This is a genomic window from Actibacterium mucosum KCTC 23349 (assembly GCF_000647975.1).
GTDB lineage: Bacteria > Pseudomonadota > Alphaproteobacteria > Rhodobacterales > Rhodobacteraceae > Actibacterium > Actibacterium mucosum.
The window spans coordinates 55,076-97,999 of record NZ_JFKE01000010.1 but is presented as its reverse complement, the minus strand read 5'-3'; the positions used below and the strand labels follow the sequence as shown (position 1 = coordinate 97,999).

Sequence of the window (42,924 nt, the reverse complement as noted above, 5' to 3'; positions counted from 1 at the left end):
CTTGATCGGTCGAGTAAACCGGGTTCACCGACGCGTAGGCCCGAATGGTTTCAAGGTGCGCGTCCGTTCGGTCCGGCAGCAATTGGATTACGGACGAAGTTGGTGCGGTCGAGAAGACTCGAACTTCCACGGGTGTTACCCCACAGCGACCTCAACGCTGCGCGTCTACCAATTCCGCCACGACCGCACGTCGTAAGGTAGGTGCGCGGGTTCTTACCCAGTTCTGCAGCCGATGTGAAGGGGGAAAGGGCAGCAAAAGCATCAGCACATCCTGAAACGCGGGCTCGCCTTGCATTCGTTTTGAAAATGACGATGTTCTGCATGCATTCCGGTGAAATCCGGATCAAGCGTAAGGGGGCTACAGATGGCCGAGATTGAGTGGAAGGTTTGGCCGGGGCTGACCGACTATGACGATTCCCTTGTCGCCATGGAAAACCGCGCAAGACAAATTGCCGAAGGATCCGCGGGCGAGGCCGTTTGGTTGCTGGAACACCCGCCTCTTTACACGGCCGGCACGTCTGCCAAACGCGAAGACCTTGTCGATCCCGATCGCTTTCCCGTCTATGACACCCGTCGCGGCGGCCAATACACCTATCACGGTCCGGGCCAACGCGTGGCTTACGCCATGCTGAATGTCGGGGAACGCGGGCGCGATGTCCGCAAATTCGTCGCGCAGATGGAAGAATGGGTGATTGCTACCTTGTCAGAGTTCAACATCCATGGCGAACGGCGCGACGGTCGTGTTGGGGTCTGGGTGCAGCGCAACGACAAACCCCTGACCGCCACCGGGCAGCCTCCCGAAGACAAGATCGCCGCAATTGGAATTCGCCTGCGCAAATGGGTCAGCTTTCACGGGCTTTCCATCAATGTGGAGCCGGATTTGAGCCATTTCGACGGCATCGTGCCATGCGGCATCACGGAACACGGCGTTACCAGCCTTGTTGACCTTGGGCTGCCGGTAACGATGGAAGACGTTGACGTTGCTCTGCGCCGGACATTCGACGACGTTTTCGAACAGCCAGATCAGAACGCCCGCGCGTAGGCCTTGTAAAACTGCCCTGTCGGTGTGCCGTAGGCTTTGGCGAACGCTTCCTCCCAGTCGACCCCTTGCCCCAGCATCTCGTAGAAACGTGTCAGGGATTTGGTGCCTGATCGGGACACCAGCCGCGACACGCCCAAAGCACCGCCATAGTACACATCCAAGGTAAAGTATTCGCGCGCGGTTGACTGTTCCAACAAGATCAATTCGGGCCGTTGTTTCAGTCGCGCCCGAAACCAAGACACCAAACTGCCCGCCGAACGCCCGGTCGTTACGTTAAGCGCAACAAACTCGGCGGATCCCTCAACCATCCATACAGGACCCTGCCAGTCGACGGCTGATTGAGACCGCTTGAGCTTTCGGGGTTCTCCGGACAATTGGGCCTGCGCTTCGTGGAAAACCTCGTGCACAACCACCTGCCGCACATAATTGCGCGCCAGACCTTTGCCCAGCGTCGCAGGCCCGTCGCGGCAAAGGGCGATCATCCCGCCATAAGAAACGCCGGTAAAGTTCGCCTTTGTGTCGCAGCGTTCGGTCCAGTATTTGACGATATCGCCCCGGTTGCGCTGATGGTGCTTGCGCGTCATTTCGGCCATCTCGCGCGGGGTTTGGCCGATCGAAATGTACACGGTATTGGCCAGCTCGATCCCGTACGTGCGGCGAAAAGCCGACAGCGACAGCGCCGTGGACTTGGTGACCTCGTCTTTCAGAGCTTTATCAATGCTGTCGCTGGCAATGATGACGTAAGGCCGCTTGGTGGAAGGCCAGAACTGACGCATCGACTTGTCGCGCAAACCGATGTGACGGCAAAAGACGATAGCCGAGTCCAGGTCAAAGGCCCGCGACGAGATTGCGCCTTTGGAGGTTTGGTAGGCCGCAACGGCAGACCGCACGGCAGAACTGGCGCGCCCGTCTGCCTTGCCGTTGTAAAGGCCCATCGTCGCCAGCTGATTCTGAACGCATGCAACCGCCTCGCTCCGGGAATCTGCCAGTGCCGGCGTGGCAATGACGCCAGCCATCGCGAAAACCGCCCCCAACGCCGCTCGTATAATCCTGCTCATCTCTCAATCCACTACCGAAACACGATAAACGTGAAATCAATGACACCAATTCACCTTGAGCGTCCACTAAAATCGCTTCGCGGGCCTTCCAAGCGCGACAAATAATCCCGCCCTGTGACCGTTAGCAGCATTGCCCCCGGCGCATCTGCACACTAAGAGGTGATCTGAAACGCGCGGCGGGCCAAGGTCTGACCGCAATCAACCTATTTGTACGGGAGGCACCGTATGGCAGACGCAGCCGTTCATAGCCACGAGGATCAGCGTGGGTTCTTTACCCGCTGGTTCATGTCCACCAACCACAAGGATATCGGCATCCTTTACCTGCTGACATCGGGGCTGGTTGGCTTCATCTCGGTTGCCTTTACCGTCTACATGCGGTTGGAACTGATGGATCCCGGCGTGCAATACATGTGCGCAGAGGGCTTTGCCGCCGAAGAATGCACCCCGAACGGCCACCTGTGGAACGTTCTGGTCACCGCGCACGGCATCCTGATGATGTTCTTCGTGGTTATTCCGGCACTGTTTGGCGGGTTCGGCAACTTCTTCATGCCGCTGCAGATCGGCGCGCCGGACATGGCGTTCCCGCGGCTGAACAACCTGTCTTACTGGCTCTATGTCACCGGTACCACGCTGGCCGTGTGTTCGGTTCTGGCACCGGGCGGTAATGGTCAGCTTGGCTCGGGCGTGGGCTGGGTGCTTTACCCGCCGCTTTCGACGAACGAGGGCGGCTATTCGATGGATCTGGCGATTTTCGCCGTGCACGTGTCGGGCGCCAGCTCGATCCTGGGGGCGATCAACATGATCACCACCTTCCTGAACATGCGCGCACCTGGCATGACGCTGCACAAGGTACCGCTGTTTTCCTGGTCGATCTTTGTCACCTCGTGGCTGATCCTGCTGTCGTTGCCGGTTCTGGCCGGCGCCATCACCATGCTGCTGACCGACCGGAACTTTGGCACAACCTTCTTTGATCCGGCCGGCGGCGGTGACCCGATCCTCTATCAGCACATCCTGTGGTTCTTCGGTCACCCCGAGGTGTACATCATCATCCTGCCCGGCTTTGGCATCATCAGCCACGTCATCGCCACCTTCGCGCGCAAGCCGGTCTTCGGCTACCTGCCGATGGTATACGCGATGGTTGCGATTGGTGTTCTGGGCTTCGTCGTATGGGCGCACCACATGTACACCGTTGGCATGTCGCTGACCCAGCAGAGCTATTTCATGCTGGCCACGATGGTGATCGCGGTGCCCACAGGCGTGAAGGTCTTCAGCTGGATCGCCACCATGTGGGGCGGATCGATCGAATTCAAAACCCCGATGCTGTGGGCCTTTGGCTTCCTGTTCCTGTTCACCGTCGGCGGCGTGACAGGCGTGGTGCTCAGCCAGGCGGGCATCGACCGCGCGATGCACGACACTTACTATGTTGTTGCGCATTTCCACTATGTGATGTCGCTGGGTGCGGTCTTCGCGATCTTCGCCGGGATCTACTACTACTTCGGCAAGATGACCGGACGCCAATACCCTGAATGGGCCGGCAAGCTGCATTTCTGGGCCATGTTCATCGGCGCGAACCTGACCTTCTTCCCTCAGCACTTCCTGGGTCAGCAGGGCATGCCGCGCCGCTATATCGACTACCCGGAGCAGTTCGCCTATTGGAACGAGGTCTCGTCCTATGGCGCGTTCCTGTCCTTTGCCTCGTTCCTGTTCTTCATCGGCGTGATCGTCTACTCGCTGGTGGCTGGCAAGAAAGAGACCCGCGACAACTACTGGAACGAATATGCCGATACGCTGGAATGGACCGTGTCCAGCCCGCCGCCCGAGCATACGTTCGAAATCCTGCCCAAGCAGGAAGAATGGGACAAGGGCCACGCCCACTGATGCCCTTCGAATGGGTCACAGACCACACAAAGGCCCCGGACAACTCCGGGGCCTTTTGTTTTGAGGCCGGCGACCCGCCACTGGCCGAACTGCACATGTGGCCCTACAGATCGCTGCCGCGTCGTGGTTTCGTACTGTTCATGGGGGCGACCTGCGCCATGCTCCTGCTGCCACTGTCGGCGGTGTTGGGCACGGCGATCCTGTGGGTGATGCTGCCTTTCATGGGCCTGACCATCTGGGGGCTTTGGGCATTGCTGGAGCATTCCTATCGCAGCGGCGAAATCCTTGAAGTGTTAAAGCTTTGGGAAGACCGTGTGGAACTGTCGCACCAGGCGGCACAAGGCACAAAAGCATGGGACGCGAACCCGTATTGGGTAAATGTCGTGAAGCAAGACAAAGGCCCGGTGGAGGATTACCTGACCCTGCGAGGCGGACCGCGGGACGTGGAAATTGGTGCGTTTCTCAGCGTCCCCGAAAGACAACAGCTTTTTACCGACCTCACGCGCCTCCTCTCAAATTGAGCCCTACAGGGCACAAGAAAGGTTCGCGTTCAGGCCACGCAGGCCTTCAAGGGGATACCCCTTGAAAAACCCATCCACGTACGGCGCGGCTGAACAAATCACGACAGGGCAACTTGCGCCCACCCGAGCATGGCGCCAATGGCGCCGGGCGAGATGAAACAACGCGCCGTAAGGCGCACAACTGGATTACCCCAGCTGGTCTTTGACCAATGGTCCTACGACACCAAAATCCATTTGGCCGGCGTATCTGGCTTTCAGCACGCCCATCACTTTACCCATATCGCGAATGGACGCGGCACCGGTTTCGGTGATCGCGGCAAGAACAGCTGCCTTGGCTTCGTCTTCGTCCAGTTGTTTCGGCAAAAATGCCTGGATCACCGCAATTTCAGCCCGCTCACGTTCTGCAAGGTCCAGACGCCCGCCTTCGTCATAGGCACGTGCGCTTTCATTGCGCTGTTTGACCATGCGGGTCAGAATAGACATGACATCTGCATCATTGACGCCGCCCTCATCCCCCTCGCCGCGTTTGGCTATGTCTTGATCCTTGATCGCGGCATTAATCAGGCGCAAGGTCGACAGCTTCTCTGCCTCCTTGTTTCTCATCGCTGATTTCAGCGCATCGGTGATCTGGTTACGAAGATCCATGGTGCTCCGTCATCCTATGTGGCGTCTGGGCTTGGAACCTAGAGAATGCGTTCTGTTGGCGCAACCATCTCTTGCCAACACTTGCCTCTTGCACCTTTTGGCCGCGCGCCTTAGTTTCCGCCCGATTTCACTCCAGGAGCCGCCCCATGCCCGCACATGCCCCTTCTGCGCATCCGACCGCCTGCCTGACCCTTGCCGACGGCACCGTGTTCTACGGTCACGGCTTTGGCGCTACGGGAGAAACGGTGGCCGAGCTTTGCTTCAACACCGCGATGACCGGGTATCAGGAGATCATGACCGATCCTTCCTATGCGGGCCAGATCATCACCTTCACGTTTCCGCATGTGGGCAATGTGGGCACAACCGAAGAAGACGACGAAGCCACCAATCCGGCAGCGGCCGGCATGATCGTCAAATGGGACCCGACCGAACCTTCGAACTGGCGCGCGTCATCTGACCTGCGCGAATGGTTGATGTCGCGTGGACGCATTGGCATTGGCGGTCTGGATACGCGGCGATTGACCCGCGCCATCCGACAGCAGGGCGCACCGCATGTGGCTTTGGCGCATAATCCCGAGGGTAACTTCGACATCGAGGCATTGGTGGCCAAGGCGCGTGCCTTTTCGGGCCTCGAAGGGCTGGATCTTGCCAAGGATGTGTCCTGCACGCAGTCCTATCAATGGGACGAGATGCGGTGGGCATGGCCGGATGGCTTTCCCAAGCGCACCACGCCCGGCCACAAGGTTGTGGCACTGGATTTCGGCGCGAAACGCAATATCCTGCGCTGCCTTGCTTCGGCAGGTTGCGATGTGACCGTTCTGCCCGCAAATGCAACCGCCGAAGAGGTTCTGGCACATGCCCCCGAGGGCGTGTTCCTGTCGAACGGCCCCGGCGATCCCGCCGCAACCGGCGAATATGCGGTGCCAATGATCCAAGAGGTTCTGGCCCGCAACATACCGGTCTTTGGCATCTGCCTTGGCCACCAGATGCTGGCACTGGCACTTGGTGCGCGGACGGTCAAGATGAACCACGGCCATCACGGCGCCAATCATCCGGTGAAGGATCTTGAGACCGGCAAGGTCGAAATCACATCGATGAATCACGGTTTTGCCGTCGACAGCCAAAGCCTGCCCGAGGGCGTGGTCGAAACGCATGTGTCGCTGTTTGATGGCTCGAACTGCGGCATTCGCATGGTAGACCGGCCGGTATTCTCGGTGCAGTACCACCCTGAGGCCAGCCCCGGCCCGCAAGACAGCTATTATCTGTTCGAGCGCTTCGTCGACGCCATGAACGCGCGTGTACCTGCGTAAGTTAAAGCTGTTAATCGCGAATTAACCAAAACTGCGCACGTTGTTCCCGACGGAAGGACGAGGGAACGGGTATGGCAGGTGGAACTGCCCTTAAATTGGTTAGTACGCGTGCGTCCCGGAACGTCGCCCCACAAGGCCGTGCAAAACGCCGCCCTTTGGGTGACATTCTGGTAGAAGCCGGCGAATTGGCACCCGAAGACCTTGTCACGGCCCTTGCCCTGCAGCAGCGGCAAGATTTGCGTTTGGGTGATATCCTTGTCGCGCACGGCATGACCCGACCCGGTGCCATTACCCAAGCCTTGGCGGAACAGTACAACGCGCTGCCCGCGGACCTGAAACAATTGCCTCCGGACCCACGTCTGATCGACGAGATGGGGGCCGAGGCCTGCCTTGCCCTGGCCGCCGTCCCCATCCGGAAACTGGGCGGTGCGACGATCGTTGCAACCGCGCGCCCCGACGAGTTTCGCAAGTTGCAGCTTGCCATGCCGCAGAAGTTTGGGACTGCTATCCTTGCCATCGCGGATGAAAAGAGCATTCACGCCGCGATTGTTGCCGCGCGCAATCGCAAAATGACACGCAAGGCAGAAACCCGCGTTGCCGAGTGTGACAGTTGTCGGTTCTGGTACGCCAAGGGGCCCCGTCGTCAGTTGTTTGCCTTCTTTGTTGCGGTGCTGACTGCCGTTGTGATGGCGCCGGTGACCATGATGTTTACCCTTCTGGCATGGGGCATGTTGACCCTGATCCTGTCTACAATGATCAAGGTCGCCGCCGCGATTGTGTCGTGGCGAGCCGCCGCAAACGAAACGCGGGCCGCAGAAGGGGCGACCAAGGCCCTACGATTGCCGGTTGTGTCGGTGATGGTCCCACTTTTCAGGGAAGAGGACATCGCCGCCCGCCTGATCAAGCGACTGGAACGGCTGGATTATCCAAAAGAGTTGCTGGACGTCTGCCTTGTTACCGAAGAAGACGACCTGCAGACCGCCGAAACCTTGGCTCGCACGGCTTTGCCCGGCTGGATGCGGGTGATCACCGTGCCGGTGGGCAGCTTGAAAACCAAACCCCGCGCGATGAATTTCGCCTTGAATTTCTGTCGTGGATCAATTGTCGGGATCTACGATGCCGAAGACGCGCCCGCACCCGACCAGATCCACCGCGTTGTACGCCGATTTCACGCATGTGGGCCAGACGTCGCTTGCCTGCAAGGCGCGCTGGATTTCTACAACACCGGCAAGAATTGGTTCTCGCGGTGTTTTACCATTGAATACGCCGCCTGGTTCCGGGTCATTCTGCCCGGCATTGCAAAGCTGGGCCTTGCTGTCCCGCTTGGCGGCACAACATTGTTCTTTCGCCGCCACGTTCTGGAAGAGGTCGGCGGATGGGACGCCCACAACGTGACCGAAGACGCCGATCTTGGTATTCGGCTTGCACGGCGCGGTTATCGGACCGAGGTGATCAGCACCGTCACCCAGGAAGAGGCCAATTGTCGTCTGTGGCCGTGGGTGAAACAACGCTCGCGCTGGCTGAAGGGCTATGCAATGACGTGGAGCACCCATATGCAAAACCCTGTTCAGCTGTATCGCGAACTGGGGGCACGCAAGTTCTGGGGATTTCAGGTGATGTTCCTTGGCACGTTGTCGCAATTCGTTCTGGTGCCGCTCTTATGGTCATGCTGGCTGCTGGCTTTTGGGTTGCCGCATCCCCTTGGCAGCTCAATGCCCGGCTGGATGTTCCCGGTGATCGGCGCCACATTCCTGGCCACGGAAGTTGTCACGATCCTGATTGGCATGATGGGCAGCACCCTTGCGGGCAAACGTCGCCTGCGTTGGTGGGTGCCGACCTTGCACTTCTATTACCCGCTGGCCGCCATTGCGACGTATAAGGCGCTGATCGAAATGGTGATCAAGCCCTTCTACTGGGACAAGACCCTTCATGGCGTGGCCGACGACGAGGAACCGGTTGAGGCTTAGCCGCCGAAATCCTGCGCATCCAAACGTAGGCGCGCCTCGAACGCAGCAGAGATGTGGGCGCGCAAACGGGTGCTGGCGGCATCACCATCACGCTCGGCGATTGCTTCGATAATGTTGGCATGCTCTTCCAACGCCTGCTCGCCACGCCCTTCCGCCGCCAGCGACGTGGTGCCCATAAGAGCCATCGAACGATGCACAAGATCCAGCTGCTGCACCAGATACCGGTTGTGCGAGGCCAGATGTACCTGCTTGTGGAACCGCCGGTTGGCACGCGCCATCGCTTGTGGGTCGCCCAGCAGGTCGTGATCCTCTTGGACCATGGCACGCAGCACGCGCACCTCTTCCTTGGTGGCGTGGCGGGCGGCAAGGCGCGCTGCCAGACCCTCCAGCTCGCCGCGAACGATGTACAGTTCGGCCAGTTGGTTGTGATCCAGCGAGGCCACGATCAGGCTGCGACCGTCCCGTTCCAGCAATGCCTGCGTTTCGAGCCGCTGCAAAGCCTCGCGGATAGGGGTTCGCGAAAACCCAAACCGCTCGGCCAGTTCGCTTTCAACCAGCCGGTCGCCCGGTTTATAGACCCCAACGTCGATCGCCTCCAGGATCATCGCGTAAGCGTCCTTGCCACCGGTTCTGTTTTCGCGCATGCCGCCCTCCGTTTCGCGTGGTTTACGCTAGGGTGCATGAGGCTTGCGCGCAAGGTGGCATTGATCCGGCGGCCAGGTCGGGCTAGGGCTTGGCCATGCCGCGCGAATTCTTCAGCCACGTCCGCACATGGGTCTTTGATCTGGACAACACGCTTTACCCGCCCCATGCACGCCTGTTCGATCAGATCGAGGTACGCATGACCCGTTACGTGATGGATCAACTGGGCGTGGAACAGGCCGAAGCCGACCGCCTGCGCAGCGACTATTGGGCCGAATACGGCACCACCTTGGCAGGTCTGATGGCCCGCCATGATGTCGACCCCGAGCCCTATCTGAACGAAGTCCATGATATTGACCTGACCCATCTGGAACACGCGCCCGATCTTGCCGGGCACATTGCGCGGCTTCCCGGCCGACGCATCGTTTATACCAACGGGTCCGAGCCATATGCGCGCCGCGTATTGGCCGCGCGCGGCCTGGACGGTGTATTTGACGCGGTCTATGGGATCGAACATGCGGATTATCACCCGAAACCTGACCCCAAAGCGTTCGAGACCGTTTTCGCCAAAGACGGCGTAGACCCCGCATCCGCCGCGATGTTCGAGGATGATCCCCGCAACCTTCGGGCACCCCACGCCATGGGAATGCGAACCGTGCATGTGGCGCCGGCCCCTGTGCCAGGCGATCACATCCACCATCACACCGATGACCTGACCGCATTCGTTGAACGCCTGACGTGACGGTTTGCCCGCTGGACCCTGCGCCTTACAGACCCTATCTGAGAGAACAGAGGGGATGTGATGCACGCTTTTGACGCCGATATTTTGATCTCTGGCGGCGGGGTCGCCGGTCTGACGGCAGCTGCGGCCTTTGGTGCAGCCGGCTTTTCGGTTATCTGCGTGGATCCAACACCACCGGTCACAGATGTCAGGTCAAAAGGCGCAGACCTGCGGACGACCGCATTCTTGCAAAAGTCGATCCCGGTGCTGCAAGCCGCAGGGCTTTGGTCAAGGCTGGAACCGCACGCCGCGGCCCTGAACGTCATGCGGATCGTGGATGCCGGCGGCGCCGAAGCTGAACCACGTGTCACGCGCGATTTCGTAGCCGACGAAATCTCGGATTTGCCATTTGGTTGGAACCTGCCGAACTGGCTGTTGCGCCGCGAAATGGTGGCGCGCCTGGAACAGTTGGACACTGTCACCTTTCTGCCTGGGATCGCCACGCAATCCGTCTTCACAAGGTCGAACAGCGCACGTATCGGGCTGTCGGATGGACGGCGCCTTCGGGTGCGAATGCTGATCGCGGCAGATGGGCGCAACTCGCCCATGCGCGAGGCCGTTGGCATTGGCGTGCACACGATCAGATACGGCCAAAAAGCCCTCAGTTTCGCTGTCACGCACCCCCACCCGCATGAAAATGTATCGACCGAGGTGCACCGAACCGGTGGCCCGTTCACGTTGGTCCCGCTGCCCGATCACCAGGGGCAACCCTGCTCGGCCGTCGTTTGGATGGCAACAGGCCCTGAGATTGCGAGCCTTTCCGCGCTGAGCGACGACGCTTTTGCCGCGGCGGTAAACGCACGGTCTGCTGGCGTTTACGGTCGGCTGACGCCGATCGCCGGGCGTGGTGTTTGGCCCATCATTGCCCAATATGCAGAGCGGTTGAATGGTCAACGCACCGCGCTTGTGGCAGAAGCCGCACATGTGGTCCCCCCCATCGGAGCGCAGGGTCTGAACATGAGCCTTGCAGACATCGGCACGCTTCTGGAACTGGCACAAACTCACCGCCAAGACATTGGCAATGACGCGATGTTGGACGCCTATAATGCGGCCCGGCATGGCGACATTCGAATGCGCGTTCAGGGCATCGACGCCTTGAACCGCGCCTCGATGACCGGCGCACCCATGTTGCGTGACATGCGGGCCTTGGCCTTGACCGGTATGACCGCCCTTCCTGCCATGCGGCATCAACTTATGCGTGCTGGTCTGGGTGCAGGCCGCAGCTAACGCTGCGCCACGCGATTGCGTCCGGCATTCTTGGCGGCATAAAGCGCACCATCCGCCCTGTGAAGCGCGGTTCGAAAGTCCGACAGTTCCGACTTGGCCGCAACGCCGATAGAGACCGTGACCTTCAGGGAATGTACGGCCGCTGTCAGCACCGATCGTTCGGCCGCCAACCGCACGTTTTCCGCACGGACAGCACCCTCGTGTTCGGGCATATTAGGAATGAACACCACGAACTCGTCCCCACCAAACCGGCCCAATACGGCGGGTGCGGGAAACTCTGCCCGCAGCAGGTTCCCTACCTGCTGAATGACCCCATCACCCGCGAGGTGCCCGTGACGATCGTTCACGGATTTGAACCGGTCGATATCAATCATCATGACCACACCCAGCTGGCCGCCATGCAGGTCTACGTGGTCGAAAAATGCCTCGCGCGAGGTCAGGCCGGTCAGTGGATCGGTGCGCAACGCTTCTTGCAATCGCTCCGTCAGTTGCCAGTTCTGATGCATCTTCACGGCAACGTAAGCTGAAATGGGTACAGCCAGGATAACAGCGTTCGTCACGCCAATAGCGGCCGCCCGCGCATAGGCCGGGCCCGGATAAGCAAACCAATCCACGACTAGAACCGTTACGACCGCAATAGCCGTGATGGTTGCGGTGAAAACCACCACCGCACTCTTTGACTTCAGCTGCATTACTACCCCCAGACAGCTAAAAGTCGTTCTACACTAAAGTTGTATCAGCGTTAACAGGCAATTACTTATTGGTTAACCATGATGAAGTGGACCAGGCAGGTTTTCTTCGGAAAGCAACACGTTTGCTTCGACATCGCCCGCGCCAGGCAGGGTCATGATCCGGCGACGCAGAACGCGTTCAAAATCTGACAGGTCCCTTGCAACAACCCGCAGGCGATAGTCATACAGGCCCAGCACATGTTCCACCGTTTGCACTTCGGGGATGGCGGAAACGGCGCGCTCAAAGTCCTGCAAACTGACGCGGCCCTTAGTGGCCAGCTTGACGCCCAAGAACACCGTAACGCCAAACCCCAGTTTCTCGGCATCCAAAACCAGCTCGCGCCCGGAGATGATCCCTGCCTTTTCCAGCCGATCAATGCGCCGCCATGTGGCGGGCTGCGACAGGCCAAACTGCCGGCCGAGCGCGCCAGCACTTTGCGTGGCGTCTTGCGCAAGGGCGCGCAACAACTTGTGGTCGATCTCATCCAGCTCGATCATAGCGGCAGAGCCGTGTTGTTCTTGATCTCGGCCACATGCATCAGTGCCTCCAGATCGGCGATATGCGGTAAAGACAGAATCTGCTCGCGATACACCTGTTGGTAGTGACCCATGTCGCGGGCCAGAACACTCAACCTTACATCCACACGTCCCAGAAAGGTTTGCAACTCGTTGACTTCCGGAATGGTGCGGGCGGCGACAAGGAATTCGTCGAAAGCGCGCGGATTTGTCTTTTCCAAGGTGATACGCAGCGACACCTGTACAGCATAGCCCAGCGCGCGCCAGTTCACGCGCGCCCGCACCCCGCCGATCACCCCTTCGCGGCGCATCTTTTCCAACCGGCGCCACGCGACCGACGCTGAAACGCCCGCGCGTTCAGCAAGATCCGCCATGCTAAGGTCCGGGTCGCTCTGCCAATGCCGCAGCAGGCGGCGATCTGTATCATCGGGTTGCATGATTTTCCCTTTCAGGCCGCCTCATACGCATGAACGAACCAAAATAACAGCAAATTCCGCGAATTTAGAAATCAACAATGGCCCGCACGGCCCTATGTTGCGCCAAATTCGCTGTACGAAAGGACTGAATCATGCGCGTTTATTATGACCGCGATTGCGACATCAACCTGATCAAAGACAAGAAAGTGGCCATCCTGGGTTACGGCAGCCAAGGCCACGCCCACGCGCTGAACCTGCGCGACTCGGGTGCCAAGAACCTCGTTGTGGCCCTGCGCGAAGGCTCGGCCAGCGCCAAGAAAGCCGAAGGCGAAGGCCTGCAGGTGATGGGCATCGCCGAAGCCGCTGCCTGGTGTGACCTGATCATGTTCACCATGCCCGACGAGCTGCAGGCCGAGACCTATAAGAAATACGTGCATGACAACATCAAGCCCGGCGCGGCCATTGCCTTTGCCCACGGCCTGAACGTGCATTTCGGCCTGATCGAGCCCAAAGAGGGCGTCGACGTGATCATGATGGCCCCCAAAGGCCCGGGCCACACCGTGCGCGGCGAGTACCAAAAAGGCGGCGGCGTGCCCTGCCTGGTGGCCGTTGACACCGACGCATCGGGCAAGGCGCTAGAGATCGGCCTGTCCTATTGCTCGGCCATCGGTGGCGGTCGTTCGGGCATCATCGAAACCAACTTCCGCGAGGAATGCGAAACCGACCTGTTCGGCGAGCAGGCCGTTCTGTGCGGTGGCCTGGTTGAGCTGATCCGCGCCGGGTTCGAAACCCTGGTCGAAGCCGGTTACGCGCCCGAGATGGCTTATTTCGAATGCCTGCACGAGGTGAAGCTGATCGTTGACCTGATCTATGAAGGCGGCATCGCGAACATGAACTACTCGATCTCGAACACAGCCGAGTATGGCGAATACGTGTCGGGCCCGCGGGTTCTGCCGTATGAGCGCACCAAGAAAGAGATGAAGGCCATTCTGACCGACATTCAGACCGGCAAGTTCGTGCGTGACTTCATGCAGGAAAACGCCGTGGGTCAGCCGTTCTTTAAAGGCACCCGTCGCATCAATGACGAGCATATGATCGAAGAGACCGGCGCCAAGCTGCGGGCGATGATGCCGTGGATCTCGGCCGGCAAGCTGGTGGATCAGGAAAAGAACTGATCCCGCCGATCAGAAGATTGCCAAGGGCGCCCCGCGGGGCGCCCTTTTGCGTTCACAGGGCGGCCTGATAGGCGTCCAACACGCCGTTCCAGCCGTTGTTATAACCGTCGCGACGGGTTTCGGCGTCGTCTGCCAAAACCTCCCACCCGCTATGGGTCAGTTCCACGCGCGTGCGGTCTGCCGACAGTTCGGTGAACCGGATGTCCAGCCGCGTGGCCTGCGCAACGGGGTTGCCGGGATGCCAGGTCATGGCGAAATGTGATCCTTCGGCGAATTCCAAAACTTCGCCCCAATCGCTGCGCGCGCCGTCATGGGTTGTTTCATAGATTGCACCGCCGACACGCGGTTCGATCGTCAGGTCGCGGGCAGTCTGCCCCTGCCCGGCCGAGACCGAATGCCGGTCCAGCGGCCACCAGCGCGCCGTGTTGCGCACGAAGACGTCGAAGGCCCGCGCAGGGCTGCAGGGCACGTCGATGGTTTTGATCACGGGGTCGGTCATGCCGGGTTGTCCTTTTCAATTTCTTTTGCAAATTCAGTAAGTACGTCGCCCCAGAGCCGATCCAGATAGGCCCGCAATTCGGCCAGCCCCTCAGGCCGCGCGGCGTAGATCCGGCGCGTGCCCTGCACCGTGACATGCACCAAACCGGCATCCGACAGCACCTTCAGATGCTGCGACACCGCCGGACGGCTGACCGGCAACTGGTCTGCAATGGCCCCCACTGCGCAGGGCTTGGCGGCCACTGTTTCGAACACTTTGCGACGCGTGGGGTCGGACAGGGCAAGAAGGACTGATTCGTAAGTCATGCCTTACGGTAAGCCAAAGCTAACTGACTGTCAAATTGGCCCCTTCCCCCCGCCCGCGAAAACCGGCAAGAGAGCATAATGGAGACTCAACCAAGGCTTTCAGACTGGATGTCGATCATCACGCTGGGTGTGATCTGGGGCGGAACATTCATGGTGGTGACCATCGCCCTGCAAGGGTATGGGCCGCTGACCGTCGCCTGCGCGCGCACGACATTCGGGGCCATTGGCTTGCTTGCACTGATGCGCATCCTGCACCGCCCGATGCCGAACCCTGCGCCGGGGCTTTGGCCATTGATCGTCGCCTCGGGCCTTTTGTCGACCGCGGTGCCGTTCGTATTACTCAGTTGGGGGCAGCAGCATGTGCCATCTGCCTTTGCCGGAGTGTCGATGGCATCCGTGCCGATCTTCGTTCTGCCACTTGCACATTTCTTTGCAGGCGAGCGGCTGAACCTGCGCAAATCTGTAGGCGTGGCCTTGGGGTTTTCCGGCGCATTGCTGTTGATTGGGCCGGGCCTGCTTTTGTTGGGTCGGGGCGCAGAACCCTTGGCGCAACTCGCGTGCGTTGGTGCGGCGCTGTGTTACGCGGTTTCGTCCATTGTCACGCGCCGGTGCCCGCCGGTGGACCCGATCACATTGGCCGCGCTGTCGTTAACCATTGGCGCAGCCGCGCTCTGGCCGCTGATGCTGGTATTTGAAGGGGTGCCGGCGTGGTCAGGAACCGTACCGGGTGTGGCCATTATCTTGCTGGGACTGGTGCCAACCGCATTTGCCACCCTGTTGCGCGTTTCCGTTATCCGGGCGGCGGGGCCAGGGTTTATGACCCTGGTTAACTATCAGGTGCCGGCCTGGTCGATGGTGTTCGGCGCCTTGATCCTGTCCGAAGCCCTGCCTGGGCGGTTCTTTGTTGCCTTGGCTCTGATCCTGACAGGGCTGGTAATCAGCCAGTTTTTCAGCCTCCGCAAAATGCTGTTTGGCCGCTAGGCCGACGCCACCGCCTGCACCTCGGCCACAATGCCGTCGACAACCTGGGTCAGCAGGCCCTCGTCCTCGCATTCGGCCATCACACGGATCAATGGTTCGGTCCCGGATTTGCGGATCAGCAGGCGACCTTTGCCTACCAAATCCCCCTCAGCCTGCGCGATGGCGGCTTTGACCGCGGCTTCATCCAGCGGCGCTGCAGTCTGATCAAACCGCACATTTTTCAGCAATTGCGGCACCGGCTCGAACTGCCGCACAAGGGTCGAGGCTTTGTAGCCAGTCTCAACCATGGCCGTGAGAAATTGCAAACCAGCCAACAATCCATCGCCAGTGGTGGAATAGTCGGTCATCACAATATGCCCCGACTGCTCGCCACCCAGATTGAATCCTCCGGCGCGCATCCGCTCGACCACGTAGCGATCCCCAACCGAGGTGCGTTCAAGGCGCAAGTCACGCCCTTCCAGAAAGCGTTCCAACCCCAGATTTGACATCACCGTGGCAACCAACGCACCCCCTTTCAGCTGACCGGTCGCCCCCCAGCGCGCGGCCAACAGCGCCATCAACTGATCCCCGTCAGCGACACGGCCCGTTTCATCCAGCACCATGATCCGGTCGGCATCGCCATCCAGACACAGCGCCACGTCAGCCCCGTGTTCGACAACAGCACGGGCCGCGGCGCGCGTATCGGTCGAGCCACATTCGGCGTTGATGTTATAGCCGTCCGGCGACGTACCAATGGGCACAACGTCTGCCCCCAGCTCCCACAAAACTTCGGGCGCCGTGCGATAGGCTGCGCCGTTCGCGCAATCGATCACAACTTTCAGCCCATCCAGCCGCATGCCAGCGGGAACCGTGGATTTAACCCGTTCGTTATACCGAAAACGGCCGTCATACACGTGCTTGGCCCGGCCGATATTGGCGGGTTGCGCGGGGTCGATATCCCCCATCGCAAGCTCTTCAATGGCTTGCTCGGCCTCGTCAGACAGTTTGAAACCGTCAGGCCCAAAAAACTTGATCCCATTGTCGTGGTGCGGGTTGTGCGAGGCAGATATCATCACCCCCACATCCGCGCGCATGGATGTGGTCAACATCCCAACCGCGGGCGTGGGTACCGGGCTGAGTAGAAACACGTTCATGCCCGTAGACGTAAACCCCGCCGTGAGCGCATTTTCGAACATATAGCCAGACAGGCGCGTATCCTTGCCAATCACCACACGGTGCGCGGACGAGCCATCGCGGCGAAAGTACCTGCCCGCGGCCGCGCCCAGCCGCATCGCCATTTCTGCTGTCATGGGATAGGTGTTGGCCTTGCCGCGAACGCCGTCGGTGCCAAAGATCTTTCTGCTCATCGGGTGCCCCAAAGTTTGCCGGCCATTGTCAGGGCCTGTCTTGTCTCGCTGATATCATGAACGCGCAGCACCTGCACACCCTGTGCCGCCGCCGCCAGCGCAACGGCAACCGAACCGGCAACACGATCCTCAGCGGTTACCACGCCGGTGATCGTACCGATGAACCGCTTTCGCGAGGCCCCGACAAGGATGCTGCACCCAAGGCTGTGGAACAGCGACACACCGCGCAGCAGTGCAAGATTGTGGTCCAATGTCTTACCAAAGCCGATACCGGGATCCACCAGAACGCGCGCGCGCGGGATGCCTGCACGTTCGGCAAGGCACAGCTTTTCCGCAAGAAAATCATAGACATCCAGCAACACGTCATCATAGCGCGGCGCATCCTGCATGACATCCGGGGTGCCTTGGGCATGCATAAGACAGACGGGTGCCGTGGCCTCTGACACAGTTGCGGCCATGTTGGGATCAAAGCTGAAGGCGGAAACATCGTTCACCAGATCAGCGCCTGCAGCCAACGCGGCCCTGGCAACCTGCGACTTGCGGGTGTCGATCGAAACGGGTGCGCGAGTTCCTGCCTGCCGCAACGCTTGGATGACCGGGACAGTGCGCGCAATTTCGTCCTCTTCGAGGACAAGAGCCGCACCGGGGCGCGTGCTTTCACCGCCGATATCCAGAATATCCGCACCTTCGGCCAGCATCCGGTTGGACTGCACAATCGCGGCTTCGGGGTCAAAAAACCGCCCACCATCAGAAAAGCTGTCCGGCGTTACGTTGAGGATACCCATCAACCCGGGGCGGTTTTTCGGCACACCGGCAATCGGGCTGCGAGGTTCTGAAATGCGTTGCAGCAGCGGTTCCGGCACGTCCGCCGCCGGGACGATGTCACGCACGCCGTTGCGCTCTATACGCTCCACGCGATCAAACCATGTCCACCCCCCTGCAATTGGCAACGCGCCTTTAGGTCGAGAGGGATCTGTTTGGGCGATCGGTCGGTAATAGACGTTCGGCATCCGCTCTTACCCTGCAATCACCTCGATCGCGCGGGCGGGCGCAACTTGTTCGACACCATCCAGTGTCGCCGCGGCATCGCTGATCACCAAGAAACGGGTGGCAGCAAATTCCTCTGCAAACCACTTGCTCAGGGCAACCGCGTCATTTGGCCCGGCAGACGGCCCATCCACAGCGTCCAAAACGATTTTGGATGGGGCCCAGACACAGATATTGCCGTTCTTGATGGCCCAATCGATCTCGGTCCGGGTACTGGTCACAACGCAGCGCCGATCACGCCCGGCAAGAACCCACGCGTTTTGTTCAATGGCCAGAAGATCAATACGCCGTTGTGCTGCCGGGACGGCGGATTTCGGTGTTGCGATGTCAGCCGGGCCAACGCACAGAACCACCGGTGCGTCCTGCGCCTCTAACGCGTCCAGCCATGCGGGCAGTTGCGGGTCGGCCATCGCGAGATTGTCCAGGAAAACGACCGAGGGCAGCGGCAGAGCGGCAGCCAAACGTGGTTGAACACTGGCACGGCTGCGCTCAATCTCAACGCCCAGCGCGCCGGGTCCACGGTCCAGCTTTTCGATCCGCACAAAAACACGCAGCGGCTGCGGTTCGGCAAGAAGTCGTTGCGCAACTTTCTCGGCGAGGGTTTCCAGCAGGTTCAAACGTTCGTCCGCAAGCGCCTCGTGGATGGCATCGGTGATCGTGTCATAGGACAGGACCCGATCAACATCGTCATCCAACGGTGCATTCTGTGGTGCCAGTTCTACCACGACGTTGAAACGCAATCTTTGGGTCGCACCACGCTCTGACTGAAAAGCGCCGATTTCCACGCTCACCACATGGTCGCGCAGTGAAATCCGATCACGCGTCGCGGCGCCTTCCGGGTTGGCCACGGCTCGGGCAAGCGGATGTTCGAAGGCCAGCGAAAGCTCAGTGGTCATCGTGGCGACCCCTCATTGATGCAAGGCCGCCAAAATAAGCCCGCAGCGCCGATTTGCAAGCGATCAGTTCGAGCTTACGCGCGTGGGCATACGATAGAAATGGTGGAAGCCGATGGTCGCTGTTCGTGGAAACTGACGCGCCCAACGCGGCGATACAGCGCGCGTGTGATAGTGGGTGGCCCCATCGGTCAACGGCCGTGCGGCGCCGTCCAACATCAGCTTGGCGATTTTGCCGACACGGGCGAATGCCTCAGGCTCATGGATCTTCTCGTCATGGCCGTCGCAAGTATAAGTAAACTGGCACTGGTATTTGCGCCCGGTTCCCTGGTTCACCACACCGCAGACAGTCGACGGGAAAGCCGACGAAGAAACGCGGTTCATTATAACCTCGGCCACGGCGAATTGGCCTTTGACGCTTTCACCACGTGCCTCAAAATACAGCGCTTCGGCCAGACATGCCCATTGGGCGTCCCCTTTGGCCTTGGGATATGCGTCGATCCATGCGCGGTCGTACTGGATTTCTTCACCCAATTCCGACTTCTTGCTAACCTTCGGAAGGCCAAGCAAACGCTCAAGGCGACTGACACGGATATTGGAAATTGCTTTGCGCTCTACATCGAGAATACGCGTAAGGGGCAGCGTTGGCTTTACATCTTCCGCGGCCTCGCTGGCTTTGGAAGGCGCAGGATACCCGCCTGCAAACACAACAACGCAAACAAGGGCGCAAAGCGCCCGTCCCTTAAACTTCAGCATTTTATCCCCACCGGTGGCGCGGTTGTCATGCGAACCGCAACGCTGGCTGTTAAGGCAAAAACTTAAAAACGTCCAGTCGCTGACGCCCAGATGCGGGACATCTGGACCAATCCAAATTGCCGCAACTGCGCCGAAACTGGTGTAACCATTTGTAAAAAAGCGAAAATTACATATCTGCGTTGGGGTCGTTCAATGCGTGATGCGCCGCTGCAAGGCGCGCAATCGGTACGCGAAATGGCGAACATGACACATAATTGAACCCGGCATTTCGGCAAAACGCGATAGATTCGGGGTTCCCCCCATGCTCGCCACAAACCGACAGCACGACATCAGGCCGGGTCTTGCGCCCGCGGTCCGAGCCGATCTCAAGCAGTTCACCCACCCCTTCGACATCCAGCGAGTGAAACGGGTCTTCGGGAAACACTTCCTGCTGCACATAGGGCCCCATGAACCGCCCCGCGTCGTCGCGACTGAGGCCATAGGTCATCTGTGTCAGGTCATTGGTGCCAAAGCTGAGGAACGAGGCATGATGTGCAATCTCGCCCGATCGCAGGGCTGCACGCGGGGTTTCCACCATGACGCCCAACCGATAGTCGAACTCGGCCGCTTCGGCGGTGCGCACAGCGGCTGCCACCGCGTCGATACGGGACTTCACCAATTCCACTTCGCGTTTGGCCGAAACCAACGGGATCATGATCTCGGGCACCACGATAATGCCATTGCGCTGCGCCGTGATCGTTGCTTCGAAAATGGCACGGGCCTGCATGTCATAGATCTCGGGCACGGTGATGCCCAGCCGCACCCCGCGCATCCCCAGCATCGGGTTGAACTCGGTCAACGCATCAATGCGGCGCGTCACATCCGACAAAGGCAGATCCAGCGCCGTGGCCAGCTCTCGCATGCCTTCGCGGTCATGCGGCAGGAATTCGTGCAGGGGCGGGTCAAACAGACGGATGCAAACCGGGCTGCCCTGCATGATGTCGAACAGGCGGGTGAAATCGACTCGCTGCATTGGCAGCAACTGTTCCAAAGCCGCCGCCCGGTCCTGTGCCGTGTTGGCAAAGATCATCTCGCGCATCACCGTCAGACGGTCTTCTTCAAAGAACATATGCTCGGTTCGGCACAGGCCAATGCCGTCGGCGCCGAACATCCGCGCATTCTTGGCGTCCTCGGGCGTGTCAGCATTTGCGCGCACACCAATGTCACATGCGTCCTCGGCCCATTCCAACAGGGCTTGAAACGCGTCGTCCAAAGCCGGTTCCAGCATGTCGACCGTACCGGCCAGCGCTTCGCCGCTGGTGCCATCGACGGTGATCACATCGCCCTCGCGGATCACCCGGCCATCGGCCACGCGAAAGCTTTTGTCGCGCCGGTTCAGCACCAGACCCGAAGCCCCCACAACCGCAGGCAGCCCAAGCCCCCGAGCGATCACGGCTGCGTGGCTGGTCATGCCCCCGCGTTCAGTCAGAACCCCGGCCGCCGCATGCATGCCGCGAATGTCTTCGGGCGTGGTCTCGCGGCGGACCAGAATACAAGCCTCGCCCCGCGCGGCCGAGGCCTGCGCCGCGGCCGAGCTGAACACGACCTTACCCGCCGCCGCACCCGGGCTGGCGGCAATACCCAGAGCCACCCGATCACGGCTGCCCCTTGGATCCACCTGTTTGTGCAAAAGTTCGGTCAACGCACGTGGCTGTACACGTAACAACGCATCGTCACGTTCAATCACGCCATCCTGCGCCAGATCCACCGCGATCCGTACTGCCGCGCGCGCGTTGCGCGCAATCCGAACCGCATCCAGCACCTTGAGACCGCCATTCTCGATGGTGAACTCAATTTGCATCTCTTCGCGCAGCCGCACCCGGGCCTTGTCGCCCAACGCGCAAAGCTGTGCAAACGCTTCGGGCGATCGTTCTTCCAACGAAGGCCCCCGCGGGTCGCGGGTCATGAACAATTCGGCACTGCCCCCCGTCAGCGAGGCCCGTCCCTGCCCCTTGGACAGGTAACGGCCCACAATCTGACGCTGCCCCGTCGCCGAATTGGCAAACTGGATCACGCCCGAGCCGCTTTCGCCCGGGCCCAGCCCCATCGCCATTTCCTGCACCACAAGGCCCAGCCCCGCATCGGCCGGCGCGCCCTTGGCCTGCCGCAGCAGACGCGCTGTTGTGCCCTCCCACGCCTGCGCCATGGCGCGCAGCACCTGCGTTAACTGGGTGACCGGGTCTTGCGGGAAAAGATCATCCGTTTCGTCCTCAAACGCCTTCAGCGCCTGGGCAATCGTGGATGCACTGGCCCGGGTGGTGGAGAATTCGTCGGGGTCCAACCGGGCGACATGCACCGCGAAGGTCTGAATGAACCGCAGATAAAGTGTATCGGCGGCTTCTTGGCCCAACTCATCAGTCAGCGCCGCGTGGCGCGTCTGGTTCATGCCAATATTCAGGATTGCACCAGGCCCGCCCCAATCCGGATCTTCTGAACTGGGCCGCACGGACACCAAAGGCCCGTCGCCGAATTCTGCAAGGATTGCAGGCACATCCGGTGCGTGGCCCATCGCCAGTTTGCGCACGGTGCCAAACGGCAAAGCCACCGTTGCCGGCACCGGCATGTCCAACCGAACCAGTCTTTGCAGGCACTTCGCCCGCCCGCCATGGGCCGAATTCCGAATATCGGCCGTTGGCGTGATGCGCGCGTATGGCTCTGGGGCCGTCATCTTCTGCACCGCAGCATCCTCCCGATACGAACGATACGCCCTATGGCAATTATCGCAAGCCCCGCGAATGTCGCGCCTAGCCCTCGATGCGCGTCAAATCCGCCACGCCCAGGCAAGCTTCACGGATCATGTTCAGCAAATTCAACCTGTTACGCCGCAGCACGTCGCTGTCAGCATTCACCTGAACCGCCTCGAAAAACGCATCCACCGCAGGGCGCAGCGCGGCCATACCCGACATTGCGGCTGCAAAATCCTCGGCCTCAAGCGCTGCATCGATGGCGGGTTTCGAGGTCTCCAGCGCCGCAAACAGCGCCTTTTCCTCGTCCGCTTCGGCGAATTTCGGATCGGCGCCATAGGAATACTCGACCCCGTCCTTTTCCTGCGCCTGGGTCAGGATGTTGTTGGCGCGCTTGAAGCCCTGCACCAGGTTCTCGCCATCTTCGGTCGCCAGAACCTCGGCCAGCGCGCGGGCCCGCGCCACCACCAACGTCAGGTCGTCATTGCCCGGCATGGCCAGACAGGCGTCGATGACGTCATGCTTAAGCCCCTGATCGCGCAGGTAAACTTTCAGACGGTCATGGAAGAAGGACAGCAGGTTCACCGATTTGTCCGGCAGCTCGGCACCAATTGCTTGCAACCCGTTCGACGCATCGCCGTCCAACCGTTCACGCAGCGTGTTAAAGGCAGCACCGAACACGCCACGCGCGGCAATTTCTTCCAACAGATCAAGCACTTCGGCTTCATTCACGTCTTCGACCAGCTTCGCTTTGTGACGCAGCAATTGGGCATCAACAAAGCGATCCAGTTTCAGGCGCAGACCGTTTTCCAACGCAATCCGGATCACCCCCAGCGCCGCCCGGCGCAGCGCGAACGGGTCTTTGGAGCCGGTGGGTTTCTCGTCAATGGCCCAGAACCCGGTCAAAAGGTCCAGCTTGTCGGCCAGCGCCACGGCAACCGAGACCGGCGCCGTGGGCACGTCATCCGACGGGCCAAGCGGCGCGTAGTGGTCCTGTGCGGCGGCGGCGATGGCGTCATCCATACCCGCGGCCTGCGCGTAGTAGCGGCCCATAAGCCCTTGAAGTTCCGGGAATTCATAGACCATTTCCGAGCTGAGGTCGGCCTTGGCAAACCGCGCCGCCTGCGCGGCCAGATCGGCCTCGGCACCCACGGCGGGCGCAATCTCGGCGGCCAATGCAGCGATGCGATCGATCCGCGCGGCCTGGGTGCCCAGCTTGTTGTGGAAGGTCACGTTATCCAGCGCGCGCACCCACTGATCGGTATCCGAGGTGGCGACGCGCAGGTCGTTTTCCCAAAAGAACTTGGCATCCGACAGACGGGCGGCCAGAACCTTTTGGTTGCCCGCCAGGATCGTGGCACCGTTATCGGTGGTCTCGCGGTTGGCCACGGTGACAAACTTTAAAATTTTGCCGGTCTTCGGGTCCGAAACTGAAAAGAATTTCTGGTGTTCCTTCATCGAAGTTTGAAGAACTTCGGGCGGCAGGTTCAGGAAATCATCGCCGATTTCGCCCATCAGAACCACCGGCCATTCGACCAGCCCGGCGACCTCGGTCAGCAGGCCCTTGTCCTCGACCACTTCCAGGCCCTGCGCGAAGGCCATGTTGGTGGCATCGTGCCAGATCGTCTCGGCCCGCTCGGCCTGATCAATGATCACCTTGGCGCGTTTCAGCTTGGCGGCGTAGTCGTCAAAGCCGGTGACCCGGATCTCGCCGGCCGCCATGAACCGGTGGCCCTGCGTGGTGTCGCCCGCGGTGATGCCGTCGATATTCAGCGGCACGATCTCGGCCCCGTCTTCGCGGCTGAGAATGCACAGGATCGTGTGCAGCGGCCGCACCCAACGCAGGCTGCCTGCACCCCAACGCATCGATTTCGGCCAAGGGAAATTGCGGATCGTTTTCTCCAGCACTTCAGCCACGATCTGCGCCGCCGGGCGGCCCGGCTTTTCGATGCTGGCGAAATAGACCTGCCCCTTTTTCTCGTCCCGCACGTCCAGCTGTTCGCGGGTCAGACCGGTGGCGCGCAGGAACCCTTCGATCGCCTTGTCGGGCGCATCGACGCGGGGGCCTTTGCGCTCCTCACGCAGGGTCGGGCTTTCGTCGTTCAGCCCCTCAACCGTCAGCGCCAGACGGCGCGGGGTCGAAAACGCGGCGGCCGAGGCATAGGTCAGGCCACCCTCAACCAAACCGTCGGTGATCAGCTTTTGCAGATCGGCGCGCGCGCGGGCCTGCATACGGGCCGGGATCTCTTCGGAGAAGAGTTCGATCAGAAGGTCAGGCATGGGTCAGTTATCCTCAGGGGGCGGCGGGCACCCGGCGGGCACCGGGTTGCCGTCGTAATGTTCTTTGCCACAGGCGTTGATCTGGTGCCAGACGCGGCCACGGCCATCGTCGAAAATGGCAACTACGCGGTCGATGCCAAACACGATATTGGCCTCGCCCAGATACGCGGTGGCGGTGCCATCCTTAAGCGCAGCGTCGATGGCGGCGGGGTCATAGCAGTCGAACCACCCCGCGGTGGTCAGCGGCGTGGGGTTTTCATACAGCTGAAACGTCTCGGTCAGCATGGCCTGGCTCATATCCGTGGTGAAACAGGCGCGGTATCGCAGGGGCGAGCTGTCGGCGTCGATCGCTTGGAAATTGTCATAAATCACCGGCTCGGCCACACCCGCGATCGAGGTCAGGCGCAGGTTATCACCGGTGTCGGCCACCGGTTCATAATAGCCGTAGACCTGCAGGTAATACATCGCGGCCCCGGCGATCAGGCCAATACTCACAAGCGCCCCCGCAACAAGTTTGCCATTCATTCCGATTCCAGTTCGCGAATTAACCGTGGTTGCACCGAAAGCGACGCACTTTGCAGGGCAGAACCATGAAACTTGTGTACGCTGTCATCAGTTGAGATCGCTCCCTCATCAGGTTCAATCTCCTTACGCCAAGCGTGGAGCGTCAAAGGTTGGTCCGGTCCACACGTGCCCACCAGGTTCTGCATCCAACCAATCATCGACGTTGGAAACTCAACGTCCAACTCAATGCTTTTCCCATCGCTGCCCAGGTTGCCAACTGTTCCAGCTCGCCGTTCTTTCGGTTCGTCGATCAAGAAAACTTCCATGTAGGCATCGCCATGCGCTTGGATGCTCCAGGGTCGTGGGTTCATGTCGGCGTCTTCGACAAACTTGCCCTTGGCAAAGACCGTAGCAAAGCGGTTCACACGACCGCTTGAGACCGTTCTTGCCTCAAGAGAGCAACGCACCTCGTTGAACTGCGCAAAAATATGACCTTGCAGGCTGCTCACCCCACATATCCCCCGGCCTCGGTCAGCACGAAAGCATCGGCGCATTTCTTGGCAAGCGCGCGGACGCGGCCGATATAGGCCTGACGCTCGGTGACCGAGATCACGCCGCGCGCGTCCAGCAGGTTGAACAGGTGGCTGGCCTTGATGCATTGGTCATAGGCCGGGTGGACCATCACGATGCGCTTGCCGGTTTTCGGGTCGTCATAGGGTTGATCCAGAATCGCCTCGCACTCGGCCTCGGCGTCTTCGAAATGCTTCAGCAGCGTGTCGGTATTGGCGACGTCGAAATTCCAGCGGCTGTATTCGCCCTCGGTCTGGCGAAAGACATCGCCATAGCTCAGCGCGATGGGCGTTTGCGGGTCGTTATAGGGCATGTCCATCACGTGATCGACGCCCAGCACATACATCGCCAGCCGCTCCAGACCATAGGTCAGCTCGCCCGAAACCGGCGTGCAGTCATGCCCGCCCACCTGTTGGAAATAGGTGAACTGGCTGACCTCCATCCCGTCGCACCAGACCTCCCATCCCAGACCCCAGGCGCCCAGGGTGGGGCTTTCCCAGTCATCCTCGACAAAGCGGATGTCGTGCAAGCCCATGTCGATGCCGATGGCCGCCAGCGAGCCCAGATACAGGTCTTGCAGGTCCGGCGGGCTGGGTTTGATCAGCACCTGGTACTGATAGTAATGCTGCAACCGGTTGGGGTTCTCGCCATAGCGCCCGTCGGTGGGCCGGCGCGAGGGTTGCACATAGGCCGCCGCCCAGGGCTGCGTGCCCAGCGAACGCAGGGTGGTGGCCGGGTGGAACGTGCCGGCGCCCACTTCCATATCATAGGGTTGCAGCACCGCGCAGCCCTGCGCGCCCCAATAGGCTTGCAGCCGCAGGATGATTTCCTGGAAGGAACGTGGTTTTTCGGCGCTCATCTGCCCTACCCTTTGCGTGGTTCGCGCCTTGCATAGGCAAACTGGCATACGGCGTCAATTCGACAGGGTTCGGAACCGCAAATCGAAGGCTGCCTAAAAGTTGAGACGGATTTCTTTGCGGCCATTATCACCCGATTAACCACATTCACCCCACACTCGTTCGCATCTGATTCAGAACAAAGGTGACATGATGATTAGGGTCCTGCTTCTGGCGACAATCGCCACAGGCGTCCTGTTGCCCGGGCCCAGCCTGGCAATGGACACTACCGAACTGAAAACACGTCTGCAGTCTAACCTGCAACGTGGCCTGGAAAGACGTATGGTTGACGGTGCGCTGCTGGATATCAACCTGGTGGACGGATCGGTCGAAAAATACTTTCCGATCGAAGCGCACGCGATGATCGTACAGCTGGGTGATACCTATGTGATGTGCTCGGACTTGCGCCGCCCTGATGGCAGCGAGTCGACCGTCGATTACTACCTTGCGCCGCAGGGCAAACGTTTCGTGATCATGCGCACAGAGATCGACAACCGCGATCCCCTGAAAAAGCTGATCCGATCCGGGGCAGCAAAAGTCCTGAAATAAGGTGATGACGGACTTCACCAATCCCGGTCGCCGCGGCATTTTCGGGCTGTACCTGAAGCTGTCGGCGATTTTGGTGCCAACGTTCTTGGTTCTGGCGGCTGCTGGCCTGCTGTGGGTGACAGAGCAGATCACGCGCGCCAGCCAGGAACAAATGGCCCTGAGGGTTGGGAACGCAACCGCGCGTGTCGGCGCGGGGATCGAAAGATGGGGGGATCAGTTCGACGACGAGGCCGACTGGAAGAACATCGCGGTCAAGGAATTGATGCTGACCTTGCTTTCGGATCAGTCCGTGCGATGCGCGGTTCTGAACAATGCGGAAACCGGGGAAGAACTGCGCATCGTCCCCGAGGGTATCGGCTGCACCGGCCAGACCTTTCACGAAACGCTCGAATTCGAAATCTGGGGCGTTCCCGATGTGAACCTCGTGGTCAACTATTCCTTCCGGGAAATATTCGAGACACGCCAAAAACAGCGCGAATTGACCTTTCTGTTGCTTGCTGGCGGTCTTCTGATCGCCGTGGCCAGCAATTTCGTATCGTTCAGCGTTGTGATTGGTCGCCCCTTGCGCAAACTGATCGATCGATTTCAATCCGCGCGGGTCGAGGCAGAGGCCGCCAACCACGCAAAATCCGATTTCCTTGCCAAGATGAGCCACGAGATCCGGACGCCAATGAACGGCATCATCGGCATGGTCGACATGTTGGAGCATACGCGGCTGGACCGGGAACAAAGCTCTTACATTCAGACCATTTCACGCTCGGGCGAAGCCCTGTTGATGATCATCAACGATATTCTCGATTTTTCGAAGATCGAAGCGGGAAAAATGGTGCTGGACCGAACATCGTTTTCGGTTTTCGACACGGTCGAGGACGTGGCGCGTCTGTGCGCACCGGCGGCGTATGCAAAGGGCGTGGAAATCTATGTCGACATCAACGCCGGCACACCCGATTTGCTGATTGGCGACGCCGGGCGGCTAAGGCAATGCGTGCTGAACCTTGTTGGGAACGCCGTCAAATTCACATCGCAGGGCCATGTTCTGGTGCGTTTGGGCACCGACGGACGATACCTTGACATCGATGTCGAAGACAGCGGTATCGGCATTCCGCCCGAACAGCTGGAGAACGTTTTTTCGGCGTTCGAGCAGGTGGACGGGGCCAAAACTCGGAAGTTCGGTGGCACCGGTCTGGGCTTGGCGATCACCCGGCAACTGATCCACCTGATGGGCGGCAAAGTCTCGGTGACCTCAACCGTTGGCCAAGGCAGCCGCTTTCGGTTGTCGCTGCCGCTGCGCCTTGTTGATCGTGAAACGCCGACGACGTCACTGCCGCCTTTGCGATGCAACGGCAAAACACCCCAGATCTGGCTGCTGGACAGCAACGTGCAACGTGCCACCATCATTGCGCGCGTCCTGCGGATGTACCGCGCAGAAGTTACGATCCTGACAGATCAGTCCAAAATGATCACCAAACCGGAAACGCCGGACCTTGTTCTGCAGGCTGATCCCTTGTTGTCCAAACCGGTGCGTAAAGCGCTGGCTGAACATGCGGGACCGCGCCTGCCGATCATTGGTTACAATCGCCGAGAATTTGACGAAGTAGCACCAAGCGGTCAGGCGACGATTGTCACCTGGCTGCTTGACCCTGTGACCCGCCGCGAATTGCACAAAGCATGCGATCTTGCTTTGCAACACGGCGCCAACCGGCCTGCGGAAAATGCAGCGTCAAAGTCCAAATTGCCGGACCTGTCCAAGCTCAAGATCTTGGTTGCGGACGACAACAGGACCAATCGCCTCGTTGTCAGCAGCTTCCTGCGCGCCACGAAGGCGCAAATCACTCTGGCGCATGACGGGGTCGAAGCCGTTGAAAAAGCCGCCGAAATTGATCCGGACATTATCCTGATGGATCTCTCGATGCCGCGCATGGACGGCCTGTCCGCCACAGAGGCAATTCGCAAAACGTCGACCGGCAGGAATGTCCTGATTATCGCGCTTACCGCGAATGCCATGGACAGCGATCGCGCGGCATGTATCGCGGCGGGCATGGATGACTTTTTGTCAAAACCGTTGCGACGCGCCGAATTGATGGACAAGATCGCAGAACACGGTCTGGTTGCGCCGGCAACGAAACACTCGGATGCGGCCTGACATCCCCCCGGATTCATGACGCCTCTGTGCATCACTTTGCAACCAATCGCCCCCCAAAACAGCATTTACCATGGTGCAAAACAACCGCTGTCGGCTTAGGGTCGGCAAAACGGGCAAATATGTATCATTAAGGTGAACATCGAATGAAACAGGTGATTGGTGCAGTGTCATTCATTTGCGCAATGCTGTTGGGAAGCATTGCGTTTGCGCAAGGCACAACGTGGATCCAGGTTGAAGCGCATCCAACATTGCGAGAGGCCGAAGGGCGCGCCCGCGCCTATTCTAACGCCATGGACAATGTCGCTGGATTTCGCGCCGGGACAGGTTGGTACGTCGTTGCAATCGGCCCGTTCACACCCGACGCAGCCGCCACCGAATTGCGCCTGCTGGTGCGGGGCGGGCTGATTCCGGCTGACAGCTATCTCGCTGACAGCCAGGCATTCCGGCAGCAGTTCTGGCCCGTGGGCGCCGCAGCGGCGGCCCCGGCAGCCACACCGCAACCTCAGGTCATTGAAACGACGCTGCCTGACGAAAGCCCCCGCGAAGCACGTCAAAGCGAAGGCCGCATGACGCGTGACGAGAAGATGGCGCTGCAGGAGGCGCTGCAATGGGAAGGCTTCTACAAGGCTGCAATTGATGGCGCTTATGGCCCGGGCACCCGGCGTTCGATGCGCGAATACCAGGCCGCAATGGGGTACGAAGCCACGGGTGTTCTGACCACCCGCCAGCGCGAGGAACTGATGGCAAACTACCGCGCCGTATTCGCCAAGCTGGGTCTTGCAGAAGTAGAGGAGGCCGAGGCCGGCATCCGCGTGACCATGCCAACCGGCCTTGTCAAGTTCAGCCGCTACGAAGCGCCGTTTGTTCATTTCGACAGCGCCACCGACGACGGTGTTCGGGTGCTGCTGATCAGCCAGCGCGGCGATCAGGCCACGCTGTTTGGCCTGTATGACATCATGCAGACACTCGAGATTGTGCCGCTGAATGGCGCGCGCGAACGAAAAAGCAACAGCTTTACCCTCACCGGTCAAAGCCCGTCTTTGAACTCGTATACATACGCTGCGACGGACGATGGTTTTGTCAAAGGTTTCACCCTGATTTGGAAGCCGGGCGACGAGAAACTGATGCAGAAAACCGTGCAGATTATGCGCGAAAGCTTTGCGCCCTATGGAGATATCGCCCTGGATGAGACACTGGGCGACCCGAACGCGGTTCAGGGCCTGGACCTGTTGTCCGGCCTGGATATCCGCCGCCCCGAGCTGTCACGCAGCGGCTTTTTTGTGGATGCAACCGGGTCGGTCCTGACCACAACGGATGTTCTTTCGCAATGCGCGCGCGTGACCATCGGAGAAGAGGAAGAGGCCGACATCGTGGCCCGCAATGATGCACTGGGCCTTGCCCTGTTGTCGCCGCGCAACGGGTTGGCACCGCTTAGCCATGCGGCCTTTTTGTCGGCGACACCGCGCCTGAAATCCGAAGTTGCCGTTGCGGGTTTCTCGTACGAGGACGTGTTGGACGAGCCGGTGGTGACCTATGGCCGCCTGGCGGACGTCAAGGGCTTGGCGGGTGAAGACAGCATCAACCGCCTGGAACTGGCGGCGCTGCCCGGCGATGCCGGCGGGCCGGTTCTGGACGTCTCGGGCGCCGTTTTGGGCCTGTTGATGCCGGCGACCCAGGGCGCGCGGCAATTGCCCGGCGATGTCAGTTTTGCCTCAAACGTGCCGACCATCGCCGGTTTCCTGTCGGAAAATGGTGTGACGTTTGCCGCAGCGGACGGCGCGGGCGCCTTGCATCCGGTTGAATTGACGGCGCTGGCGGCGGACATGACCGTTCGGGTGTCTTGCTGGAACTGAGGTTCAGCCGCGCCAGAAGCTGACGGTTAACAAGGCGTAGACCGCAAGCAGTTCCAACCGGCCAATGAGCATGGCGGCCGACAAAAGCCACTTTGCCGTGTCGTTGAGCGGCGCAAAACTGCCTGCCGGGCCAATGGTATCGCCAAGGCCCGGCCCGATATTGGCCAGCGCCGTGGCCGCGCCCGAGATCGAGGTGACAAAGTCCAGCCCCGTCATCGACAGCGCCACCGCCAGCACCCCCAGCGACACCACGAACATCAGGAAAAACGCCATCACCGATGACAGCACGTCATCGGACACGCGGCGGCCCTCGTAATGCGGGGTGAACACGCCATGGGGCGAATGGATGCGCTGCAACTGCGCCCGGACCGAGGCAAAGAGCAGCTGAAACCGGAACACCTTGATCGAACAACAGGTCGACCCGGCGCAGCCCCCGATCAATCCGATAAGGAAGAACACCGTCACCGGGAATGCGCCCCACAGCTGATAATCGGTACTGGCATAGCCTGTCCCGGTCAGGATGGACGCGCCGTTGAACAACACTTGCCTGAGTGCGATGCCAAAGCTGGCGCCATTGGCCACCAAGTTGAAGGCGACCAACATCACGACAATGATCACGAAGGTCACAAGGAACGCCCGCACCTGACTGTCATGCAAGATCGCACCGGGTTGTCCGGCAAGGATTTGGACGTAGCGTACAAAAGGCAGGCTGGCCAGGATCATAAAGACCGTTGCCACGATCTCGGCCGCGCCGGGGAAAGCGCCGAATGAGGCATCGGTGGTGGAGAACCCGCCGGTCGCCACCGTGGTCATCGCGTGGTTGAAGGCGTCAAAGGGTGACATCCCCACCAGCACGTAACAGACGTGGCAAACGGCGGTCAGGCCCACATAGATCACGATGATCCGCGCCGCGATCTGGGCCGCGCGGGGCAGCACCTTGCCCCCGGTGTCAAAGCTTTCGGATCGGAAGATCTGCATGCCGCCCACACGCAGTTCGGGCAGAAACACCATCGCCACAACGATGATTCCCACGCCGCCAAACCATTGCAGCATCGACCGCCAGACCAGAACACCCGGCTGCATGTCGTCCAGCCCCACGATCACCGTTGACCCGGTGGTGGTCAGGCCCGACATCGCCTCGAAAAACGCATCCACCGCGCGCATCTCGGGGCCGCCGATGTAAAACGGCAGCGCGCCAAAGATCGGCAGAACCAGCCACACGCCGGTGGTCATCAAAAAGGTCTGTTGCAGGGTCAGCCGCCCCGACATGCCGCTGACGCTGGACATCGCCAGCAGGGCACCGGTCAGAACCGTCAGGATCGCCCCTTCCAGGAATACGAACCAGTTGTCGTTGCCCGTCCACAGGTCCACCGCCAGCGGAATCAACATCGTGCTACCCAGCACGGCCACCAACAGGCCAATTACATATCCCACCGGACGCAGATCAATCATGGGCGCAGGCTTGGCCATTGCGCCGGGCGGTGTCAAGCCGGGCGTGATCAGCCGTGGTGGATGAGCGAGGCGAAAAGCTGTGGATCGAGGCTTTGCTGGGCAAACGTGTCGCCTTCGACAACAACAGACACGGCATCGTGGCTGTGCAGGCTTTCCTGATGGCTGGCCACCACGCGGAAATCGCCGATCCGGTCATCGGCTGCCAGACCTTCGGCAAACAGCCGCACCGCGTCTTCGACAAAGATCGGGTTGGCGGCGTTCAGCTCGGCAAAGGCCTGTTCGTCCTCGCGCTTGACCATCACCTGGGTTTCGGTGGGCACGGCGGCGCGGCAGATGTCGATCAGGTCTTCGAACCACATGCGGCAGGCATCGTCCTTCATCGCCACCGAAATACGCGCGACCGAGCGCTGCGAATGCGGCGTGGCAAGCTGCCCGCGTTCGGCCCGCGCATGTTCGCTAAGCTCCAGCGAGCAGGGGCAGGTCGAGGAATAGACATAATCCAGATGCATGATCTTGCGGCGCTGGCCGGCATGCTCGCTGAGTTCCAGCGCGATGTCGTAATACTGAAACCCCGACAGGCCCGAGCGCAGCGATGGCCGGCGCACGGGAAACGAAAAGCGCATCATGATGCGGGCATCGAAACTGTCCAGATCGCGCTGATAATCATCCAGCGCGGTCGAGATCACCTCGAAGCTGAAGGCGCGTTCGGAATGCGCGTAAAAGCTGCGCATGATGCGGCTCATATTGATGCCCTTGCGGTCGGCATCCAGGCTGACGGTGCCGGTGACCGAGGTTTCTAGCGTCAGGTCACCATTGTCGCGGGTGTGATAGCGGATCGGTAGGCGGAAATTGGAGATGCCCACATGCTGCAACGCCTTGCGGGCGCCGCGGATCAGGCTTTCGGGGCCGTTCTGCAGATCAGGCAGCGTGGCGCGATAGGCGGCGTCGGCCTGAAAATCCTGCGGATAGTCACGGCGCATCGGCGGACGATTATCCAGCGCATTGCCGGGAACCAACCGCGAAACGGCTGGATCCACGGCTGCCAGTTCTTCAGGCGAGGCATGCGCCGCCCAGTCCCGCAGACGCGCCAATGCGGCACGCATATCGTCAAGGTCTTCTTTTCCCTTGGCCGGTTTCTGAACGGTCACTGGCGCCTCCCTCATTGGCCCAATCGTTCACACAATCTAGGCGCTTTCAGGCACAAGTCCAATTCCTGCGCCCAATATAGGCGCTGACATTGGGTCAAATCGCGTTCAGGGCCTGTAACAAATCGGCCAGGATGTCATCGCTGTCTTCTAACCCCATGCTGATCCGCAGAAGGCCCGGCGCAATGCCCAGGGTATCTTTCTGCTCGTCCGTCAGACGCTGATGCGTGGTGGTTGCCGGATGGGTCACAAGGCTTTTGGCATCGCCCAGATTGTTGGAAATGGTCACCAGTTCCAAGGCGTTGAGAAAGCGGAACGCGCCATCTTTGCCACCGGTCACTTCGATCGACACCACGGTACCGCCCGAGCCCATCTGTTCAGCCGCAATCGCGTGCTGTGCGTGGGCTGACAGACCCGGGTAGCGGACCTTGGCAATCTTGTCGTGGCCGTCCAGCGCCTCGGCGATCTTCTGGGCGGTCTCGGCCTGTGCGCGAACGCGCAGGTCCAGTGTTTCCAGACCTTTCAGCATCACCCAGGCGTTGAACGGGCTCATCGCGCCGCCTGTATGCTTCAGATACGGCTCCAACGTGCCACGAATGAAGTCCTTTGTGCCCAGAACCGCTCCACCCAGACAGCGGCCCTGACCGTCCACATGTTTGGTGGTTGAATAGACAACGACGTCAACACCCAGTTCCAACGCGCGCGAGAACACCGGCGTCGCAAAGACATTGTCGGCAATAACCAGCGCGCCAACCTCATGCGCCAGGTCACACACGCCTTTCACGTCGATGACCTCCAGCGTCGGGTTCGACATGGTTTCCAGGAACACCGCCTTGGTGTCGGGGCGCAGCGCCGCGCGCCATGCGTCCAGATCGGTGCCATCGACAAATGTCACCTCAACCCCAAAGCGCGGCAGGATGGTTTCCAGGATGAACAGGCACGACCCAAACAGTGCCCGCGACGACACCACGTGATCGCCCGCCTTCAACGCCGAGGTCAGCGCCGCGTTCACCGCCGCCATGCCCGAAGCCGTGGCAAAGCAATCCTCGGCCCCCTCGATGGCGGCCAGACGTTCCTCGAACATGCGCACGGTCGGGTTGCCATAGCGGGCATAGATAAACTCGTCCTCGCCCAGCTCGACAAACCGTGCCTCGGCCTGTTCGGCAGTGTCATAGACAAAGCCCTGGGTCAGAAACATTGCCTCGGACACTTCGCCATACTGGCTGCGGCGTGTGCCGCCATGCACCTGTTTCGTCCGATTTTTCCACTCAGCCATCGCGCGTCCTTTCGCACAAAAAAACCCCGCACCGGTGAAGGCGGGGGTGTCATGCATCCCTGACCTTTTAGCGGCATATTTAACGTGGCCCGCAATCCGGTAACAAATCGCCACGGTTCTGCAGATACCCCGGGGCCATGGTGCCGTCAAGCCACGTCATGCTTCTGTCACCAAGGGTTCACGGGCCTGTCGCAGTAGCCCGTTAGTGGCAAACCACAAGATGTTGTGGGAGCTGCCGGATGCCCCTCGTCAAGATCAACGCCGTGGGCACATCAATTGTTTCACCGACCGGAGTAGCGCCAGAGCCGCTGCTGCACCGGGCCATCGCGGACTCGCCCCGTCATACCCCCATCGTCATCATGGTGCACGGGTTCAAGTTCTCGCCCCGCCGCAAAGGCCGAAACCCGCACAACCATATCCTGTCTCCCGCCCCCGAAAGCCGGGACCGCAAGGCTATTTCGTGGCCCCGCCACCTTGGTTTTACCGGGAAACCGGGCGAAGGTGTGGCGCTGGCATTTGGCTGGCAGGCAGATGGAGACATCTGGCGCGCTTACGATACGGCCCAGAACGCCGGTGTGGCGCTTGCTGATCTTTGTATTCTGTTGCAAGAGATGGCCCCACACCGCCCCATTCACTTCTTCGCCCATTCGTTGGGCGCACGGGTCGCTCTGGCCGCGCTGCGCGCCCTACCCGCCCACAGTATCGATCGCATGGTCCTGATGGCCCCGGCCGAATTGTCGCGCACGGCCTGTGCGGCCATGAACAGCCCGGCCGGGCAGACGGCGCAGGTTCTGGCCATCACCAGCCGGGAAAACGACCTGTTTGATTTCCTCTTCGAAGGGCTGGTCGGCCTCAGCCACGGGCCCGACCGCACCCTGACCCACGCCACGCGTGGCACGCCGCCCAACCTTGCTACGTTGCAGATCGACCATCCCCAGACGCTGGCGGCGCTGGGTGATCTGGGCCACCGTGTTGCGCCCTCGCGCCGCAAGATATGTCATTGGAGCCCGTATCTGCGCCCCGGCATGTTCCCGCTTTACCGCGCCTTCCTGTCGGGTAAATTGCCATTCAACGCGCTGAAAAACTGCCAGCGCAGCGCGCAATCGCCGCGCTGGTCGCGCCTGTTGCCCGCGTTGCAGGCCGCAACCCTCTTGCCAGCCGCAGGTAAATCCCCATCTTGAACCGCAAGGGTTCAGGGGAGAGAACAATGACCGCACCGATCGAACTGTATTTCTGGCCCACGCCCAATGGCTGGAAGGTTTCCATCGCGCTGGAGGAAATGGGCCTGCCCTATAATCTCAACCTGATCAACATCGCCAAAGGCGACCAGTTTGCCCCGGATTTCCTGAAGCTTTCGCCCAACAACCGCATGCCTGCCATCGTCGACCCCGACGGGCCCGGCGGCGCCCCGATCTCGATCTTCGAAAGCGGCGCGATCCTGCAATACCTGGCGCGCAAAACTGGCCGGTTTTACGGCGAGACCGAGCGCGACCGGATCGAGGTGGACCAATGGCTGATGTGGCAAATGGGCGGCCTCGGCCCGATGGCCGGCCAGGCGCACCATTTCCTGAAATACGCCCCGGCGATGGAGCCCCCTAACGACCTGCCCTATGCCAAAGACCGCTACCGCACCGAAACCGGCCGCCTCTACGGCGTGCTGAACAAACGGCTGGCCGACCGGACGTATGTGGCGGGCGATTTCTACTCCATCGCCGATATGGCGATCTGGGGTTGGGCCTCGCTGTGGGAGGGCCAGCAACAAACGCTGGACGACAAACCCCATTTCGCCGCCTGGCTAACCCGCGTCAGTGACCGCCCCGGCGTTCAGGCCGGTCGCGCCCTGGCGGCCGAGCTGCGGTCAAACCTGCAAGCGGACAAGAAATCGCACAGCCACCTGTTCAAACGCAGCTGATCCACACCCGCCACCCCGAGGATGGAGCCAAAGGCGAGAGCCGAGAAAAAACAGCGCGCCGCAAGGCGCACAATCAGGTCACGCCTCGTCGCTTTCCTTGTTGGCATAGGCGTCGAACAGCTTCCCCTGCGTCATGAAAAACGCAAATATCGCCAGCGTCAGCCCGAAGGTTTTGAAGTTCACCCAGGCATCCGTGCTCATCGTGCGCCACACAAACTCGTTGGCCACCGCCAAACCGCCAAAAAACATCGCCAGTCGCCGGGTCAGGATCATGAACCCCTCATCGGTCAGGGGCATGACGCCCTCCATGACATATTGCAGGTACGACTGCCCGCGCAGCAGGCCCAGCCCCAGCACACCGCCAAAGATCACGTAGATGATCGTGGGTTTCATCTTGATGAACCGATCATCGTTCAGCCACACCGTCAGCCCGCCGAACACCACCACCAGAACCGCCGTGACAATCTGCATGCGCGACACCTTGCCCGTCAGCGCCCAAAGCGCCGCGGTCGAGGCCAGGATCAGCGGGATAAACCCGGCAGTGACCAGGATGAACCCGTCATATTCGGTGCCGCCAATGGCAAAACTGCGGTCGCGCAGCATCATATAGCCCACAAAAAACGCCACGATGGGCCCAAATTCCAGCGCCAGCTTCACCACAGGGTTCACTTTTTTCTCGTCCATCTTCATCCACCAAGTTCCACGATCACCGCCCCTGCGGCGATCAGGCCCATCAGCGCCACGCGCCGCGGGCCGGTTTGTTCTCCCAATAGCACCCATCCGATGAGCGCAGCAAATACCGTCGAGGTTTCGCGCAGCACCGCCGCCTCGCCCACCTTGTCCAGCCGCGTGGCCATCATCACCGAGCCAAAGCTGCCAAAGGCCACAATGGCGCCGATAAACCCGTGCCGCAGCAATGGGCCCAGATCCGGCCGCACCGGCATGCGCCACCAACGCCGCGCCGCGATCACCGGAAAATCCACCGCCGTGATCAGGAAAAACCACGCAAGAAAAGTAAATGGGTTCGGTGTGGCCCGAATTCCATAGGCGTCATAGGTGGTATACACCGCCACCATACCGCCAGTCGCCACTGCCAACCACAAAGCCGGCACCAACGTGTCGCGGTCCACCTCGATATGGATCAGGTTGTAAACCGCCAGACCGAAGATCCCCGCCAGCAACGAGGCCACGCCCACCCATTGCAGCGGCGCAAAGGTCTCGCCAAAGATCAGCCACGCGCCAACCACGGTGAACAGCGGCCCGGTGCCGCGCACCACCGGGTAAACCACGGTGAACGCCCCGCGCGCATAGGCCAGCGCCATCCCGACCTTATAGACGAAGTGAATGCCCAGCGCCCCGAACAGCAGCAGCCACTGGTTGCCCTGCGGCCACGGCACCAGGAACAGCGCGATGGGCGCGGCCAGCACGAACAGCCACACATCGATGGCGCCGCGGCTGATCCACGGATCGTACCGCCCCTTTTGCAGCGCCCCGAAAATCGCATGCAGCACTGCCGCCGTCAGGGCCAGCATCAGGGCAACCTGATGGCCGGTCTCGGTCCCCTGAATGGCGTTCAGCCAGTTGCTCACCCGTCAACACCCGCCAGGGCCTTGGCAAAATCCTCGGGGTCAAACGGGGCCAGATCGTCGATCTGCTCGCCCACACCGATGGCGTGGATCGGCAGGCCGAACTTATCGGCCAATGCCACCAGCACACCGCCCTTGGCGGTGCCGTCCAGCTTGGTCATCACCAGCCCGCTGACATCGGCGAGCTTTTGGAAAATCTCGACCTGGTTCATCGCGTTCTGCCCGGTGGTCGCGTCCAGCACCAGCAGGGTATTATGCGGCGCGTCGGGGTCTTTCTTGCGGATCACGCGCACGATCTTGGACAGCTCCTCCATCAGATCGGCGCGGTTTTGCAGCCGCCCGGCGGTGTCGATCATCAACAGATCGGCCCCGTCATCCTGCGCGCGTGTCATCGCGTCAAAGGCCAGGCTGGCGGGATCGGTCCCCTCGGGCGCGGTCAGAACCGGCACCCCGGCGCGGTCACCCCAAACCTGCAACTGCTCCACGGCCGCGGCGCGGAACGTGTCACCCGCCGCGATTACCACGTTTTTGCCCGCCGCCTTGAACTGGCTGGCCAGCTTGCCGATGGTCGTCGTCTTGCCCGAGCCGTTCACGCCGACCACCAGAACCACCTGCGGGCGCTTGGGATAAAGCGGCAGGGGTTTGGCAACGGGCTCCATGATCCGGGCAATCTCGGCGGCCAGCAGCCCCTTGATCTCGTCGACCGAGACCCGGCGGCCCAGCCGCCCCTCGGCCATATTGGCGGTCACGCGCAGCGCCGTGTCGACACCCATATCGGCGGTGATCAGCAGCTCTTCGAGGCTTTCCAGCATGTCGTCATCCAGCACCCGGCGTTTCACCGGGCCGTCGCGGCGCCCCAGCACGCGCGAGATCAGGCCGGGCTGCGGTGCAGGCTCGGCAGCAGGCGCAGGCTCGACGGCAGGCGCCGGTTCGGACACGGGGTCCGGCGCCGCTGGCGCGGCGGGTTCGGGCGCAGTTTCGGGGGCGATATCGGCCTCGGGCGGGGTCTCTTCGCCCCCCTCGTCAACAATCGCTTCCAACCCCTCTTCCAGCTTGGAAGAAGATTTGAACATCCGGTCTCTGAGCTTTTTGAAAAACGCCATGCATACCTCCGACCCCCGTCACTTAATCGTAATCCGGGCCAAGGGAAAGGCCGGGGCTGGCCATGGCCGCGCGAATGGCGCATTCTGCGCCCCAACCGACGCGACCCGAGCCCCCAACGTGACCTCTAACGCCACCCATCTGCGCCTGTTTTCGGCCATCACGCTGACCCCGGCGGGGCTGCTGGCGCTGGCGGGGCTGGCGGGCGGTGGTTGGGTCTGGGCGGCGCTGATCTATATGACGGCGCTGACCTATGGGTTGGACAGGGTGCTGCGGCTGGGCCTGCAAAACGCGCCCGAGGGCGCCGAGTTCCCGGCCAGCGACCGGTTGCTGGTGGCGTTGGGGGTGGCGCATTTTGTGCTGTTCTTGTTGGCGGTGATGGCGGTTTCGGGGCAAATGGCGCTGACGACGGCTGAACGGATCGGCGCATTCTTCGCCTTTGGCCTTTACTTCGGGCAGGTCTCGAACTCGGCCGCGCATGAGCTGATCCATCGCGGCGCGCGGCCCCTGCACCAATTGGGGCGCTGGATGTATATCTGGCAGCTGTTTGGCCACCACGCCTCGGCGCATCCGCTGATCCATCACCGCTGGGTCGCCACGCCGCGTGATCCGAACTCGGCCCGGTTTGGTGAAAACGTTTATGCCTTTGCGTGCCGTGCGTGGGTCGGCTCGTTCCGTGCTGGGCTGCAGGCTGAAAACGCCCGGACAGCGCGGGCAAGTACGCAAAAACCCATGTGGCAGCATCCCTTTGTGGCATATGTGCTTGGCGCGATGCTGGCCTTGACGCTCAGTTGGGCCTTCGCGGGGCCGGCGGGTATGGCAGCCCATTTGGCCTTGGCAGTGTATGCGACGTTCCAATTGCTGATATCGGACTACGTACAGCATTACGGGTTGCAACGAGCCCCTCAAGGCAGCGGGTACGAGCCCGTGGGACCAGCCCATTCGTGGAACGCGCGGCAGTGGTTCTCTGGCCGGCTTATGCTGCACGCACCGCGCCATTCGGACCATCATGCGCATCCCACCCGCCCCTACCCGGCCTTGCACATCGACCCGCCTAACGCGATGCCGCGCCTGCCGCACAGCTTGCCGGTGATGGGTATGATCGCGCTGATCCCGCCATTGTGGCGGCGCAGTATGGATCATCGGGTCGGCGACTGGTTGCCGGGTGGCAAACTGGCCGCTGGCACCCTGCCCGCCGACATGGCAGACTGACCACCGATGAAACGCAAAGGGAACCCCATGCGCGCCGCGATCCTGACATTCCTGACGCTGGCCGGACCGGTCTTGGCGGAAACCCCGATGACCGCCCTGCAGTTCGACAGCTATTCCAACGGCAAGACGTTGTTTTACAGCTCGCAGGGCACCGCCTACGGGGCCGAACAATACCTGCCCGGCCGCCGCGTGATCTGGAGCTTTCTGGACGGCGAATGCCTGACCGGCGAGTGGTTCGAGCACAATGACCAGATCTGTTTCGTCTATGACGGCGAGGCAAACGGTCCGCAATGCTGGAGCTTTTTTGCCCGCGACAATGGCATCCTGGCGCAGTTCGAAAACGATCCCGACGCCACAACGCTGGTTGAGGTCAACCAAAGCCCCGAGCCGCTGTATTGCCCCGGCCCGCAGGTGGGCGTTTAGTCGAACAACGAGCCCTGGCTGGGTGGCTTCGGCTTCTTTGGCGCGCTGCGCGGGGCCGGGCGACCATCCAGCGGCAGCTTGCCATCCTTGAATTCGATCTCAAGCGCGCCGGCCTTCTGTGCGGCGGTTTTGGTTGTCACAACCTCTTCGCCCGCACGGACCACCGCAAAGCCGCGTTCCAGCGTTGCGTGATAGCCCAGCGATTGCCGCATGCGGTCGGTGGCGTCCAGCCGGTCGCGCAGGGTGGCGACCTGCGTGGTGCCGGCGCGCGACAGCCGGGCCGAGACCTGCGCCAGTGCCTCGCGCTGCCGGTCGATCTGCCGGGTCAGCGTGTCGGGTGACAGGCGCGTGGCGCGCTCAGCCAGCCGCGCGGCCGCATCGTTGATCCGCAACCGCAGCGCGCCCGGGCGCAGCGCGCCGGCCTGTTTTTCGAGCGCCACACGTTTCACGCTGGTCACCCCGCGCAGGGCCGGGGCCAGCCGCCCGCCGGCCCGGTCCAGCCGCACCTGCGCGTTTTCCAGCAGGCTTTCGGGCCGCGGCAAGGCCCGTGCCAGATCGCGCAGCTTTTCGCCCCGCCGCCCCAGCCCGCCGGTGGCCGCATGGGTCAAACGCGCCCCCTGATCCCCCACCCAGGCCAGCAGCTCGGCCCGCACCGGCACGGCCAGCTCGGCCGCCGCGGTGGGGGTGGGGGCGCGTTTGTCGGACACAAAGTCGATCAGCGTGGTATCAGTCTCGTGCCCCACCGCCGAGATCAACGGAATGTCCGAGGCCGCTACGGCGCGCGCCACAACCTCTTCGTTGAACCCCCACAGATCCTCGATACTGCCGCCCCCACGCGCCACGATCAGCAGATCAGGCCGCGGCAAAGCCCCGCCGGGGGTCAGCCGGTTGAACCCCTCGATGGCGCGCGCGACCTCGGGCGCGCAGGCCTGCCCCTGCACGGCCACGGGCCAGATCAGCACCTTGCGCGGAAACCGGTCGGCTAGACGATGCAGGATATCGCGGATCACCGCGCCCGAGGGTGAGGTGATGACGCCGATGATCTCGGGCAGATAGGGCAGCGGTTTCTTGCGTTCGGGCGCAAACAGCCCCTCGGCCGCCAGCGCCTTTTTGCGTTTCTCAAGCATCGCCATCAGCGCGCCTTCGCCCGCCACGGTGACCTCGTCGACATTCATGTTGTATTTCGACTGCGCGCCAAAGGCGGTCAGCTTGCCGGTGACGATGACCTCCATCCCTTCCTCGGGCACCACCGACAGACGCGCCACCTGCCCCTTCCACGTGGTGCAGGCCAGCACGTTGTTGTCGTCTTTCACGTCGTAATAGAGATGCCCCGAACGCGCCTTGAACACGCGCCCGACCTCGCCTCGCACGCGGATGCGGCCAAACGCGCCTTCGATGGTCTTTTTCACCGCGCCCGAGATCTCGGACACAGTGAACTCGGGGGCGTTGCCGCCGGGGGCGGGGTCGTCGATCAGGTCGGACATGGCTGCTCGCTTGTCATGGGCTTGGGTCCAGCTTAGAACGCGGTCCACCGAAGGTGAAGCAGGGACAGGCGATGAATAT

General features: G+C 61.1%; 41 protein-coding genes, 1 tRNA gene and 1 riboswitch (1 of these 43 running past the window's edge). Of the genes, 17 read left to right on the top strand and 25 right to left on the bottom strand.

Annotated features, from left to right (window positions below; translation table 11 throughout):
* Nucleotides 1–100: 100 nt before the first annotated feature.
* Nucleotides 101–187, bottom strand: a tRNA-Leu gene (locus ACMU_RS17535).
* 177 nt (nucleotides 188–364) lie between these two features.
* Here ACMU_RS17535 and lipB point away from each other — a divergent pair.
* Nucleotides 365–1,042 (top strand): lipoyl(octanoyl) transferase LipB, encoded by a 678-nt coding sequence (gene lipB, locus ACMU_RS17530; protein WP_051588428.1) that lies wholly within the window; start codon nucleotides 365–367, stop codon nucleotides 1,040–1,042.
* Here the strand turns inward: lipB and ACMU_RS17525 are convergent.
* Complete coding sequence (locus ACMU_RS17525) at nucleotides 1,024–2,100, bottom strand: peptidoglycan-binding domain-containing protein (protein WP_152544674.1); 1,077 nt, start codon at nucleotides 2,098–2,100, stop codon at nucleotides 1,024–1,026. The genes lipB and ACMU_RS17525 overlap by 19 nt on opposite strands.
* Nucleotides 2,101–2,325: 225 nt before the next feature.
* On the opposite strand from ACMU_RS17525, the gene ctaD reads away from it, so the two are divergent.
* On the top strand, nucleotides 2,326–3,978 hold the full coding sequence (ctaD, locus tag ACMU_RS17520) for a cytochrome c oxidase subunit I (RefSeq protein ID WP_035262300.1): 1,653 nt from the start codon (nucleotides 2,326–2,328) through the stop codon (nucleotides 3,976–3,978).
* A 95-nt stretch (nucleotides 3,979–4,073) separates the two neighbouring features.
* On the top strand, nucleotides 4,074–4,499 hold the full coding sequence (locus tag ACMU_RS17515; RefSeq protein ID WP_328286665.1) for a DUF2244 domain-containing protein: 426 nt from the start codon (nucleotides 4,074–4,076) through the stop codon (nucleotides 4,497–4,499).
* Nucleotides 4,500–4,685: 186 nt separating this feature from the next.
* On the opposite strand, the gene ACMU_RS17510 is transcribed toward ACMU_RS17515, so the two are convergent.
* Nucleotides 4,686–5,144, bottom strand: a complete 459-nt coding sequence (locus ACMU_RS17510; RefSeq protein WP_035262296.1) for a GatB/YqeY domain-containing protein — start codon at nucleotides 5,142–5,144, stop codon at nucleotides 4,686–4,688.
* 146 nt (nucleotides 5,145–5,290) lie between these two features.
* Between ACMU_RS17510 and carA the strand changes: the two genes are divergently transcribed.
* Together carA and ACMU_RS17500 are read left to right on the top strand one after the other, a co-directional pair.
* Complete coding sequence (gene carA / locus ACMU_RS17505) at nucleotides 5,291–6,454, top strand: glutamine-hydrolyzing carbamoyl-phosphate synthase small subunit (protein WP_035262293.1); 1,164 nt, start codon at nucleotides 5,291–5,293, stop codon at nucleotides 6,452–6,454.
* Nucleotides 6,455–6,609: 155 nt separating this feature from the next.
* The gene (locus tag ACMU_RS17500) at nucleotides 6,610–8,421 is read left to right on the top strand and encodes a glycosyltransferase (RefSeq protein WP_035262290.1); all 1,812 of its coding nucleotides are present in this window, start codon (nucleotides 6,610–6,612) and stop codon (nucleotides 8,419–8,421) included.
* Here ACMU_RS17500 and ACMU_RS17495 read toward each other — a convergent pair.
* Nucleotides 8,418–9,065, bottom strand: a complete 648-nt coding sequence (locus ACMU_RS17495) for a GntR family transcriptional regulator (protein ID WP_035262287.1) — start codon at nucleotides 9,063–9,065, stop codon at nucleotides 8,418–8,420. The genes ACMU_RS17500 and ACMU_RS17495 overlap by 4 nt on opposite strands.
* A gap of 95 nt (nucleotides 9,066–9,160) precedes the next feature.
* Between ACMU_RS17495 and ACMU_RS17490 the strand changes: the two genes are divergently transcribed.
* Both ACMU_RS17490 and ACMU_RS17485 read left to right on the top strand, forming a co-directional pair.
* Nucleotides 9,161–9,805: a pyrimidine 5'-nucleotidase gene (locus ACMU_RS17490; protein WP_035262286.1), complete on the top strand. Its 645-nt coding sequence runs from the start codon at nucleotides 9,161–9,163 to the stop codon at nucleotides 9,803–9,805.
* A gap of 60 nt (nucleotides 9,806–9,865) precedes the next feature.
* Nucleotides 9,866–11,071: a UbiH/UbiF family hydroxylase gene (locus ACMU_RS17485; RefSeq protein ID WP_035262283.1), complete on the top strand. Its 1,206-nt coding sequence runs from the start codon at nucleotides 9,866–9,868 to the stop codon at nucleotides 11,069–11,071.
* On the opposite strand, the gene ACMU_RS17480 is transcribed toward ACMU_RS17485, so the two are convergent.
* From ACMU_RS17480 to ACMU_RS17470, 3 genes are all read right to left on the bottom strand, one after another.
* A complete protein-coding gene (locus tag ACMU_RS17480) occupies nucleotides 11,068–11,763 on the bottom strand; it encodes a GGDEF domain-containing protein (protein ID WP_051588427.1) in 696 nt (231 codons plus the stop codon). The genes ACMU_RS17485 and ACMU_RS17480 overlap by 4 nt on opposite strands.
* Before the next feature lie 72 nt (nucleotides 11,764–11,835).
* Nucleotides 11,836–12,300, bottom strand: coding sequence for an Lrp/AsnC family transcriptional regulator (locus ACMU_RS17475; protein ID WP_035262280.1), 465 nt, complete (start codon nucleotides 12,298–12,300; stop codon nucleotides 11,836–11,838).
* Nucleotides 12,297–12,755 carry an Lrp/AsnC family transcriptional regulator gene (locus ACMU_RS17470; RefSeq protein ID WP_035262277.1) on the bottom strand — a complete coding sequence of 153 codons (459 nt, stop codon included), beginning with the start codon at nucleotides 12,753–12,755 and terminating at the stop codon, nucleotides 12,297–12,299. Before ACMU_RS17470 ends, ACMU_RS17475 begins: the two co-directional genes overlap by 4 nt.
* Before the next feature lie 131 nt (nucleotides 12,756–12,886).
* On the opposite strand from ACMU_RS17470, the gene ilvC reads away from it, so the two are divergent.
* Nucleotides 12,887–13,909: a ketol-acid reductoisomerase gene (ilvC, locus tag ACMU_RS17465; RefSeq protein ID WP_035262275.1), complete on the top strand. Its 1,023-nt coding sequence runs from the start codon at nucleotides 12,887–12,889 to the stop codon at nucleotides 13,907–13,909.
* A gap of 52 nt (nucleotides 13,910–13,961) precedes the next feature.
* Here ilvC and ACMU_RS17460 read toward each other — a convergent pair whose 3' ends face one another.
* Nucleotides 13,962–14,408, bottom strand: coding sequence for an SRPBCC domain-containing protein (locus tag ACMU_RS17460; RefSeq protein ID WP_035262272.1), 447 nt, complete (start codon nucleotides 14,406–14,408; stop codon nucleotides 13,962–13,964).
* The gene (locus ACMU_RS17455; protein ID WP_035262269.1) at nucleotides 14,405–14,713 is read right to left on the bottom strand and encodes an ArsR/SmtB family transcription factor; all 309 of its coding nucleotides are present in this window, start codon (nucleotides 14,711–14,713) and stop codon (nucleotides 14,405–14,407) included. The genes ACMU_RS17460 and ACMU_RS17455 overlap by 4 nt, the downstream gene beginning before the upstream one ends.
* Before the next feature lie 78 nt (nucleotides 14,714–14,791).
* Between ACMU_RS17455 and ACMU_RS17450 the strand changes: the two genes are divergently transcribed.
* Nucleotides 14,792–15,694 carry a DMT family transporter gene (locus tag ACMU_RS17450; protein ID WP_035262266.1) on the top strand — a complete coding sequence of 301 codons (903 nt, stop codon included), beginning with the start codon at nucleotides 14,792–14,794 and terminating at the stop codon, nucleotides 15,692–15,694.
* Here ACMU_RS17450 and glmM read toward each other — a convergent pair.
* From glmM to ACMU_RS17405, 9 genes are all read right to left on the bottom strand, one after another.
* Nucleotides 15,691–17,040, bottom strand: coding sequence for a phosphoglucosamine mutase (gene glmM, locus ACMU_RS17445; RefSeq protein WP_035262263.1), 1,350 nt, complete (start codon nucleotides 17,038–17,040; stop codon nucleotides 15,691–15,693). The two genes, ACMU_RS17450 and glmM, sit on opposite strands and share 4 nt — an antisense overlap.
* On the bottom strand, nucleotides 17,037–18,050 hold the full coding sequence (folP, locus tag ACMU_RS17440) for a dihydropteroate synthase (RefSeq protein ID WP_035262262.1): 1,014 nt from the start codon (nucleotides 18,048–18,050) through the stop codon (nucleotides 17,037–17,039). The genes glmM and folP overlap by 4 nt, the downstream gene beginning before the upstream one ends.
* A 6-nt stretch (nucleotides 18,051–18,056) precedes the next feature.
* A complete protein-coding gene (locus ACMU_RS17435) occupies nucleotides 18,057–18,983 on the bottom strand; it encodes a dihydroneopterin aldolase (RefSeq protein ID WP_035262260.1) in 927 nt (308 codons plus the stop codon).
* 63 nt (nucleotides 18,984–19,046) lie between these two features.
* Complete coding sequence (locus tag ACMU_RS17430; protein WP_035262257.1) at nucleotides 19,047–19,736, bottom strand: cell wall hydrolase; 690 nt, start codon at nucleotides 19,734–19,736, stop codon at nucleotides 19,047–19,049.
* Between the two features lie 166 nt (nucleotides 19,737–19,902).
* Entirely contained in the window at nucleotides 19,903–22,443 is a 2,541-nt protein-coding gene (locus ACMU_RS17425) for a putative PEP-binding protein (RefSeq protein ID WP_035262256.1), read from the bottom strand.
* A gap of 76 nt (nucleotides 22,444–22,519) precedes the next feature.
* Nucleotides 22,520–24,739 (bottom strand): glycine--tRNA ligase subunit beta, encoded by a 2,220-nt coding sequence (gene glyS, locus ACMU_RS17420; RefSeq protein ID WP_035262253.1) that lies wholly within the window; start codon nucleotides 24,737–24,739, stop codon nucleotides 22,520–22,522.
* A 3-nt stretch (nucleotides 24,740–24,742) separates the two neighbouring features.
* Nucleotides 24,743–25,234, bottom strand: a complete 492-nt coding sequence (locus tag ACMU_RS17415; protein WP_328286664.1) for a DUF6446 family protein — start codon at nucleotides 25,232–25,234, stop codon at nucleotides 24,743–24,745.
* A 26-nt stretch (nucleotides 25,235–25,260) separates the two neighbouring features.
* Nucleotides 25,261–25,752 (bottom strand): hypothetical protein, encoded by a 492-nt coding sequence (locus ACMU_RS17410; RefSeq protein ID WP_035262248.1) that lies wholly within the window; start codon nucleotides 25,750–25,752, stop codon nucleotides 25,261–25,263.
* Entirely contained in the window at nucleotides 25,749–26,672 is a 924-nt protein-coding gene (locus ACMU_RS17405; RefSeq protein WP_035262246.1) for a glycine--tRNA ligase subunit alpha, read from the bottom strand. The genes ACMU_RS17410 and ACMU_RS17405 overlap by 4 nt, the downstream gene beginning before the upstream one ends.
* Before the next feature lie 256 nt (nucleotides 26,673–26,928).
* On the opposite strand from ACMU_RS17405, the gene ACMU_RS17400 reads away from it, so the two are divergent.
* The 3 genes from ACMU_RS17400 to ACMU_RS17390 all read left to right on the top strand — a co-directional run bounded on the left by ACMU_RS17400 (nucleotide 26,929) and on the right by ACMU_RS17390 (nucleotide 31,254).
* Entirely contained in the window at nucleotides 26,929–27,258 is a 330-nt protein-coding gene (locus ACMU_RS17400) for a hypothetical protein (protein WP_152544673.1), read from the top strand.
* Between the two features lie 4 nt (nucleotides 27,259–27,262).
* The gene (locus ACMU_RS17395) at nucleotides 27,263–29,401 is read left to right on the top strand and encodes an ATP-binding protein (protein ID WP_051588426.1); all 2,139 of its coding nucleotides are present in this window, start codon (nucleotides 27,263–27,265) and stop codon (nucleotides 29,399–29,401) included.
* Nucleotides 29,402–29,544: 143 nt separating this feature from the next.
* Nucleotides 29,545–31,254 (top strand): serine protease, encoded by a 1,710-nt coding sequence (locus ACMU_RS17390; protein WP_035262240.1) that lies wholly within the window; start codon nucleotides 29,545–29,547, stop codon nucleotides 31,252–31,254.
* A gap of 3 nt (nucleotides 31,255–31,257) precedes the next feature.
* On the opposite strand, the gene ACMU_RS17385 is transcribed toward ACMU_RS17390, so the two are convergent.
* From ACMU_RS17385 to metZ, 3 genes are all read right to left on the bottom strand, one after another.
* A complete protein-coding gene (locus ACMU_RS17385; RefSeq protein WP_035262388.1) occupies nucleotides 31,258–32,706 on the bottom strand; it encodes a TrkH family potassium uptake protein in 1,449 nt (482 codons plus the stop codon).
* A 47-nt stretch (nucleotides 32,707–32,753) separates the two neighbouring features.
* On the bottom strand, nucleotides 32,754–33,809 hold the full coding sequence (folE2, locus tag ACMU_RS17380) for a GTP cyclohydrolase FolE2 (RefSeq protein WP_051588430.1): 1,056 nt from the start codon (nucleotides 33,807–33,809) through the stop codon (nucleotides 32,754–32,756).
* Between the two features lie 139 nt (nucleotides 33,810–33,948).
* Nucleotides 33,949–35,127 (bottom strand): O-succinylhomoserine sulfhydrylase, encoded by a 1,179-nt coding sequence (gene metZ, locus ACMU_RS17375; RefSeq protein WP_035262385.1) that lies wholly within the window; start codon nucleotides 35,125–35,127, stop codon nucleotides 33,949–33,951.
* 47 nt (nucleotides 35,128–35,174) lie between these two features.
* Nucleotides 35,175–35,251, bottom strand: a riboswitch (SAM riboswitch).
* A 115-nt stretch (nucleotides 35,252–35,366) separates the two neighbouring features.
* Here metZ and ACMU_RS17370 point away from each other — a divergent pair.
* On the top strand, nucleotides 35,367–36,308 hold the full coding sequence (locus ACMU_RS17370; RefSeq protein ID WP_035262234.1) for an alpha/beta fold hydrolase: 942 nt from the start codon (nucleotides 35,367–35,369) through the stop codon (nucleotides 36,306–36,308).
* A gap of 26 nt (nucleotides 36,309–36,334) precedes the next feature.
* A complete protein-coding gene (locus tag ACMU_RS17365; protein ID WP_035262231.1) occupies nucleotides 36,335–37,039 on the top strand; it encodes a glutathione S-transferase N-terminal domain-containing protein in 705 nt (234 codons plus the stop codon).
* Between the two features lie 78 nt (nucleotides 37,040–37,117).
* Here the strand turns inward: ACMU_RS17365 and ACMU_RS17360 are convergent, their stop codons facing one another.
* Genes ACMU_RS17360 through ftsY form a run of 3 tightly spaced genes read right to left on the bottom strand, consistent with a single transcriptional unit; the run spans nucleotide 37,118 to nucleotide 39,728 of the window.
* A complete protein-coding gene (locus ACMU_RS17360) occupies nucleotides 37,118–37,723 on the bottom strand; it encodes an inner membrane-spanning protein YciB (RefSeq protein WP_035262383.1) in 606 nt (201 codons plus the stop codon).
* Nucleotides 37,724–37,725: 2 nt separating this feature from the next.
* On the bottom strand, nucleotides 37,726–38,628 hold the full coding sequence (locus ACMU_RS17355; protein WP_035262227.1) for a DMT family transporter: 903 nt from the start codon (nucleotides 38,626–38,628) through the stop codon (nucleotides 37,726–37,728).
* A complete protein-coding gene (gene ftsY / locus ACMU_RS17350; RefSeq protein WP_035262224.1) occupies nucleotides 38,625–39,728 on the bottom strand; it encodes a signal recognition particle-docking protein FtsY in 1,104 nt (367 codons plus the stop codon). The genes ACMU_RS17355 and ftsY overlap by 4 nt, the downstream gene beginning before the upstream one ends.
* Here ftsY and ACMU_RS17345 point away from each other — a divergent pair.
* Complete coding sequence (locus tag ACMU_RS17345) at nucleotides 39,727–40,938, top strand: alkane 1-monooxygenase (protein WP_081805591.1); 1,212 nt, start codon at nucleotides 39,727–39,729, stop codon at nucleotides 40,936–40,938. The two genes, ftsY and ACMU_RS17345, sit on opposite strands and share 2 nt — an antisense overlap.
* 6 nt (nucleotides 40,939–40,944) lie before the next feature.
* Nucleotides 40,945–41,361, top strand: a complete 417-nt coding sequence (locus ACMU_RS17340) for a hypothetical protein (RefSeq protein ID WP_161635704.1) — start codon at nucleotides 40,945–40,947, stop codon at nucleotides 41,359–41,361.
* Here the strand turns inward: ACMU_RS17340 and xseA are convergent.
* On the bottom strand, nucleotides 41,358–42,845 hold the full coding sequence (gene xseA / locus ACMU_RS17335) for an exodeoxyribonuclease VII large subunit (RefSeq protein WP_035262221.1): 1,488 nt from the start codon (nucleotides 42,843–42,845) through the stop codon (nucleotides 41,358–41,360). The two genes, ACMU_RS17340 and xseA, sit on opposite strands and share 4 nt — an antisense overlap.
* A 71-nt stretch (nucleotides 42,846–42,916) precedes the next feature.
* Here xseA and purD point away from each other — a divergent pair, with 71 nt between their 5' ends.
* A protein-coding gene (purD, locus tag ACMU_RS17330; protein WP_035262371.1) for a phosphoribosylamine--glycine ligase crosses the window boundary here: on the top strand, nucleotides 42,917–42,924 show its start. Its footprint extends 1,255 nt past the window's final position; 8 of the gene's 1,263 nt are visible here — the first part of the coding sequence; the start codon lies at nucleotides 42,917–42,919; its stop codon lies beyond the right edge, outside the window.

Bases quoted from the DNA above. Each gene is read 5' to 3' on its own strand.
- ACMU_RS17340 (WP_161635704.1), top strand. From the start codon at position 40,945: ATGAAACGCAAAGGGAACCCCATGCGCGCCGCGATCCTGACATTCCTG.
- metZ (WP_035262385.1), bottom strand. From the start codon at position 35,127: ATGGCTGAGTGGAAAAATCGGACGAAACAGGTGCATGGCGGCACACGC.
- xseA (WP_035262221.1), bottom strand. From the start codon at position 42,845: ATGTCCGACCTGATCGACGACCCCGCCCCCGGCGGCAACGCCCCCGAG.
- ftsY (WP_035262224.1), bottom strand. From the start codon at position 39,728: ATGGCGTTTTTCAAAAAGCTCAGAGACCGGATGTTCAAATCTTCTTCC.
- glyS (WP_035262253.1), bottom strand. From the start codon at position 24,739: ATGCCTGACCTTCTGATCGAACTCTTCTCCGAAGAGATCCCGGCCCGT.
- ACMU_RS17475 (WP_035262280.1), bottom strand. From the start codon at position 12,300: ATGATCGAGCTGGATGAGATCGACCACAAGTTGTTGCGCGCCCTTGCG.
- ACMU_RS17425 (WP_035262256.1), bottom strand. From the start codon at position 22,443: ATGACGGCCCCAGAGCCATACGCGCGCATCACGCCAACGGCCGATATT.
- ACMU_RS17365 (WP_035262231.1), top strand. From the start codon at position 36,335: ATGACCGCACCGATCGAACTGTATTTCTGGCCCACGCCCAATGGCTGG.
- ACMU_RS17385 (WP_035262388.1), bottom strand. From the start codon at position 32,706: ATGATTGATCTGCGTCCGGTGGGATATGTAATTGGCCTGTTGGTGGCC.
- ACMU_RS17345 (WP_081805591.1), top strand. From the start codon at position 39,727: ATGCATACCTCCGACCCCCGTCACTTAATCGTAATCCGGGCCAAGGGA.
- ACMU_RS17490 (WP_035262286.1), top strand. From the start codon at position 9,161: ATGCCGCGCGAATTCTTCAGCCACGTCCGCACATGGGTCTTTGATCTG.
- ACMU_RS17430 (WP_035262257.1), bottom strand. From the start codon at position 19,736: ATGCTGAAGTTTAAGGGACGGGCGCTTTGCGCCCTTGTTTGCGTTGTT.
- folE2 (WP_051588430.1), bottom strand. From the start codon at position 33,809: ATGCGTGCCGCATTGGCGCGTCTGCGGGACTGGGCGGCGCATGCCTCG.
- ACMU_RS17470 (WP_035262277.1), bottom strand. From the start codon at position 12,755: ATGCAACCCGATGATACAGATCGCCGCCTGCTGCGGCATTGGCAGAGC.
- carA (WP_035262293.1), top strand. From the start codon at position 5,291: ATGCCCGCACATGCCCCTTCTGCGCATCCGACCGCCTGCCTGACCCTT.
- ACMU_RS17435 (WP_035262260.1), bottom strand. From the start codon at position 18,983: ATGACCACTGAGCTTTCGCTGGCCTTCGAACATCCGCTTGCCCGAGCC.
- ACMU_RS17455 (WP_035262269.1), bottom strand. From the start codon at position 14,713: ATGACTTACGAATCAGTCCTTCTTGCCCTGTCCGACCCCACGCGTCGC.
- ilvC (WP_035262275.1), top strand. From the start codon at position 12,887: ATGCGCGTTTATTATGACCGCGATTGCGACATCAACCTGATCAAAGAC.
- ACMU_RS17480 (WP_051588427.1), bottom strand. From the start codon at position 11,763: ATGCAGCTGAAGTCAAAGAGTGCGGTGGTGGTTTTCACCGCAACCATC.
- ACMU_RS17405 (WP_035262246.1), bottom strand. From the start codon at position 26,672: ATGAGCGCCGAAAAACCACGTTCCTTCCAGGAAATCATCCTGCGGCTG.
- ACMU_RS17395 (WP_051588426.1), top strand. From the start codon at position 27,263: ATGACGGACTTCACCAATCCCGGTCGCCGCGGCATTTTCGGGCTGTAC.
- ACMU_RS17370 (WP_035262234.1), top strand. From the start codon at position 35,367: ATGCCCCTCGTCAAGATCAACGCCGTGGGCACATCAATTGTTTCACCG.
- ACMU_RS17460 (WP_035262272.1), bottom strand. From the start codon at position 14,408: ATGACCGACCCCGTGATCAAAACCATCGACGTGCCCTGCAGCCCTGCG.
- ACMU_RS17525 (WP_152544674.1), bottom strand. From the start codon at position 2,100: ATGAGCAGGATTATACGAGCGGCGTTGGGGGCGGTTTTCGCGATGGCT.
- ACMU_RS17390 (WP_035262240.1), top strand. From the start codon at position 29,545: ATGAAACAGGTGATTGGTGCAGTGTCATTCATTTGCGCAATGCTGTTG.
- lipB (WP_051588428.1), top strand. From the start codon at position 365: ATGGCCGAGATTGAGTGGAAGGTTTGGCCGGGGCTGACCGACTATGAC.
- ACMU_RS17360 (WP_035262383.1), bottom strand. From the start codon at position 37,723: ATGGACGAGAAAAAAGTGAACCCTGTGGTGAAGCTGGCGCTGGAATTT.
- ACMU_RS17450 (WP_035262266.1), top strand. From the start codon at position 14,792: ATGGAGACTCAACCAAGGCTTTCAGACTGGATGTCGATCATCACGCTG.
- ACMU_RS17485 (WP_035262283.1), top strand. From the start codon at position 9,866: ATGCACGCTTTTGACGCCGATATTTTGATCTCTGGCGGCGGGGTCGCC.
- ACMU_RS17510 (WP_035262296.1), bottom strand. From the start codon at position 5,144: ATGGATCTTCGTAACCAGATCACCGATGCGCTGAAATCAGCGATGAGA.
- folP (WP_035262262.1), bottom strand. From the start codon at position 18,050: ATGCCGAACGTCTATTACCGACCGATCGCCCAAACAGATCCCTCTCGA.
- ACMU_RS17515 (WP_328286665.1), top strand. From the start codon at position 4,074: ATGTGGCCCTACAGATCGCTGCCGCGTCGTGGTTTCGTACTGTTCATG.
- ACMU_RS17495 (WP_035262287.1), bottom strand. From the start codon at position 9,065: ATGCGCGAAAACAGAACCGGTGGCAAGGACGCTTACGCGATGATCCTG.
- ACMU_RS17400 (WP_152544673.1), top strand. From the start codon at position 26,929: ATGGACACTACCGAACTGAAAACACGTCTGCAGTCTAACCTGCAACGT.
- glmM (WP_035262263.1), bottom strand. From the start codon at position 17,040: ATGAGCAGAAAGATCTTTGGCACCGACGGCGTTCGCGGCAAGGCCAAC.
- ctaD (WP_035262300.1), top strand. From the start codon at position 2,326: ATGGCAGACGCAGCCGTTCATAGCCACGAGGATCAGCGTGGGTTCTTT.